Origin of the sequence: Microbacterium sp. DT81.1, from assembly GCF_049844955.1 — a bacterium.
Classification (GTDB): Bacteria; Actinomycetota; Actinomycetes; order Actinomycetales; family Microbacteriaceae; genus Microbacterium.
Genome location: NZ_JBNCMA010000012.1, coordinates 1 through 44,318, shown reverse-complemented (window position 1 = coordinate 44,318; position 44,318 = coordinate 1). Strand labels below are relative to the sequence as shown.

38 protein-coding genes are annotated in these 44,318 nt (G+C 65.1%); 23 read left to right on the top strand and 15 right to left on the bottom strand.

The genetic code is table 11. The annotated features are described in order from the left end of the window. Positions 1-269: 269 nt before the first annotated feature. The 3 genes from ACLQ2Q_RS21525 (at position 270) to lhgO (ending at position 3,728) form a co-directional block, all read left to right on the top strand. On the top strand, positions 270-557 hold the full coding sequence (locus tag ACLQ2Q_RS21525) for a hypothetical protein (protein ID WP_425823805.1): 288 nt from the start codon (positions 270-272) through the stop codon (positions 555-557). Between the two features lie 948 nt (positions 558-1,505). After that, positions 1,506-2,045 carry an acyltransferase gene (locus ACLQ2Q_RS21520; protein WP_425823807.1) on the top strand — a complete coding sequence of 180 codons (540 nt, stop codon included), beginning with the start codon at positions 1,506-1,508 and terminating at the stop codon, positions 2,043-2,045. A 480-nt stretch (positions 2,046-2,525) separates the two neighbouring features. Next, a complete protein-coding gene (gene lhgO / locus ACLQ2Q_RS21515; RefSeq protein WP_425823803.1) occupies positions 2,526-3,728 on the top strand; it encodes an L-2-hydroxyglutarate oxidase in 1,203 nt (400 codons plus the stop codon). Positions 3,729-3,805: 77 nt separating this feature from the next. Here the strand turns inward: lhgO and ACLQ2Q_RS21510 are convergent, their stop codons facing one another. The 10 genes from ACLQ2Q_RS21510 to ACLQ2Q_RS21465 form a co-directional block, all read right to left on the bottom strand. Then, positions 3,806-4,765 (bottom strand): glycosyltransferase family 2 protein, encoded by a 960-nt coding sequence (locus ACLQ2Q_RS21510; RefSeq protein WP_425823801.1) that lies wholly within the window; start codon positions 4,763-4,765, stop codon positions 3,806-3,808. A 57-nt stretch (positions 4,766-4,822) separates the two neighbouring features. Then, the gene (locus tag ACLQ2Q_RS21505) at positions 4,823-6,778 is read right to left on the bottom strand and encodes an oligosaccharide flippase family protein (RefSeq protein ID WP_425823799.1); all 1,956 of its coding nucleotides are present in this window, start codon (positions 6,776-6,778) and stop codon (positions 4,823-4,825) included. After that, positions 6,775-7,914: a hypothetical protein gene (locus ACLQ2Q_RS21500; protein ID WP_425823797.1), complete on the bottom strand. Its 1,140-nt coding sequence runs from the start codon at positions 7,912-7,914 to the stop codon at positions 6,775-6,777. Before ACLQ2Q_RS21500 ends, ACLQ2Q_RS21505 begins: the two co-directional genes overlap by 4 nt. A 32-nt stretch (positions 7,915-7,946) precedes the next feature. Next, on the bottom strand, positions 7,947-9,044 hold the full coding sequence (locus ACLQ2Q_RS21495) for a hypothetical protein (RefSeq protein WP_425823795.1): 1,098 nt from the start codon (positions 9,042-9,044) through the stop codon (positions 7,947-7,949). Continuing rightward, the gene (locus tag ACLQ2Q_RS21490) at positions 9,041-10,219 is read right to left on the bottom strand and encodes a glycosyltransferase family 4 protein (protein WP_425823793.1); all 1,179 of its coding nucleotides are present in this window, start codon (positions 10,217-10,219) and stop codon (positions 9,041-9,043) included. Before ACLQ2Q_RS21490 ends, ACLQ2Q_RS21495 begins: the two co-directional genes overlap by 4 nt. A gap of 55 nt (positions 10,220-10,274) precedes the next feature. Continuing rightward, positions 10,275-11,579 carry an NAD(P)H-dependent oxidoreductase gene (locus ACLQ2Q_RS21485; protein ID WP_425823791.1) on the bottom strand — a complete coding sequence of 435 codons (1,305 nt, stop codon included), beginning with the start codon at positions 11,577-11,579 and terminating at the stop codon, positions 10,275-10,277. After that, complete coding sequence (locus ACLQ2Q_RS21480) at positions 11,576-12,148, bottom strand: dTDP-4-dehydrorhamnose 3,5-epimerase family protein (RefSeq protein WP_425823789.1); 573 nt, start codon at positions 12,146-12,148, stop codon at positions 11,576-11,578. Before ACLQ2Q_RS21480 ends, ACLQ2Q_RS21485 begins: the two co-directional genes overlap by 4 nt. Continuing rightward, on the bottom strand, positions 12,145-13,161 hold the full coding sequence (locus tag ACLQ2Q_RS21475) for an NAD-dependent epimerase/dehydratase family protein (protein WP_425823787.1): 1,017 nt from the start codon (positions 13,159-13,161) through the stop codon (positions 12,145-12,147). The genes ACLQ2Q_RS21480 and ACLQ2Q_RS21475 overlap by 4 nt, the downstream gene beginning before the upstream one ends. A 13-nt stretch (positions 13,162-13,174) precedes the next feature. Then, positions 13,175-14,002 (bottom strand): sugar phosphate nucleotidyltransferase, encoded by an 828-nt coding sequence (locus ACLQ2Q_RS21470; protein ID WP_425823785.1) that lies wholly within the window; start codon positions 14,000-14,002, stop codon positions 13,175-13,177. 70 nt (positions 14,003-14,072) lie between these two features. Next, complete coding sequence (locus tag ACLQ2Q_RS21465) at positions 14,073-15,548, bottom strand: sugar transferase (RefSeq protein WP_425823783.1); 1,476 nt, start codon at positions 15,546-15,548, stop codon at positions 14,073-14,075. An 808-nt stretch (positions 15,549-16,356) separates the two neighbouring features. Here ACLQ2Q_RS21465 and ACLQ2Q_RS21460 point away from each other — a divergent pair. Continuing rightward, a complete protein-coding gene (locus ACLQ2Q_RS21460; protein WP_425823781.1) occupies positions 16,357-16,608 on the top strand; it encodes a hypothetical protein in 252 nt (83 codons plus the stop codon). 11 nt (positions 16,609-16,619) lie between these two features. Then, positions 16,620-17,726 (top strand): glycosyltransferase, encoded by a 1,107-nt coding sequence (locus ACLQ2Q_RS21455; protein ID WP_425823779.1) that lies wholly within the window; start codon positions 16,620-16,622, stop codon positions 17,724-17,726. A 152-nt stretch (positions 17,727-17,878) separates the two neighbouring features. On the opposite strand, the gene ACLQ2Q_RS21450 is transcribed toward ACLQ2Q_RS21455, so the two are convergent. Next, positions 17,879-18,709 (bottom strand): LuxR C-terminal-related transcriptional regulator, encoded by an 831-nt coding sequence (locus ACLQ2Q_RS21450; protein WP_425823777.1) that lies wholly within the window; start codon positions 18,707-18,709, stop codon positions 17,879-17,881. A gap of 436 nt (positions 18,710-19,145) precedes the next feature. On the opposite strand from ACLQ2Q_RS21450, the gene ACLQ2Q_RS21445 reads away from it, so the two are divergent. The 14 genes from ACLQ2Q_RS21445 to ACLQ2Q_RS21380 all read left to right on the top strand — a co-directional run bounded on the left by ACLQ2Q_RS21445 (position 19,146) and on the right by ACLQ2Q_RS21380 (position 36,608). Further along, the gene (locus ACLQ2Q_RS21445; protein ID WP_425823775.1) at positions 19,146-19,478 is read left to right on the top strand and encodes a TcmI family type II polyketide cyclase; all 333 of its coding nucleotides are present in this window, start codon (positions 19,146-19,148) and stop codon (positions 19,476-19,478) included. A gap of 105 nt (positions 19,479-19,583) precedes the next feature. After that, the gene (locus ACLQ2Q_RS21440) at positions 19,584-21,293 is read left to right on the top strand and encodes an acetyl-CoA carboxylase carboxyltransferase subunit alpha (RefSeq protein ID WP_425823773.1); all 1,710 of its coding nucleotides are present in this window, start codon (positions 19,584-19,586) and stop codon (positions 21,291-21,293) included. Between the two features lie 11 nt (positions 21,294-21,304). Continuing rightward, the gene (locus tag ACLQ2Q_RS21435) at positions 21,305-21,859 is read left to right on the top strand and encodes an acetyl-CoA carboxylase biotin carboxyl carrier protein (protein ID WP_425823771.1); all 555 of its coding nucleotides are present in this window, start codon (positions 21,305-21,307) and stop codon (positions 21,857-21,859) included. After that, entirely contained in the window at positions 21,856-23,619 is a 1,764-nt protein-coding gene (locus ACLQ2Q_RS21430; protein WP_425823769.1) for an acetyl-CoA carboxylase biotin carboxylase subunit, read from the top strand. Before ACLQ2Q_RS21435 ends, ACLQ2Q_RS21430 begins: the two co-directional genes overlap by 4 nt. Positions 23,620-23,656: 37 nt before the next feature. Beyond that, a complete protein-coding gene (locus ACLQ2Q_RS21425) occupies positions 23,657-24,196 on the top strand; it encodes an SRPBCC family protein (protein ID WP_425823767.1) in 540 nt (179 codons plus the stop codon). Between the two features lie 9 nt (positions 24,197-24,205). Further along, on the top strand, positions 24,206-24,640 hold the full coding sequence (locus ACLQ2Q_RS21420) for a cupin domain-containing protein (protein WP_425823765.1): 435 nt from the start codon (positions 24,206-24,208) through the stop codon (positions 24,638-24,640). Next, positions 24,637-25,917 (top strand): beta-ketoacyl-[acyl-carrier-protein] synthase family protein, encoded by a 1,281-nt coding sequence (locus tag ACLQ2Q_RS21415; protein WP_425823763.1) that lies wholly within the window; start codon positions 24,637-24,639, stop codon positions 25,915-25,917. The genes ACLQ2Q_RS21420 and ACLQ2Q_RS21415 overlap by 4 nt, the downstream gene beginning before the upstream one ends. After that, entirely contained in the window at positions 25,914-27,182 is a 1,269-nt protein-coding gene (locus tag ACLQ2Q_RS21410; RefSeq protein WP_425823761.1) for a beta-ketoacyl synthase N-terminal-like domain-containing protein, read from the top strand. Before ACLQ2Q_RS21415 ends, ACLQ2Q_RS21410 begins: the two co-directional genes overlap by 4 nt. Then, positions 27,179-29,728: an FAD-dependent oxidoreductase gene (locus ACLQ2Q_RS21405; RefSeq protein WP_425823759.1), complete on the top strand. Its 2,550-nt coding sequence runs from the start codon at positions 27,179-27,181 to the stop codon at positions 29,726-29,728. Before ACLQ2Q_RS21410 ends, ACLQ2Q_RS21405 begins: the two co-directional genes overlap by 4 nt. A 38-nt stretch (positions 29,729-29,766) precedes the next feature. Beyond that, positions 29,767-30,465 (top strand): TcmI family type II polyketide cyclase, encoded by a 699-nt coding sequence (locus ACLQ2Q_RS21400; protein WP_425823757.1) that lies wholly within the window; start codon positions 29,767-29,769, stop codon positions 30,463-30,465. Between the two features lie 846 nt (positions 30,466-31,311). After that, positions 31,312-32,514: a histidine kinase gene (locus ACLQ2Q_RS21395; protein WP_425823755.1), complete on the top strand. Its 1,203-nt coding sequence runs from the start codon at positions 31,312-31,314 to the stop codon at positions 32,512-32,514. Beyond that, entirely contained in the window at positions 32,511-33,185 is a 675-nt protein-coding gene (locus ACLQ2Q_RS21390) for a response regulator (RefSeq protein ID WP_425823753.1), read from the top strand. Before ACLQ2Q_RS21395 ends, ACLQ2Q_RS21390 begins: the two co-directional genes overlap by 4 nt. A gap of 128 nt (positions 33,186-33,313) precedes the next feature. Further along, complete coding sequence (locus ACLQ2Q_RS21385; protein ID WP_425823751.1) at positions 33,314-33,943, top strand: biotin transporter BioY; 630 nt, start codon at positions 33,314-33,316, stop codon at positions 33,941-33,943. 1,708 nt (positions 33,944-35,651) lie between these two features. Further along, positions 35,652-36,608 (top strand): hypothetical protein, encoded by a 957-nt coding sequence (locus tag ACLQ2Q_RS21380; RefSeq protein ID WP_425823749.1) that lies wholly within the window; start codon positions 35,652-35,654, stop codon positions 36,606-36,608. 399 nt (positions 36,609-37,007) lie between these two features. On the opposite strand, the gene ACLQ2Q_RS21375 is transcribed toward ACLQ2Q_RS21380, so the two are convergent. Both ACLQ2Q_RS21375 and ACLQ2Q_RS21370 read right to left on the bottom strand, forming a co-directional pair. Next, positions 37,008-37,187: a hypothetical protein gene (locus ACLQ2Q_RS21375; RefSeq protein WP_425823747.1), complete on the bottom strand. Its 180-nt coding sequence runs from the start codon at positions 37,185-37,187 to the stop codon at positions 37,008-37,010. Positions 37,188-37,311: 124 nt separating this feature from the next. Further along, positions 37,312-38,904, bottom strand: a complete 1,593-nt coding sequence (locus ACLQ2Q_RS21370) for a M6 family metalloprotease domain-containing protein (RefSeq protein WP_425823745.1) — start codon at positions 38,902-38,904, stop codon at positions 37,312-37,314. A gap of 851 nt (positions 38,905-39,755) precedes the next feature. Between ACLQ2Q_RS21370 and ACLQ2Q_RS21365 the strand changes: the two genes are divergently transcribed. The 3 genes from ACLQ2Q_RS21365 (at position 39,756) to ACLQ2Q_RS21355 (ending at position 42,284) form a co-directional block, all read left to right on the top strand. Next, a complete protein-coding gene (locus ACLQ2Q_RS21365) occupies positions 39,756-40,049 on the top strand; it encodes a hypothetical protein (RefSeq protein WP_425823743.1) in 294 nt (97 codons plus the stop codon). Between the two features lie 144 nt (positions 40,050-40,193). Further along, positions 40,194-40,805, top strand: a complete 612-nt coding sequence (locus tag ACLQ2Q_RS21360; protein WP_425823741.1) for a hypothetical protein — start codon at positions 40,194-40,196, stop codon at positions 40,803-40,805. Positions 40,806-41,273: 468 nt separating this feature from the next. Beyond that, a complete protein-coding gene (locus ACLQ2Q_RS21355; RefSeq protein WP_425823739.1) occupies positions 41,274-42,284 on the top strand; it encodes a hypothetical protein in 1,011 nt (336 codons plus the stop codon). A gap of 216 nt (positions 42,285-42,500) precedes the next feature. Here the strand turns inward: ACLQ2Q_RS21355 and ACLQ2Q_RS21350 are convergent, their stop codons facing one another. Together ACLQ2Q_RS21350 and ACLQ2Q_RS21345 are read right to left on the bottom strand one after the other, a co-directional pair. Then, the gene (locus ACLQ2Q_RS21350; protein ID WP_425823737.1) at positions 42,501-42,746 is read right to left on the bottom strand and encodes a hypothetical protein; all 246 of its coding nucleotides are present in this window, start codon (positions 42,744-42,746) and stop codon (positions 42,501-42,503) included. Next, positions 42,743-43,594 carry a hypothetical protein gene (locus tag ACLQ2Q_RS21345; protein ID WP_425823735.1) on the bottom strand — a complete coding sequence of 284 codons (852 nt, stop codon included), beginning with the start codon at positions 43,592-43,594 and terminating at the stop codon, positions 42,743-42,745. Before ACLQ2Q_RS21345 ends, ACLQ2Q_RS21350 begins: the two co-directional genes overlap by 4 nt. Before the next feature lie 362 nt (positions 43,595-43,956). On the opposite strand from ACLQ2Q_RS21345, the gene ACLQ2Q_RS21340 reads away from it, so the two are divergent. Next, on the top strand, positions 43,957-44,318 hold a 362-nt coding region (locus tag ACLQ2Q_RS21340), incomplete at its 3' end, for a helix-turn-helix domain-containing protein (protein ID WP_425823733.1).

Genomic DNA, 44,318 nt, shown 5'->3' with positions numbered 1-44,318 from the left:
CAAAGTGATCACTCTCCAATCGTTGAGTGTTCACTTTTCAAGCGTCGTTACTGTCCAGTTTTCAAGCGTCGTCGACAGCGGCGGGTCTACCCGGAACAGTACCGCTCCCAGATGCCAGGTTGCGAGCATCTCATTGCGCGCCGATGTCACTGTGCAGGGCACCGGCTCCGTCGACCCGCCGCCTCACTGCCGTCGCCACCGTCAACGCTCTCTGCTTGACAGCGCGGTGTCCTGGGCGGAAGCTGAGCCCCGACCGCAATGATGCGGGCGTGGGAAAGGCCGACATGAGTGCGGGGACCTTCGAGGTCGTCATCACGGGCACGTTGAGCAAGGCATTCGTTGACGTGTTCGAGGGGTTCACCGTCGACACCACCTCCCGCGGGGTCACCCGTCTGGTCGGTTGGGTTCCTGATGGGGCACGCCTGCACGCAGCACGGGAGATGCTTCGGGACTTCGGCATCGAGGTCGTGTCGGTGACACGAATCAGCGCCCCGCACGACGTCCTCGTCCGCCCCACCACGCGAAGAAACCGCTACAACCAAAGTATCCCGGTCTAGAACCCCGACCCTCAACGAGCCACATCGGTCGTGGCCGCCTTGGCGTGGCACCGGAGTCGCAGTACCACGCACCCGCCCGGAGTATGTGCACATCTGACTGTCTTCTCCGGCGCCGCGCGCGATACCACCTCGATCATGGACAAATCTGATCGCTCGCTCCTTGACGGTGGCCCGTGTGCCGCCCATCGCGGACCAGCATGGATGCTTTGTCGATGTCTCGTTCTTTCACATCGAGCAGCGGCGCTACGTCGTTGTCCAATTGAACGTCGGCAGGGTCAAGCCCGAGCCGGCGGCCGAGGACCAGCAGCCCGCACTCTCAACACTTCGCAGCAGGCAAGCTTCGTCCGTTCGGACGGTGTGGCGCGCGGTATAGCGCCGCTATCCTGAGCGCAGACCCGCCGCCGCGTCGAAGCCAGTCCCCCAGGCTGAGCATTCCCGCGTCCCTGAAGCGGTGGTGCGGCCCGCGGGTTCAGATTCCCCCCGAGAGTTCTCTCTCCCCCAAGGGGTTCTTCTCGGGGGGAATCGCCTGTGACTTTACATGGTCAGCGTTCCCAGACGGTACGTCCCCGCTCCGGTGCGGTGCAGTCGGCTCGACCGCCGCCCCGGCACGTCACGGGAGCAGCTGGACGGCTTCGATCCGCTTCACCACCGCAGTAGGTGTCGATGTCGCCGGGACGAGGGACTTCTACCTGAACTCGCAACTGGTGGGCTGCGTGACCGTGGCGGCGGACGGACGGGCGTGCCTCCACGATCGGGCGTCCGGCCCTCGGGCATAACCAGTGCGAGGACTGATGGCTGATCATCTGAAGTTCCGCTCTCACCGCCCAGCGTTAAGAAGCCGCGGTGGTTGTCGGACCGAAGGGGGCGCGCTCCGTGTGCGAACTGCACGCGCCGTGGCCGATAGAATTTCGTTCCCGAGCCCGAGAAAGGGGTCACGGTTTGAGCGTGATGCGCAAGTTGATCATTCAGCTGGACCGAGGTTTCGTCAACGGCCCGTTGGCGTCACCGCTCGTGCTCCGACCGATCCGTCGGTGGGTTCTCCGTGCGCTGCGCTACAACGTGAATGCGACGGCCTGCATCGCCGAGCGCTGTTATCTGGGAAGTCGGCGGGTGTCATTCGCGGCGGGCTCGTTCGCCAATGTTGGCTGCTACTTCGATGGCAATGCCGACATCCGTATCGGTGAGAATGTGCAGATCGGCATGTGGACGCTGATGGTCACGGCTTCGCACGAGATCTCGGCGTCCAATGTGCGACGCGCTGGATCGGATGTCGCTGCGCCAATCAATGTCGGGGACGGGGCCTGGATCGGGGCAAGGTGCACAGTGTTGCCGGGGGTGATTGTCGGAAAGGGCGCAGTTGTCGGAGCCGGCTCGCTGGTCACCAAGGAGTGCGAGCCGGACGGGGTGTATTTCGGCGCGCCCGCCAAGAAGGTTCGGTCGCTCATCGGGAACGCCGCCATGCCCTCAGCGGTCGGTCACGTGCGGTGAGATGATGCGCACGGTCATGATCGTCGCTCGACCTTGAAGGTCCGCCGGATGGGCGGTTTCGCCTGGTGGTGGCCACCGCCTCCATCCTGGTCCTCGTCCCGCACAGTTCGCTCCGTTACGTCACAGCAGCCCTTCTTCCGCCATGGGTGATGTATCTCGTGGCATTCGGAGGATCCACCCCATTATTCTTCGATCGAAGGAGTCGCGGTCGCGAAGACGGCCGCAACCAACATGCGGCGACTTCGGCTCTACCGACCGTGCGTGGCCACCCGACCTGCCCACGATGACCCGAGCGTGACAGTGACGTTACAAGTAGTGGACCATGAGCGCCGTTCTACCGAACGGGCCTGCTGCCGCGGATAGGCTACCGAGCAGTCGCTGGGCGGTGTGCAGAAGTCGGGGCCGCCCTTGGGAGCCGAGGGGGGTGGGAGCGCTGAGCTTCTTCATGCGAGCTGGGATCCATGGGTCGGGGGCGGTCCGATGACCGGCACGACGGGCATCATCGGCGGCGGGATCGTCGGGATCGCGCTCGCCCGCGCGCTGGTCGCTCGCGGCGACGAGGTCACCGTGCTGGAGAAAGAGTGGCGGCTGGCGCAGCACCAGACCGGGCACAACTCCGGAGTCGTCCACGCGGGCCTGTACTACAAGCCGGGTTCGCTGAAGGCGACGCTCTGCGCCGCGGGTCGTTCGTCGATGCGTGAGTTCTGCGAGGAGAAGGGGCTGCCGTACCGGGAAGTCGGGAAGCTCGTGGTCGCCGTCGACGACTTAGAGCTCGGGGCGTTGGCGGAGATCGAACGCCGCTCGCTCGAGAACGGCGTCCCAGACCTCGTGCGGATCGAAGGCGTGTCCCGCCTCCGCGAGATCGAGCCGCACGTCACGGGCGTGGCGGCGATCCATTCGCCGCACACGGCGGTGGTGGATTACGCCACGATCACGGAGGCCATGGCGCAGGATGTGCGCGCCGGCGGAGGATCCATCCGGCTGGGACACGAGGTCACCGGCATCCGGCTCGAGAACGCCCAGGTTCGGGTCACGACGCCCGTCTCCGAGGACCTCTTCGACCGCCTCATCGTTTGCGCGGGACTTCAGTCCGACGTGGTGGCGACGTTCCTCGGAGCGGATGCGGCGCCGAAGATCCTTCCGTTCCGCGGGGAGTACTGGGAGCTGTCGCCGGAGCGCACCGACCTGGTCAGCGGCATGATCTACCCTGTGCCCGACCCGCGCTTTCCCTTCCTCGGTGTGCACTTCACGCGCGGCGTCTACGACAACGTACACGTCGGTCCCAACGCCGTCCCCGCCCTCGCACGGGAGGGGTACAAGTGGCGGTCGGTCTCACCGAAGGACACCTGGGACTCCCTCACGTGGCCCGGCGCTTGGCCGCTCGCCAAACAGCACTGGCGAATGGGAGTCGACGAGATCTCGGCGTCGCTGCTCAAGCCGCTGTACTACCAGAAAGCGCGCCGCTTCATCCCAGAGCTCAAGATCTCCGACCTCACTCACAAGTCGGCTGCAGGTGTCCGCGCACAGGCGTGGGGTCGCGGCGGAGAACTCTTGGACGACTTCGCGGTCGACCAGGTGGGACCGGTCACCATGCTCCGGAACGCGCCGTCCCCCGCTGCCACGTCGTCGATAGCTATCGCGGAACACGTGATCGAGCATTTTCTCCTTCGGGCGCACGCGTGATTCGGGCCGCGGCTCAGTGACAGCACGGCGGCACCGAACGCTGCCTTCGCCGACCGCGATCGCTCGTCGGACCGCCCCTATCCGATCAGTCCCTCGGCTTTTGCGGCCCGTGCTCTGGCCACCTCGGTGCCGCCGACGTATGCGCGCTGGGTGACGGTGCCGCGGATGATCGCCCACGCTGCAGCGGCGCGCTCGCTACGGCCCCCGACAGTCAACACCACAGCGCGCCAGCTGAACCCGAGAACGTACAGCGCACGAATCGTCACTGACTGCAAGGGACCCGCGCCGTAGCGTTTGATGTACGTCGTGAACGACGCCCCCTGCAACCGACGCATTTCAGAGGATGGCGCACCCGAGCTGCCGGTGCCGTGCAGCACGAGGACGTCCTCGCGCAGCCGACTGCCCCAGCCACGCTGTCGGGCCCGGTGGCCCAGGGCGACGTCCTCGCAGTACACGAAAAACGCCTCGTCGAAGCCGCCGAGTGCGCGGAACCGCACCCGGTCCACCGCCATGCAGGTGCCCGTCACCCAGTCCACGTCGACGCGCTCACCCACCGCGGGGTGCGCGAAGAGGCCTGCCCGTTTCCAGATTTTGTGCAGTCCGAAGGCGTGCACAGCAGTGCGTCGGATGGACGGCTCCCAGCCGCCGACACCGATCTCGATAGCGCCGTCGTTCCCGATCGGGGTTGCCGCGTGAGTGATCGCGTGCTCGTCCGCCGCCACTCCTCTTGCCAATGCGAGCAGTTGAGCAAGGTCGGGGCGGCAGTCCGGATTGACGAAGACGACGTACGGCTTCTCGCTCGTGAACGCGCCCAGGTTCGCGCCGCGCGCGAAGCCCTGACCACGACCGGAGAGATAGCGAACGTGGGCAAGGCTCTCGACGAGCTGTTCGAGCCCGTCCACGTTGCCCGAGTTGTCCACGACGGCGACGGCGAGGTCCGGGGGCCACATCTCGAGCAGTTCCTCGAGATGGTGGCGGCTCCGGTACGAGACGAGCACGGCCTCGAGATCCTGCACGTTGATGCCGGAGTCAGTCACGAGGGCTCCTTCCTGTGGTGTCCGACGAGCGGATGTCATTCGCCATGACCTCCCGCGTCAGCGCATCGCACTGTCGAGGAGCTCATACTCGCTCTCCTGACTGGTCAGCCGACTCGGCTCTTCACGGCGACGTCTCCTGGGACCGCGTATGACCGCGACGAGGGTGGTGAGGACTACTGCGACCAGCAATCCCACGAAGGCGGACACGACGTAGAGGGTCGTCCCGTGCAGCTGATCGGGTACCGTCGCGGGCTGAGGGCTGGAGACCTCTGCCGCGACGAGTCGCGGTCCGCCGGTACGCACGTTCAACGCCGAAAGTTGGGCGCGGAACCGCGCGCTGACCACGTCGACGCGCTCGACGGCCTGATCGGGGGAGGCTCCGGATGCCGAGATCTCCAACACAACCGTCTCGGGGATGATCCCCACCGATACTGCCCGGCGCAGCGCATCCGGGCTGCTCTCCGTCGCCTCCGCGGCGGGATCGATGATCTCGTCGGCCTTCACGATCTGTGCGTAGGTGGCTACCCGTTCCCTGAGATACAGCGTGGCGCTCTGCACGTCGATGGTGGTGCCCGAGGTACGCACGCCCAGCAGGATCTGAGCGCTGGAGGTATACGTCTTCGGCCAGATCGCTCCCAGCGCGATGCCGCCTCCTGTGACAACGATGACGGTGATGACGAAAAGGGCGATTCGGCCGCGGATCGCCTCCCATACGAACGATATTCCCATCTGGTCCCTGCCTTCCAATCTGCGGGTCTTGCTGCTTGGGCTCGTCGCGATCCTGCGTCGAGCTATCACGATCCATAGCCCGACGGCCATGAAGAGCTGTGTTCCGCACACAGCCACGGCCACGCCGATCGCACCCCAGACCGATGCGGCGAACGCTGCCGTGGCGACATGCCACACGGCGGCCATCGCGATCACGACCGACGACGCCGTGAATCTGCCCAGGGAGACCAGGTGGAGCACGAGAGTGCGGGCGATCCCCGAGAGCACCACCGCCAGTCCCATGATCTGAACGACAGGGACGGCCTCGCTGAACTCATCCCCGAGGTACCAGGGGATGAGGACGGGAGCGATCACCGCCAGGGTGATGCCGGACACGGTGTAGCAGCAGATCAGGCCGCCAAAGATCAGCTTTCGCTGGTTCGGCTCCTCGGGCCGCCGGTCGGCGGAGAGTCTCGGCAGCATCGCCTGCTCGACCGCTACGAGGACACCGTGGATGGCGCTGACCAGCCGATCGGCGGGAGTGAACAGACCTGCCTGCCGATAGCCCGATACCTGCGAGAGGAGAAGCACCGAGCTGATGACGATGAACTGCCCGCTGATCAGATTGACGAACAACGGCAGACTGTCCCTCAACGCGTCCACTGCCCCCGCCGGCCGGCTCAACCGCAGACGAATATCACCCTGGGGGATCAGCACCGCCCAGCTGACGATGGCGCACAGCAGAAACGGCACGAACTGCCAGAACACCGCGAGTCCGAACTGCGCGGGGGAACGGACCGTCAGGACGAGTCCCGCGAGCGCCAGCAATCGGGATCCGGCGGTGAGACTCGCCAGCAGTCTGAATTGACCCGTGGCCTGCAGATACCACATCGGGTAGAGCGCTACGCCGATCGAGGCCAGCACCCCGATCATGACATACCAGCCATAGTCACGAAGCGAGGGAACGGTGAACGCGACGATCATCACCACGATCGATCCCGATGCCCACAGCGCGAGCTTGGCCGTGATCGTGGCCGCGGCCACAGCCTGGCGTCCTTCTCGGGAGCCTGCGGTCGACATCCGCTGCAGCGCACTGAAACCGAACCCGAAGTCCGTCCACACGTGCAGCAGCTGGATGATCACGAGGATGGTGGCGAAGACACCGAGGCCCTCGACGCCCAGTGTGCGGCTGAGAAGCGGAAGCGAGACCAGCGGGTAGGCGTACGAGAAGATCTGGCCCACGCTGACCAGCGCGGCATCCCCGCCCAGTCGACGTGCTTGCGGAAGCAGGCGGGACCGGCTCATCGAGGCACCGCCACACTATCGAAGGTCCAGCGATCCCGGCCCCGGAGCGGCAGCAGCGCGATGAACAGCGGCAGCGCGGGAGTCAGGTGCTTCACATAGGAGCCGTAGTCCGGCTCGAAGATCGCCTGCACGACTACGAGGGCGAGGAGGAGGGCGATCGAGCGCTCGATACGGGGCGCACGCTCGCTGAACGGCGCGCGCGCTGCTTCCGCAGCCGGCATGCCGGTCGGGGCCATGAAGTGCTCGGTCTGCACCCGGCGCAGGCCGACGTACACGAGCCGCCACAGCACTATGAGCACCACGGCGATCAACAGATAGGTGGGTGAACCGCCCAGGAGCAGGGGCCACGGTATGACCAGGCTGAGGAACACGAGGAACGCGTTGAGCCATTGAAGCCCTCCTGCATCCGGAAGGAAGTCGACGATGAGCGAGCCGACCGATATGTTGATGTCGGCGCGGAGTTCGTTGACCGAGATCCGAGCGTGCGAGAGCGGTAAACCGAGCATGGTGTTGAACACGAGCTGCAACCCCACATAGGCAACGACCACCAGGATCAGCGGCACGAGAATGCCGCGTAGCCATGGCAGCAGCAGTCGACCCGCTACGTAGAGCACGGCCACGATGCCCCAGTAGGGCCGCATGGTACTGGCGTAGAGTGCCATGCCGACGACGATGGCGAGCTCGGCCCAGAGACCGGCGGGCAGCAGGAGGACTGCGACGACCAGGAGCAGGGACACGAACTCCTTGCTGTACTGAGCTATGTACAACAGGGCGAGCACGTAGCAGATGGTGATCAGGCCGAGGCCGAGCGGAGTGAGGCGCGTCATCTCGTGCCATCGGATTGCCGTAAAGGTCGCAACCCCGAAGACCGCCACGGCCAGCATCGCGGCGAGATCGGGGGATTCCGTCAGACCCAGGATGCGGTAGACCAGCGCGATGTTGCGGAACGGGTCCTCGGGCCTCAACCCGACGTCGGCAACGCGCAGGGTGGCTTGGATGTAGTCGGCGTCGAGGGTGAACCTCTCATCGAGGAACAGCCAGAATCGACTCGACAGCGCGACGGCGACACCGGCGAGCGTCAGCACGTACAGCTGACAGAACGCGCCCCATCGATCGATCTGCGGTGCGGGCGGCACGATCGGTCTCGCCGGGCGTGGCGGCGACGGCCTCATCGCGGTGCCAATGCGTGCATGATGTCGTCGAAGCCCGACTTGCGAGACCCGTCGCGACGGATGATCCCGAAGCCGGCGAGCGGAGTCAGATCTTCAACCCCGGCGTCCGGCGGTTCGGCGTCGCGCAACTCGTAGAGGCTGAGGCCCCACAGCCCGACGCTGCGCAACTGCTCGATGGCCGCTGGAACATACTGTTTCTGATCCTCCTCGGTCCACGTGTCCGGCCCCGTCTGCAGCCCTGTCTCCGCCACGAAGATGGGTTTGCCATAGCGCTCCTGGACCCGCTGCATCCGTTCGGCCAAGCGACCGATCTCGTCGCTGTTGTCCGCCGGATACACGGAGAAGCCGAGCACATCCACCTGAGCCGCGATGGCGTCGAGAACGAGATACCACTCCTGTTCTCGTTCGTCGTTCATGGGCCAGCCCGTGAGGTTGGTGGTGATGGGCCGGCCGCCGTCGCCGACCCCGAAGACGCGCTGGGCGGTGCCGAGCATTTCGGCGAACTCACCCAGATACTCGGCGTCTCTGGTCGCCGGTGTGAACAACTGGTAATGGGCGTGATCCGCCTCGTTGTAGACCTGCCACAGCTCTACCTGGTCTCCGAAGTTCTCGCGCATCTTCGTCCAGAACCACGTGCACGCCTCGACGTACTCGTCGAAGCCGAAGTCCTGGCCCCAATCAGGTGCTCCGGGAACGACGAGATTGATCTCCATCCCCTTGTCGCGCGCATAGGCCAGCGTCTCTCGATAGAAGGCCGTGGCCCGGTCATCCCAGCTGTTGAGCGCCGGCGCGACAAGCCAGGGGTACACGGCGGTTCTGAGCAGGTTCTGCCCAGAACCGGCGAGCGTATCGATGTCCGTGCGCCACCTGACCGCATCCTCCTCGTCGACGGGAGCGCCGACGTGAGCTCCCACCCGATCGCGGGGCAAAGGGGACTGCTCGCGGGACTCAGGCAACTGATCTCGCGACGAAGCCGAGGCGAACACGGCGGCACCGACGCCCACCCCGACCACTGCGGCAGCGGAACCGATCAGCAGCCCGCGCCGAGTGATCTTGGGGGAGCGCGCGGGTGTTTCGACTTCTCCGTCCTTCATCGTCGCGTCCCCAGGTGTTCGTAGGCGGCGACATACGCATCGGCGACGTTGTCCCATTCGAACCGCGGGTGAACCAGCTCGCGAGCCTCCCGCCGCTTCTGCGCAAGCGCGACCGGATCATCGAGCACGCCGATGATCGCGCGGGCGATGTCCTGTGGATCGGTGGATCTCGCGACGAACCCTTCGCCGAGACCCGCGACGACCTCGGCGTTGGCGCCCACCGGGGTGACCAAGACGGGTGTCCCGCACGACATCGCCTCCACCGTGGACAGCCCAAACCCCTCCAGCGCGAGCGTGGGTGTGACCGCCAGGTCGGCTGCGCGGTACCACGCCAGAAGGTCCGCGTCAGAGACCCGCCCCAAGAGGTGGACAGAGCCGGCGAGTGCAAGATCGGCCACCTGCTTCTCGATGTGTGGCCGACGCGGCCCGTCTCCAGTCACGACCAGCTGCGCTGTCGGGTGCGCACGGACGACCGCGGCCATGGCGGCGACAAGAAGCTCGACCCCCGTCCGCTCGACGAGGCGACGGGCCGTCACGATCAACGGACGAGCCATCTTCAGCGGCGCCCCGGCTTGAGCCAGCGGCGTGAAGTAGTCGGTCCGCAGACCGCCCGGGATCTTCGTCCACCAAGTCGACCCGGGTCGTGTAATCGCGCGCATCTCGCCGGCGACGAAGTCGCTGAGCGTGACTACCATGTTCGCCTTCTCCAGCACACGGCGTTCGATGCGTTTCATCACCTGCACGCTGGCTTGCGAGACCAGCCGGTTGGCGCGATAGGCGTTCTGGCGTTCCCCCACGACTTCTCGGTAGACCGGCGCGTGAAACGTGTAGAGATACGGGATCCTCATCGTCGTAATCGGCAACATCGGAACCGGATAATGGCCGTGCAGTACGTCGAAATCCGCACTCAGGACCCTCCGCCGCACAGCGCTCGCGATGCTCACCGGTGTCTTCGCGACGAAGAGCGGATCCGATTTCGGTGGCGCTGAGAATCGCAGCAGCCGCACCCCGTCGTCACCGATCTCATGGCTCGGCTGCGCGAGATCGGTTCGCTTCGACAACGTCGTTACATCGTGACCCTTGCGTACCAGCGCTGCCGCAAGCTCACGGACGTATCGCTCGAGGCCGCCCAGCTTGTCAGGTGAGACGGCATTCGACACCATCAGAATCCTCATCGTGGTCCCATCCTCGTTACGGCTCGGCGGCGACGACTTTCAGGCACACGGCCCCTCACATCGTCAGCGCCGGCGTGGGCAGTTCGGCGGCCTGCTCCGCGCGGAGGCGATCGACGAGCCTTCCGGCGGGCAGCTCTACGTCGTCGTACGTCAGCACCGAGTCCTTCGGGATGAAGCGGAGCACTCGGCAACCCTCGGCCACACCGATCGGAAGCAGGTTCTCACCGGCCGTCACGTCCGCGCGTTCCGCGACGCCATAGGTGCAGTACCCGCCCAGCCCGTCGATGACGGTGCCTTCGGCGAGGTTCGTCTTCGCCACCGCCACCACCTCGACCGTCGGCGCCCCCAGCGGCTCGAGGGCGGCGTCTCGGAACAGCACCGCCCTCGCCACCGTGTTCGGCACCTCGAAATGGCAGAGATGGTAGGGCGTGTAGAAACTGTAGAGCGGACCCTCTCCCAGCTTGTACAGGTTGAGGTAGTGACGCTGCTTGGGATCGTCGTGGACGGCGAGGACGAAGACCCCGGGCCCGGGCTTCGCGCCGACGACGTAGTCGACGACGCCGCCGAGGCGTTCGAGCTCCTCGACGTCGTACGCCGTCGTCAGCTCGTCGACATGGCCCGCGTGATCGGCGCCCCGCATTCCACGGCGTTCGACGGTCATCCCGGTGGCGTTCGCGACAATCGCCTGCTCGAAGGACACCTTGGTGCCGTCGGCGAAGCTCGTCACCATGTAGGGATCCTGACCCCACTTGGCGGCGAAAGCGGCCTGGGTCGTCGGGGTGCGGTACTCGTCCTGCAGGCCCTTGATGTTCCCGCATACAAGAGGACGGAGCCCGAGCCCTCGCACGAAGCGCACGAGGTTCATCTGCACCCCGGGCTGGTCGCCGTCGCACCCTGTAATGATCACGCCGCCTGCCTTCGCACGCTTGCCGAGGATCGGACCCACCGTCCCGTCCACCTCGGCGTTCATCAGGACGATGTCTTTGCGCTCCGCGATCGCCTCCACGACGACATGACAGCCGTATTCCACTGCGCCCGTGGCTTCCACGACCGCGTCGACGGTGCTCGCGCCCGTCGCGGCGCGGAAGTCTTGCGTGATGGCGACGGCGCCCGCGGCCACCGCTTTGTCGACACTGGAGCCGTCCGTCACCGCACGGATGTCCCTGACACCGGCCTCGCGAAGCGCGGCTTCCGCCTTCTCGAGGGTCCGATTGACGACCACGCTGACCCGCATCCCAGGCACACTGTTCGTGATCTGATTGATCAGGCCGCGTCCCATGAATCCTGCACCTACTATCGCGACACCGATCGGGCGGCCCTCGGCCTCCCGCGCCTGCAGTGCGTTGTCGATGATGATCATTCGGTACCTCCCGATATCGCTGCGAGCTGTGCCGGTGACCATGTGTCGAGCAGTGGCCACGTCGCATCTTTGGGTGAGGTGTCCGACACCGGCATCGGCCATTCCAGGCCGAGGGCAGGATCGTCGTAGCGAAGGCCGCGCTCGGCGCCGGGCGCATAGGCGCCGCTCACCATGTACAGCACCTCGGTGTCATCGACGAGCGTCTGATAGCCGTGCGCGAAGTAGGCGGGAACGAACAGCGCCTGCCGGCTGTCGGCGGTGAGTTCCACCGACACGTGCTGCAGCCGCGTCGGCGAGCCCCAGCGCATGTCGATGATCGTGTCGACGATCGCCCCCCGGATGCAGCGGATGAGCTTCGTCTCCGCATTCGGCGACACTTGGAAATGCATGCCGCGGAGCGTGCCCGCTTTGTAGTTGAAGGAGATGTTCGCCTGCTCGACGTGAGGGTCGAGGCCAGCCGTCGCGAACTCCTCCCGGCAGAACGAACGGGCAAAAAATCCCCGTTCGTCACCGCGCAGCTCGAGATCGATGATGCTCACGTCGGCGATCGGGGTCGGATGGAAGATCATGACGGCACCCTCCAGAAGAGCTCCTCGTCGACCTGCCCGGAGCGCATGAGGTATTCGAGTTGCTTCAGTCGAGTGAAGCCGCGTCCGAGGAACATCTCCTCGTCGAGCGCGATCGAGTCGAAGATCGCAAGCAGCTGCTCGACACCCCTTTGGGCGTTCCAGTCGCATTCGTACCCGGGCAGGACTTCGCGGATCTTGTCGAATGTCACTTTGTAACTGCGGTTGTCGCCTCCACTGGCACCGAAGCTCACCTCTGACCCGGGAAGCGCGTCACCGATGATCGCTGCGATCTCACGAACCTGGTAGTTCTGCTCATCCGAACCGACGTTGAAGATCTGTCCGTGCACCGCATCCCGCGGCGCGGCGAGCGTCATCTTGATCGCCTTGGCGATGTCGAGCGCATGCACCAGGGGTCGCCACGGCGTTCCATCGCTGGTCATGGCGATCTCCTTGGTGGTCCAGGCGAGCCCCGAGAGGTTGTTGAGCACGAGGTCGAACCGCATCCGGGGCGAGGCACCGAACGCGGTGGCGTTGCGGAGGAACGTCGGGCTGAACCCGTCATCCGCCATTGCCAGCACGTCGCGCTCGACCATCGCTTTGCACTCCGCGTACACGGTCTGAGGGTCGATGGGCGATGACTCGTCGACAATCCCCTCCGCTACGCCGTACACACTGCAGGACGACATGTAGACGAAGCGCTCGACGCCCGCCTGCTTGGCCATGGTCGCCAGCCGCACGGAGCCGGTGTGATTGATGCCCCGGGTCAGCTCGGGATTGAACGCGCCCAACGGGTCGTTCGACAGTTCCGCCATGTGCACGATCGCCTCGATGCCGGCAAGGTCCTCGGCTTCGATGTCGCGGATGTCGCGCACGAGTGTTTGCGGCGTCGAATCGACGCCGTTGTACAGCCACCCCGCCTTATAGAAGCCCGTGTCGACCGCGAGCAGATCATGCCCCGCCCGAACGAGTTCGGGAGCGAGGACCGAACCGAGGTATCCCTCAGTTCCCGTCACCAGAACCTTCATGTCACCCCCACACTTTCCACGGCGCCTGGTTCGTGTCCCAGAGCTGGTTGAGCTCCGTCCAGTCGCGGTATGTGTCCATTCCCATCCAGAAGCCGTCGTGGCGGTATACGCCCATGCGTCCGTCGGCGGCCAGACTCTGCAGCGGCTTCTTCTCCAGAAGGAGGTCGGGGTCATCGTCGAGGTAGCTGTCGACCATCTCGCGCCGGAACGCGAAGAACCCTCCGGACACCCAGCCCTCGGCCATCGTGGGCTTCTCGTTGAACTCCGTCACCTCGTCGCCGGTGACGTGCATCTCGCCGAAACGGCTCGTTGGGTGCACGCCCGTGACGGTGCCGGTCTTCCCGCTGGCCACATGCTGGCGATAGAGCGCATCCAGGTCGACATTGCCGATGCCATCGCCGTAGGTCATCAGATAGTAGGGCTGATCCAGGTGCGCCTGCACTCGCTTCACCCTGGCTCCCGTGCCCGTCAGCAGACCGGTCTCCACCAGGGTCACATCCCAGTCCTCCTGCGGAGTGTGGCTGTGCCAGTCGACCGCCTCATCACCCTCGCCCAGCCGGACGGTGAAGTCGCGCTCGAACTTTCCGTAGTCGAGAAAGAACCGGCGAATCGAGTCGCCTTTGTACCCGAGACATAGGATGAAGCGTCGGAAGCCGGCGGCCTCGTACGTCTTCATGATGTGCCAGAGGATCGGCTTGCCGCCGATGTCGATGAGGGGTTTCGGTAGCTTCTCGCTCGCCTCCCTGATCCGCGTGCCCATGCCTCCGCACAGGATCACCACCGGAATTTCGGCCTTCGAGGGCACTTCTGATGTCGTTTCGATCGTCATGGGGCGCTCCTTTCTCGGGTGGTCGCCGATGTCGACGACCGCCTTTTCCATCGGTATGGCGGGATGGGGCTCAGTGAGCTGTGTCGCCGGGGGCGAAGACGGCTCGGAAGGTGCGGAAGAGGATGCCGATGTCGCCCATCAGCGTCCAGTTCTCGACGTAGTACAGATCGAGGCGCAACGACTCCTCCCACGAGAGGGCGGATCGCCCGCTGACCTGCCACAGGCCACTCATGCCGGGCTTGACGATCAGTCGGCGCTCCGCGGCGAAATCGTAGAACGCCACCTCGCCAGCGCGCTGCGGGCGCGGGCCGACCAAGCTCATGTCCCCGAACAGCACGTTCAGCAGCTGCGGGAACTCATCGAGGGAGTGCTTTCGCAGAATGCGACCGATGGGTGTGATCCGCGGGTCGTTCTCGATCTTGAAGAGGGGGGTGCCGTCAGTGCCCTGTTTCACCAGGAGGCCCTGAAGCTTCGCATCGGCGTCCGGGACCATGGTTCGGAACTTGATCAGTTCGAAGGGGCGCCCGTCCTGCCCGATCCGCTCCTGGCGGTAGAAGACCGGACCTCGGCTGGTCGCCTTTACGACACACGCGAGGATGAGGAAGGTCGGCGCGAGAACCAGCAACAGCGTCGCGGAGCCTACAACGTCGAATGTGCGTTTGATGATGCGCTGCGCGCCGGTGTATCGCGGAGTCTCCACATGCACAAGAGGCAGGCCGGCCACGGGCCGGGTGTGCATCCGAGGCCCGCCGATGTCGGTCAGGCTCGGCACCATTATGAGATGCTGCCGGCCGGCCTCCAGTCGCCAGCTGATCTCCCTTACCTTCTGGACTGGCAGCGCAGCGTCGCTCGCGACGATCACGGTGTCGGCATCCGTCATCGCCAGTACGCGACTCACGTCATCGACGGGTCCCAGGAAGGGCACCGACGCACCGCCGCACGTGAACTCGGTCCGCTTGCCGGGGCCGCTGACGGCGACGACGCGGTAGCCGGCTTCCGGCATCCGGTCGAGTTCGTTCGTGATGCGCGCGTTCTCCTCGTCATCTCCGATGAGGAGGGCACGGGCGAGACCGCGTCCCGCCCGCCGGGCGGCCCTCAGACGCTGGCGCCACAGGAATCGCGTGGTCAGCAGCGCGGCGGTGCCGAGCGGGAAGCCGAGGAGGAGGTAGCCGCGCGACACGGGGGTCGTCGTGAGATACGAGACGATGGCGAGGACGGCGAAGAGGTAGATCGCCGACGTGACCACCAGCCTGTATTCGCCCGTGCCCATTCCGATCACGCGCCCGCTGCGGGAGCCGGAGACGGCGAGAGCGACGAGCCAGCCCAGGATCAGCAAGACCGAAAGCCACGTATAGGTGAGCGGCGTGTCCTCGACGGGCTGGGCCACGCGCTCGCCGAGAAACGTGAACCAGAGATACTGCGACCCAAACACGGAGACGATGATCACGATGGAATCCGATAGCCAAAGAGCGCGCTGGTAGGCGAGCTTCCAGCCGATGGCGGTGGTGTCGGAAGTGGATACGGAAGAGAGCGAGTTGATGACCATGTTGCTTCCCCAAGGTCGTGGTGCTCAGTGAGTGCGCCTCACCGTGAGGCGCGTTTACGGCAGCGTGTCGCTGCGGCTATCCCCCAATGGTGCTCGGGAACGGGACCGTGACTACTTGACCGCGCGCTGATTGCCGTCCCGGGTGGTGATCGCCCCGGGAACCGGCTTCTTCGGCTTCATCGGTGCCCTTGGTGGGATCGGGCGCGTCGGTCGTCTGCGCGGTCAGCGCTCGGTGCGTTTCGGCGAGGTGTTGGTGCAGACCGTGCGGCAAGCCGTATGTGGCCTCACGATCCGAATCGATGATGGAAGCGGTCACGATCGGCTCCGTGACAGGGTTCGCGTACGGGCCCATGCGTTGCTTCGTGAACACGTTGCGTGGGTGACGTGGTCCTGCGTGCCGCCGGTCTCGTTGGCGACGGACGGGACGTTCGTCGCCGGTAACACCCGTTCTATTGGCACGGCGAAGTCCCACGCAGCAAGCACGCCCGGCACGGCGATCACCCCGGATCGGCGTCTGCGAGCGCCGAAAAGCGCGCGCCAAATCAGAAGCATCCATCAGTTCCCCCATCGATTCGGCGGTTCATCGCGTCGAGCCACCCCACATCGGGCTCACCGTGTATCGCTGCCGTGAGTCATCTATAGCGGGGTTCCGGTCCGACATGCGGTGTTGGACCAATTTTTTCGGCGGTCGTAACCGGGCGTTAACAATCGATGGCATCAGGGCGTAGGTGCCGCCGCTAGCGTTTGTGGCGTGAACACTGGTGAGGGGACGAGTATGGGGCACTGGGGAAGTCGACGTCGTCGACCGATGCATGAAGTGGTTCCGCTGACGGTCGTGTGGGTCGAATCCAGGACCAACTCGGCGGCGGCGGACGCGCAGCTTCACGGCACTTTCGCGCGCCCGGAGAACCCCAGCTTCGAGCCGCGAGTGGTGAGCAGGTGGCAGGACGTGCCGGCATGGGTGCTCCTGCCCGGACGGGACGGGCCCTTCGTCGCGTACTCGCTCCTCGTGGAGCTGTTCGCGGTGACGACCAAGAGATGGCGGGGTGGGGTGCGGTGAAGATCGTCCATGTGACCGAGACGCTCGTGGGCGGAGTGCTCGCGGCCGTGCTCGCGCTGGCGACGCGCCAGTCGTTGCTCGGGCATGACGTCACGGTCATTTATCCGCGCAAGCCCGCGGTGCCGGCGGCGGCCGAGCTCGATGCTCGATTTCCCTCGGATGTTCGGCGGGTCGAGCTGACCTACCGAGGACGCGTCGCGACCCTCCGCGATCTGCGGGTCGCGATCCGAGGCGCCGATCGCGATATGGACGTCTTGCATCTGCATTCGACGTTCGCAGGGATCGCCGGCCGCCTGCCGTTCGTGCGGGTCCCCGACGGATGCGTCGTCGCATACTCCCCGCACGGGTTCGCCTTCCTTCGGGAGTCGTCGTCCGCCGTCAGCAACCTCGCCGCCCTCGCCCTCGAACGAGTCCTCAAGCCCAGGTGCGACGGTCTCATCCTGGTGTCGCCGTCGGAGGAGGCCGTCGCGCGCACCCGACTGGGAGAATCGCACTGCGACGTGCTGCAAAACGGGATCCCCGTCGACGGGCTCCCACGGGCGCACGGAAGCGGCAACCCGCGTCCCGTCGTGGTCGCCTCGGGACGACTCGGAGAGCAGAAGGGGCCTGATCGCTTCGCGGAGGTCGCCAGAGCACTCGGCGACCGCGCCGACTTCGTGTGGATTGGGGACGGGCCTAGGGAGGGACGAGAACGGTGGATGGGAGACGCACCGGTGCGCTTGACCGGGTGGCTTTCGCATGAGGACGTGATCGCTCAGCTCGCGGCATCCGACATCTTCCTCTTCCCGACGCGCTGGGAAGGTATGCCCATCTCGCTCATGGAGGCGCAGGTGATGGGCCTTCCGGCGGTCGCTACCGACATCGTCGGGAACCGCGACGTCGTCCTGAGCGGCGAGACCGGATACCTGTGCTCCGACGTGCCCGATCTCATCGCTGCCGTCTCGAGCCTCGTGGATGACCCACTCGAGCGTTCGCGGATGAGCGCTCGCGCGCTGGAGGTGCAGCGCGATCGGCTCTCAGACATCGACCTGGGCACCGCCTCGATCCAGGTCTACGACCGGATGGCCGCCCGGGTGTCCGACCCGATGAGGCCATCCGATGGCGCTGTCGGTGCCTGAGCGGCCGGGGGCGACGAAGTGCTCGTCGCCTGGGCGGGATTCGCTCACCTAGACGCGTTTGTGCCGCTCCCATGCTCACCGGATGTCTAGATCCGAGTCGCCTTTCCAGGAACCCGTCGCGTCGGACACGCCGCCTGTCAGCTGTCGACGTCTCAGGACTGCCGAGCAGTGTTGTTGACGAGGATGGCCAGCTGGGTACGGCTCCGAAGGCCAAGGCGCCGCAAGACCGTGGTGAGGTGGCTCTTGACCGTCGCATCACTGACGAAGAGCCGGGCGGCGATCTCGCCGTTGGTCATTCCCTCGGCGACAAGGAGGGCCACCGCCCGCTGACGTTCAGTCAGCCGGGTCAGAGCGCCCAGCTGCGCAGGGATCTCCGCCGGGCCGGTCGGTTCGGAGGTCAGGAATTGCACGAGGTGGCGCGCGAATGTTGGGTCGAGGGCGAGCCCGTCCTTGGACACGGCGCGGATGCCGTCGACCAACTGCGGCGCGGCGACCCTCCGAGAAAGGTAGCCCCTCGCCCCGGCGCGCAACGCCTCTGCCAGATCGTGCTCGGACTCGTTCTCGGCAAGGATCAGTACCGCTCGGTCGCGAAGGCACAATGCACTGACGGACGCCGCTTGCACGTGCTGTAGCAGCCCCTGGCGGATGACGACGACGTGTGGGTCCACCCGGTCGGCCAGCGAGCATGCCGAAGCGACGTCTCCCACTTCGCCCACGACGACCATGTCGGGTTCGCGCTCGACCAGCACGCGGAGTCCGATGCGGTAGATCTCGTGGTCTTCGCACAGCAACACTCGAACATGCTCCGACCCGGACATGGGCCAGACCTGTTCAAGGGATAGGTCTGGATGGGAAGCGGCACTTGACTCAGGTTGGAACGTCATCAGGATCCCCTTGACGTGGCACGACATCGCTCTTGCAATCGAACGGCCCGGTCCTGCAGGCGCGACGAATGCCCCCAGCGAACTGATAGTGACGGACACTTCAAGCTAGATATACCGCGAGCGCGGAAATGAATCCACACATCGTGGCGGATGGTAATAAATACGGCTACAGACTGTAATAAGCCGTCCCCTCGAGTCAGACGGGCGCTGCCCGTCCACAAGGGGACCTTCGCCCAGGGCCTCGCTCGGACTGGGCGTTCGGTGCTCATCCCTCTGCGACCGTCGAGTTTCGGGCACTCGCTTGGTTCCGACCTTGGGATTAGCCGCCTCAACCTTCGGATGGGAAGCCTTCACCGGATGGGCGGTGGCCTTCTTACCCCTTGGGGGGAGCGGAAGGCACGAGGTCGCTACCTGCGGTGGATGTGTATTGGCTGTGGGTTCCTTAGCGTATGGGTTGTCCTGACGCTGGAACTCCGCAAGGCAACCGGGACGACAATCGTTTCTCCCGCAACGTTCCCGATAGATGGAGTCAGTCATGCACCAGACCATGATCGTCGCGAAGATGCGCTCCGAGGATGCGCCAGCAGTAGCCGAGATCTTCAGCCGCTCCGACGCGACATCCATGCCTCAGGACATCGGCGTCATCGGTCGCTCCCTGTATCGCTTTCACGGGATCTACGTGCACCTGATCGATTTCGCACGGCCGGCGTCAGATGCGATGAGGACGGCGGCGCAATTGCCCTCTTTCCGTGCGGTGAGCGACGAGCTGCGCCCGTACATCGAGGCCTACGACCCGAATTGGACTTCACCCGCGGACGCCATGGCAGACCGCTTCTACCACTGGACATCACAGGCGCACCAAGGCTGAATTCACCCTCGTAGCCGACCGGTGGGACGACCTCGATGTCGACGACGGGTTGGCAGACCCACGGCTTCATGTTCCGTTGCGAATACCTGCGAATAGAGGGACCCGATGACACAGACACTGGAGCCGGTGGTGTTGCCCGCCGGTCGGACGGAATGGACCAAGTGCCCGGGCTGCGGGTGCCTTGTCTACCACAAGCGACTGGATCGAAACCTCCGGGTGTGTCCCGAGTGCGAACACCACGTGCGGATGGGGGCGCGGGCCAGGATCGAGCTGCTGGTCGACCCGGGAAGTTTCCGCGAGGCCGACTTCGATCCGCTGATGCCCGATCCGCTCGAATTCTCCGACTCCCGTCCCTATCGGGACCGGGTCGCCGGTGCAACCGCCAGTTCCGGCGAATCAGAGGCGGTCATCGTCGGCGCCGCGCTTCTCGGTGGCCGTGAGGCAATTCTCGCCGTCATGGAATTCGCCTTCATGGGCGGAAGCATGGGCCTGGAGGTCGGCCGACGGGTGAGCGAGGCGGCCAGCCTGGCCCTCCATCAGCGAAAGCCCTTGATCGTAGTGTGTGCAAGCGGCGGAGCACGGATGCAGGAAGGCGTCTTCTCGCTTCTGCAGATGGCGCGCACCGCGCTCGCCTTCGCTCAGCTTCGCGAGGCGGGCGTGCTGTCGGTGTGTGTGCTCACCGATCCGACGTACGGCGGTGTCTCGGCATCCTTCGCCAGTCTGGGTTCGGTGGTTCTCGCCGAAAGGGGCGCCCACATCGGATTCGCCGGCCCGCGCGTCGTGCAGGAGACCATCCGTGCGGCGCTGCCGGATGGCTTTCAGTCCGCCGAGTCGCAGCTCTCGCACGGCCTGGTGGACAGGGTGGAGAACAGGGCAGACCTCCGGCCCCTGCTGATTCGGCTGATCAATCTGCACGCCGAGAGAAGGATGACCACCGCAGCTGATCCCGTTCCCGAGCCCGCCGCGACGCGGTCGACCGGATCTGCGGCGATGCGCGACTCATGGGCCGCGGTCCAAGCCGCGCGCAACGTTGAGCGACCGACCACAGCGGATTACATTCGGCTTGTCTTCGACGATTTCGTCGAGTTGCACGGTGATCGTGCCTATGCCGATGACCCCGCGGTTGTCGGCGGGGTGGCATCCGTCGCGGGGCGGTCTGTTGTGGTCATCGGCAGCCAGAAGGGGCACACCGTCAAGGATCTCGTCGCCCACAATTTCGGGATGGCCCACCCAGAGGGGTACCGAAAGGCGATGCGCCTGATGGAGCACGCCGAGTCATTCGGGTTGCCGGTGGTCACTTTTGTGGACACCCCCGGCGCTCACCCCGGCCCCGACGCTGAGGAACGCGGGCAGTCCATCGCCATCGCCGAAACCATCATGCGCAGCTCGCGGCTGCGCGTTCCGGTGGTTGCCGTCATCACCGGTGAAGGCGGCAGCGGTGGCGCCCTCGCCCTGTGCACCTCGGATCGGTTGCTGGTGCTGGAGAACGCCTTCCTCTCGGTGATCAGTCCGGAAGGGTGTGCGGCGATCCTGTGGCGGAGCGCGTCGTCGGCGCCGGCTGCGGCCACGGCGTTGCAACTCGGGGCGGCGCAGTTGCTGCACAGCGGCATCGCCACCTCGGTCGTACCAGAACCGCCTGGCGGGGCCCAAGCGGATCCCGCTGCCTGCGCACGAACGCTCCGCGAGATCATCCTCCGTGAGATAGACGAGCTGAGCGACGTCTCTCCCGACGATCTACTCTCGGGACGGGAGCAACGTTTCTCCCAGCTCGGCGGGGAACTGATGACCCCGATGACGACCGACATCGCCAGCTGAGGCGGCCCGAGATGACACCGAACAGCGAACTTGCATCCGCCAATGGTCAGGTTCCCGGGGCGGCAGCGCTCCTGCAGACGGCCGGCAAACCGGAGTCGATGCTCGAGCTGCGGCAGGAACTAGCCGAACTCGCGCGCACCCTGCCCGGCGATCTGCGCCGTCTACGAGTCCGCGGCGGCGACCGCGAGATCGAGGTCGAGTGGGCCGACCAGGTGAGAACCGTGCAGTCGGTCGTCGATCAACCGGGGACGGCTCTCGCCGGCGGGACGGGGGATATCGCCACCCCGGTTTCCGCGCCGATCGAGGATGCCGCGTCCACAGCGGTGCGGGCACCGCTGGTCGGCTGCTACTACGCCGCGCCGTCACCCGGTGCAGAACCGTTCGTGCGGGTCGGCGACGACGTTGAGGCCGACACCACGGTGGCGATCATCGAGGCGATGAAGATGATGAACCCGATCGTCGCCGGCGAGTCCGGCGTCGTCGCCGAAGTGTTGGTGAGCAACGGTGAATCCGTCGAATACGACCAGATCCTGCTTCGGCTTCGCCCGAAGGAGCACGGCGCATGATCCGGAAACTGCTCATCGCCAACCGTGGCGAGATCGCCGTTCGAATTGCCAGGACGTGCCGTGAACTGGGCATCGAGGTCGTCGCGGTGTACAGCTCCGCCGATCGGGAATCCGAAGTCGTTCGGTTGGCCGACATCGCCGTGAACATCGGTCCGCCCGCACCGCGGCGGAGCTATCTGAACATTCCCAACATCATCGAGGCGGCCCTGCAGACGGGTGCCGAGGCCGTCCATCCGGGTTACGGATTCCTCTCCGAGGATCCGGATTTCGCGGAAATCTGCGAGTCGGCCGGGCTCACCTTCGTCGGTCCTCCGCCGTCGGTGATGCAGGACATGGGCAACAAGGCCACGGCGCGACGGCTCATGCACGAGGCCGGGCTGCCGATGCTACCCGGAGTGGTCGAGCCGGTGCGCTCGGTACACGAGGGGCAGAGGATCGCCGCCGACATCGGGTATCCCGTTATCATCAAGGCTGCTGCCGGTGGCGGAGGGCGCGGGATGAGCGTCGTCCACAGCGCGGCCGACTTCAGCGAAGCCTATGTCAGCACCCGCGAAGTGGCCAGAGCGGTCTTCAACGACCCGGCTGTCTATGTTGAGCGCTACCTGGCCGGTGCGCGCCACGTAGAGGTGCAGGTGCTATGCGATCAGCATGGCAACGGCGTCTCTCTGGGAGAGCGCGATTGTTCGTTGCAGCGCCGTCATCAAAAGCTTTTGGAGGAGGCGCCAGCCGCCCACATGACGGTCGAGCAGCGCGAACAGCTGGGAGCGTTGGCGGTGCGCGGTGCGCTGTCCGTCGGCTACACCGGCGCGGGGACCATGGAATTCCTGGTCGACGGCAGCGGCGAGCCCTACTTCATGGAGATGAATGCCCGAATCCAGGTGGAGCACCCCGTCACCGAGATGCTGACCGGAATCGACTTGATCCGCGAGCAGATCTTGATCGCGGATGGACTGCCGCTCGCCTTCGGGCAACAGGATGTCCGTTGCAGCGGAGCCGCCATCGAATGCCGGATCAATGCGGAGGATCCGGCGCGGGGGTTCGCTCCCACTCCCGGTCGGCTCGACGTCTATAGAGCGCCGGCCGGGCCATGGACGAGGTTGGACACCGGGTACCGTGAGGGCGATCAGGTAAGTCCGCACTACGACTCATTGCTGGCGAAACTCATCGTGTGGGCGCCCACCCGGGATCAGGCACTCTCGAGGATGGACCGGGCGTTGGCCGAGATGGCGGTGTCCGGCCCGGGCCTGTCCACGACGGCGACCCTGCACCGGGCGTTGCTGCGGCACCCCGACATTCGCGCCGACCGGCATGACGTCCAGTTCCTCGACCGCGAAATGCCCAGCCTGCTCGCCAGTGCGGCGGAGATCCATCAGCTCGGGAGCCGCACCCCCGCCTTGACGGCAGATTTCGTGTCGGCCGTCCCAGCCCCCGCGCAGCCGACCTGGCCTCGCGGCCTACCCCCACGCCCCACCCCAGACGGAGGTCACCCCAGCATGAATGACACCTTCACAATCAGCGATCTGATGACGCTGCTCAGCAAAAAGGCGGGTCTGCCAATCGCCGACCACACCGACAACCCATCCGGACGGTTCTCCGATGTCGGGCTCGACTCGCTGGCATTTCTCGAGATGCAGACCGCGCTGAAAAGCACCTATGGCGTCGAGCTGCCTGACGATCAGACGGAGCACTACACGTTCGGCGAGATCGTCGACGTGGTGCAGAGCCATCTCGCTATGCGTCCCCTCGAACAAGCCTCGTGATCGGGATGAACTCGATGAGCCGACCGGAGGCTGACCGATGAGCACGGACTCGACAAGCCCGCTACCGGAATCCGCGAACGTGGAACCGGAAGGGCATACCTACAACTCCATCGTGATTGATGCCCCGCTGGATCTGGTGTGGCAGGTGACCAACGACCTCGGCAATTGGCCGAACCTGTTCACGGAGTACGCATCGGTCGACATCCTCGAAAACCGGGACGACACCTACTTCCTGTTCCGGCTGACCATGCATCCGGACGCCAATGGGACGGTCTGGAGTTGGGTCTCTGAGCGGACTCTCGACCCGATCGCCCATCGAGTGACTGCACGGCGGGTCGAGCCGGGACCATTCGAGTTCATGAACATCGATTGGACGTACCGGCAGGTTGCGGGCGGGACCACGATGCGTTGGATGCAGACCTTCCGGATGCGCCCCACCGCGCCCGTTGACACCGCCACCATGACCAGGCGGATCGATGCCAATACCAAGATCCAGATGGCTGTCATTGCGCAGAAGGTGCAGGCAGTCGCCGAATCGAACGCGGCGCAGCCCGTCCCCTTGCCCACCACTGCCTGAGGAGTTCCGTTGACCACCACCGTGCACCCCCCCTCTGCCGTCACCTGCGGCCCGATCGTGCATCGCGATGAAACCCAGCCGAACCACCGGCGGGGCGGGGACATCCGCACCCTGCTGTCACCCGCAAGTGTGGGCGCAACTGCAGCCTTCATGGGAACACTCACGCTCGCGCCCGGCGAGGTCGTCACGGAACACTGGCATCCATACTCCGAGGAGTTCCTCTATTGCGTCTCGGGTGACGTCTTGATCACCGTCGACGGTGAGCAGCGCCGATTAGTGGCGGAGTCAGCCATCCACATTCCCATCGGGGTCCGTCACCGCATCGTCAACGATCGCGCGGTGCCTGCCTTCTTCGTCTTCACCTGCGGTCCGCTGGCGCCACGCCCCGAACTCGGCCACGTCGACACGGAGCCGTCACCCGGATCGCTCGGCGGGGTCCGATGAGCACCGGAAGGAGAGTCGTCGTCACCGGTATCGGCGTTGTCGCACCCGGCGGCGTCGGAAAGCAGGCGTTCTGGAACCTGCTGACCGAGGGTCGTACCGCCACCCGCAGGATCAGCTTCTTCGACGCCACGCGGTTTCGATCGCAGATCGCCGCAGAAGTCGACTTCGACCCGCTGGCTTACGGACTGACGCCCCAGGAGATCTACCGCAACGACCGCTTCATCCAGTTCGCTGTCGTCGCAGCGGATGAGGCCGTTGCAGACAGTGGCCTGGATCTGCGCTCGGGCGGAGGAGTCGACCACGACCGCCTCGCGATCAGCCTGGGCAGTGCGGTAGGCGCGACGATGCGGCTCGAGGAGGGGTACGTCAACGTCAGCAACCACGGTCGGGACTGGCTCGTCGACCCCGCATACGGGTCGAAGTTCCTGTACAACTCGCTGGTTCCCAGCAGTGCAGCCACCGAACTTGCGGTCCGCTTCCACGCACACGGGCCTGCATCGGTCATGTCGACCGGTTGCACGTCCGGCATCGACGCCGTCGGATACGGGACCCAGCTGATCCAGGATGGCGACGCGGACATCGTCATCGCGGGGGCGAGTGACGCCCCCATCTCGCCGATCTCCGTTGCGTGTTTCGACACGATTCATGCGACGTCCGCGCGCAACGATGACCCAGAACACGCATCGCGGCCGTTCGACGCGACCCGGGACGGGTTCGTGATGGGCGAGGGCGCGGCGGTGCTGATCCTGGAGGAATACGCCGGCGCTCGGGCGCGGGGCGCCCATATCTACTGCGAGATCGGCGGCTTCGCCAACAGGTGCAACGCGTTTCACATGACAGGGCTGCGCCCGGACGGGGTGGAGATGAGCGCCGCGATCGATGCCGCGCTCGACCAGGCAAGACTCGACCCGAAGACCGTCGATTATGTCAACGCCCATGGCTCGGGCACCAAGCAGAACGACAGGCACGAGACCGCCGCGGTCAAGCGAAGTCTCGGTGAGCACGCCTACGACATCTCGATGAGCTCGATCAAGTCCATGGTCGGGCACTCGCTCGGTGCAATCGGCTCCATCGAGCTGGTCGCGTGCAGCCTCGCCATCGAGCACGGCGTCGTTCCGCCCACCGCAAACCTGGAGAACCCCGACCCCGAGTGCGATCTGGACTACGTGCCGAAGATCGCTCGTGAGATGCCAGTGGACGTGGTGGTATCGGTCGGCAGCGGCTTCGGCGGGTTCCAGTCCGCCATCGTGCTCGCAAAGCCCGAGGTGGCGGCGTGACAAGGGCGGTCATCACCGGTCTCGGCGTGATTGCGCCCAGCGGTGTCGGCGCCGACCAGCACTGGAAGAGCATCCTTGCCGGTGAACTGAATGTGCGTCGCATCTCGGCTTTCGACCCCACCCGCTACACCACCACGATCGCCGGCCAGGTCGAAGGATTCGACGTGAATGAGCAGGTCGACCCGCGGCTGGTGGTGCAGACCGACCGCTGGACCTGGATGTCACTGGCGGCGACGCAGTTGGCCCTCGACGACGCTCTGTACAATCCGGGTGACCATAGTCCTTATGCGACGTCGGTGGCTCTCGCAGCGGGTTCCGGTGGGAACGAGTTCGGCCAGCGCGAGATGACGGGTCTGTACACCAGCGGTCCACAAGCGGTCGGTGCCTACCAGTCCATCGCCTGGTTCTATGCGGCGAGCACCGGTCAATCGTCTATCCGGCACGCCACCAAGGGCCCGGCCAGCGTGCTGGTGACGGAGGGAGCCGGAGGCCTCGATAGCGTGGGTCATGCGCGGCGGGTGATCCGTCGCGGAACCACGGCAGTCATTGCCGGGGGAACTGAAGCCCCATTGTCCCCGTACGCCCTGACCTGCTACGGCACCAGTGGGTGGTTGACCGCGGCGGCTGATCCCCGTGCCGGCTACAAGCCGTTCGACAAGCAGGCCAACGGGTATGCACCCGGTGAGGGCGGGGCTGTGCTTCTGGTCGAGGACCTCCGCACCGCTGTGGAACGCGGAACTCCTCAGATCTACGGGGAGATCGCCGGATATGCCGCAACCCACGACGCGTTCGACGCCAATGCGCTGGCCCCGGACGCTACGCATATGGCCCGCGCGATGAGCCTTGCAATCGAGGATGCCGGCCTGACGGCCGATGACGTCGACCTGATCGTCGCCGATGCGGCGGGAGTGGCCGAAATGGATGCCCTCGAAGCGTCCGCGCTGCGGATGGTTTTCGGTGACCGGATCAGCGCCGTACCGGTCACGGCTCCCCAGGGTTTCGTCGGTCGGCTCAACGCCGGCGGTTCGGCGCTGAGTGTCGCCACTGCGCTGCTGGCCATCCGCGATGGTGTGGCGCCGGCGGTCGGCAACCTCGACGAGCCGGATCCGTCGTACGGACTCGATCTGGTGCGGGTGCCTCGCGAGCTCGACCTGAACGTCGTGTTGATCAACGCCCGTGGGTTCGGCGGCTTCAACAGCTCGATGGTGCTGCGAAGGATTGACCCCGCGAATTTGCAAGGCATGACCGAGGAGGGGGCCTCATGACCGAACCCGCGATCAGGACGGTGCTGCGGATGCGCGCCCGCGAAGGGATGGAGGCCGAGTTCCAAAGGGCGTGGGAACGCGCGGCTGCCGAGATAAGTCGGGTGCCCGGCAACGTGCGACAAGAGCTCTCGCGCGACCTAGAAGACTCACGCACATTTGTCATCACCAGTGACTGGATCGACCGCGCAGCAGTGGACGCGTTCGGCCGCAGCGATCAGCGTGAGGCGCTGACCGCGGGTCTGCGTGACCTGCGCGAGGAGGCGGCCAGGAGCACGTACGAGTTGCTGACCATCGTCCCGGCGACGAAGCCGCTGCCGATCCGCATCGATCTTACCACCCGGGTCAGTCCGGGAGAGGAAGAGGCGTTCGAGCATGCGTACCAAATAGTCACGTCCCGGCTAGCGGACACGCCCGGCCTGGTGCGCGAAGAACTGCTGAAGGAACCGGGATCCTTCGTTTACCACATCTTCGCCGAGTGGGAATCGGAGCAGGACTTCATCAACTGGGTCGAGGATCCCTCGCACGCCGATCAAAGTGGTCCGCTGGCGCGGTGGTTGTCCGTCGAATTCGCGCGGCGGGTGTTCGAGATCCGCTACCGCCCCCCTCAGCACCGACGGACTTCGGACACGCCCGAGTTCCCTGCGGTGCAACGATCCTCCTCGCAGCCGTCCATCGCCGCGCCAGTGACGGCACCGGCGCCGGTGGTTGCCGTTGCGCCTACCCTTGCGGTCGACGCAGCGGCAACACCTTCGCCGGTGGCGGGGCCATTGCCGAAGCCGACAGCTGCTCCATCTCCTGAACCGGTGGCGGCAGCCGCTGCGACGTCAGCACTCCCCGCCACCCACGACACGGTGAGCCCGCACGGCAGCGGAATCTACGATGTCGAGGTGCTGGTGGTCGGCGGCGGGCCCGTGGGACTGACTTGTGCCATCGAGTTGGCTCGGCGGGGGATCGCGGTGCGGATCATTGACAAGCGGCCGGTGGCCGCCTCCCAGGCGGACAAGGCTATCGGCATCCATTGCCGGACGATGGAGATATGGGAGGACCAGGGCGTTGTCGCGGACGCGATCCGGGCAGGGGTCTGGTTGCACGGCCAGACGGTGTATGTGAATGGAAAGCTGACCCATCAGGTCGACTGGTCAGGACTGACCGATCTTCCCTACGCGCACCTCGGCCTGCCGCAATACGAAACGGAACGCATCCTGAGCGACCGCCTCGCCTCACTCGGGGTCACCCTGGAGCGGGGCATCGAGCTGGTCGACTTCGAGCAGGACGTGGATGGGGTGTCGGCGACACTGAGAAGCGCCTCCGGCGCCACAAGCGTGACCCGAGCGCAGTTTCTGATCGGATGCGACGGTGGACACAGCGCTGTCCGCGCGGGCCTCGGACTGAGGTTCGAGGGCGGCCTGTCGATGTTCCCGCAGCTGTTCATGCTGGGCGACGTTGAACTCGATTGGACGATGCCCCAGGGCCATCTCCTTCGCTTCGTACGGATCGAGGACGACGGCGACTTCACCGGGATGCTGGTCTGCGTCCCGCTGCACGGTCGCGGGCGCTACCGCGTTGCGACCCTTGCTCCGCAGCCGCTGCAGAAGACCATCGGGGCGGGGGTCGTTCCCGCGGGATTTTGGCAGGAGTACACGCCCCCGACGCTCGCCGATATCCAAGCCGTGCTGGACGATCTGGCACCCGAGCCGACCACCGCCAGCAACCTGCGATGGTCATCGATCTTCCGCATCAAGCACGGCATCGTCGACAGATACCGGGAAGGCCGCGTCTTCGTCGCCGGGGACGCCGCACACCTGCATCCCCCAGCTGGCGGGCAGGGCATGAACACCGGCATCCAGGACGCATGGAATCTGGGCTGGAAGCTCGCGCTCGCCGTACGCGGAAACGCCGCGCCCGGCCTGCTAGACAGCTACGACGCCGAGCGGCGTCCGGCAGGCAAAGCGATCGTCGATCGGGCCGTCGCCCTCGCCTTCACCGACGAGATGGACATGGAGGACGAGAAGGCACAGTTCCTGCTTGAGATGCAGATGACCATGAATTACTCCGGAAGCGCACTGGTCGGCGAGGACATCGGCACTGACGGGCTTCTCGGGGGGCCTGCGCCGGGGGCGCGGGCACCAGATGTGCACGGACTCACCATGTTTGGAGTAGGACACCCACTTCGCCTTTTCGAAGTCACGCGCGGAACAAGATCGACGCTGCTGCTCTACGCCGACGAAACAGTGACCGAGGACGACTTCATCGAAGCGGAAGAACTCGCCGCGGCGGTGTGGCAGCAGTCTTGTGGCCAGGTCGGTGCGTATCTGATCGCGAGTACGGGTGCCCAGGTCCCGGTGCATCTCGACGTTCCCGTCCTCCGGGACAGCGCCGGCAACTTCCGGAAAACCTACGAGGGCCAAGCACTCACGGCCTACCTGATCCGCCCGGACGGTCACGTCGGGTATCGCACCGCGAGGGCCACGCTCGCCGCAATCAACGACCACCTGCAGCAGATCTTCGTCCATAACCAGCCGACGATGAGTCAATCGGCCGCGTAGGCGAATCGCCCCGAGCAACCCTAGCGAGAGGAAAAGCCATGACCTTCCGTCCCTTCCGCAACGTGATCGTCTGTCACCTGGTTCCCGGCAGCGAGGACAAGGTCGGTGCCGTCTTCGGCCACTACGACCAGATCACCCGACCGCAGGACCTGGGTGTCATCGGCCGCACCCTCCTGTCCCACGACGACCTCTACATCCACGTCCTTGACCGCAAACAGGACCCGGAGGTGTCCGGCCAGCGGCGAGGGCTGCCGGCGTTCCAGCAGATCGCGGAAGAGATCGGTCCGTACGTCACACCGTACCCCCGTTACTGGGAGAACCCGTCGCACTCCGTGGCCAAGCAGTTCTACCGTTGGGTTCCGGACGGGGATGTCCCCGAGGACCGGGCACTGACCGTCATCATCCAGCGAATGAAGCCGGATGCAGAATCCGACATCGCTCGGGTGTTCGCTGACTCCGACGCCGGCCCGCTGCCGATCGAAACGGGCGTTACTGGGCGATGGCTGTACTCCATCGACGACGTCTTCGTGCACCTGCTGGAGCAGGACAAGGCCAAGGCGGCAGCCGTGCGGCAAAATCACGAATTTCACCGGCCGGCTTTCGCCCGCATCATGAACGACCTAAGCCCGTACCTCTCGCCGTACCGGCCGGACCACTGGCAGACCCCGAAGGACTCGGTCGCCAACGCGTTCTACCGCTGGCAGGCCGAGGACTGGACTCCCCCGACCGACGAATGACGCGTGCGGCCGGCGACGCCTGCGCGATGATGTCTGCGACGCGGGCGGGCGTGGCTCCGGCTCGGAAGGTTGAGGACGTGCGTGGTACGGCGGTGCGAATCATGGTCGGTCCTCCTTCTGCAGTGCCTCGCGGCAGGTTTCAGTCGTCTACTGCTCAGCCCTCGCCGACGGCAATGCCGCGCGGACACACTCTAAGGCGTTGGCTGAGCTCGCCTCGCGAGGAAGGTATCCGTGTGCGTCTGCCTCCGTGTGCTTCGTCGGACCGGTCTCGGATGCCGATTGGGGGCCCACCATGACGACACGAACACCGTCTCGGTTCAGGGCTTCGACAAGGAGCAGCGCGGCATCACCGAATTCAGAACTCACCAGGGCGATGTGCGGCGCAAACACCTCGGATAGCTCGAGGGCGCGCGCAGGTTCAGCGGCCTCCCCGACAATTTCGATCTGCGGTAGCAACCTCAGAACCGTACAAAGGCCGATTCGATACACCTCATCGTCGTCGCAGATCAGCACCCGGAAGCGGGGTCGTGGACGGCTAAGCACGAGGATCTGGCGCACACGAACTCTGGTCATCGCCGACCGGCCTCTGTGCACGGCAGTGTGTGCGGTCCGTCCAGACGACGGTAGAACGGGGCCATAGGGCTTGTGTACATCCCTGACCGAGATGATCGGCGTGTTCATGAGGCTCCAGGTTGCAGGTGGAGTTTCATCCTCGCTCTTTGCGGCGCTCATCGCGTCATCCCTCCGCAGGCACTTCCAATACTGCGATCGCGGTACTCCGCATGCCGCGCGGGGTGGATGCCGGGGCTCCGCCCCGCCCCGCCCGATGGTCGGATGAGACGGGACGTGGGACGGCCGATCGGCCGGGCCGGGTGGCATCCCCGCATGCCCGCGTGGATCGGCGACGTCATCGCGGCCGCGTTCATCGTCGCCTCGGCGTACCTTCGGTTCTCGGGGGCGGATTTCCGTCCGATCGACGTGTTCACGACCGCCCTCGTGATCGCTCCGGCGCTCATTCTTCCGCTCCGGCGCAGGTGGCCGATCGCCGTTCTCGCGGCGTGCGTCGCGCTCTATGCATTGGCGGCGTTTACGGAGTCGCTTTGGCCCGGAATAGTCCTGGCCATCGCGATCGCGATGTTCGGCGTTGCCAACCGTTTGCGCCGGCGGGCGGCCCTGTTTGCGGCGCTCGTCACGATCGGCGTGATCGTCGGAATCAATGTTCTTGCTTCGCTCAGCACCCTCCTGGACGTGCGAGCATTCGCATTGGTGGTCACGGTGGCTTTCGCTGCCGCGGCTGGGGAAGGAGCGAGATCGCGGCGGGATTACATAGTCGCGATCACCGAGCGCGCCGAGCACGCCGAAGAAACCAAGGAGTCGGAGGCGAGGCGACGCGTGTCGGAGGAGCGGCTTCGGATCGCACGCGACCTACACGACGCGGTCGCGCATCAGATCGCTGTGATCAACCTACATGCGGGTGTGGCGTTCTCGGCAATTCCCTCCCGGCCAGACGACGCGCAGGAAGCGGTCCGCACGATCCGTAGCGCCGCGCGCACGGTGCTCAGCGAAATCAGCGCGCTCCTCGAGGTCTTGAGGACGGACGATGATGAAGGCACGCGCGAGATCTCGCCGCAGCCAGGTATCGAACGACTCGATGAGCTGGTCGGCCAGTTCGAGGAGGCAGGACTCGCTGTGACGATCGAGATCGAGGGAGACATCACGAAGGCCGGAGTGGGTGCCCAGATCGTCGCCTACCGGGTCATCCAGGAGGGCCTCACCAACGCCCACAAACACGGTGCAGACTCTTGTGCTCACGTCCTGATCCGGGTCGAGCTTGACACACTCGAGATCGTGGTCACCAATCCGACCCTTCCCAGCGAGACGCCTCCCACGCTCGAGACGTCCGGGGACCGTAGATCCGGCTCTGCTCTCGGACTGATCGGCTTGCGGGAACGGGTGGCCGCGGCGCGCGGCACCGTGGAAGCCGGCCCCACACTCGGTGGGTGGCAAGTGGCAGCGACTCTTCCCGTGAGCACGGACGGGCGCCGATGACCACCGTGCTCGTCGTCGACGACCAGTTCCTGATCCGCGAGGCGGTGTGCCACATCCTGTCGCACGCGGACGGGATCGATGTAGTGGGCGAAGCGGTCGACGGGCACGAAGCGGTCGCCGCCGCCGCGCGTCTGAACCCCGATGTGATTGTGATGGACATCCGGATGCCGCGACTCGACGGCATCGCCGCGACAGCGGCCATCTGCGCCCACCCCGACCTCGCTTCGACACGAGTACTGATCCTCACGACCTTCGAGGAAGACGAATACATCGTTGCCGGGTTACGCGCCGGCGCAAGCGGATTCATCGGCAAGGGATCCGGGCCGGACGAGATCGTGCATGCCGTGCGGTCCGTGCACGCTGGCGACGCCCTGCTCTCGCCCACGGCAACCCGGAGCCTCATCATGAAGTACATCCATGCAGCTATCCCCTCCGACGCGTCGCACAGCATCCCGCCCGAGCTGGACAGACTCACCGAACGCGAGCGTGAGGTCCTCCTGCTCGTCGCGCGCGGCCGGTCGAATCAGGAGATCGCGGACACCCTGCACATCTCGCCGTACACCGCGAAGACTCATGTGAACCACGTCATGACCAAGATGACCGCACACGACCGCGCCCAACTCGTCGTCCTGGCCTACGAGACCGGCCTCCTGGCGCCGAGGTCACCCTGACACCCCGCGATGACGAATCTCGTGGACCCAAGCGCCGCGGTGGAGGATTGGCTACAGCGCAATACCCATCCTCCCTAGGATGAGTCGCAACAGGCCCTTTTCCCTCCCGTCTCGAAGTAAGGAGCCCCGTGTCCGCAATCGCCACTCCCAGCCGCCACCGCGTCCTCGCGGATGTCCTCACCCGCCCGTCGGCCCGTTCCCGTGCATTCGCAGTGGACGGCGTCCTCGTGCTCTCCGGCGTTGCCCTCGTCTCGCTGCTCGCCAAGGTTTCCTTCTTCCTCGGTCCCGTCCCAATCACCGGACAGACCCTCGGCGTGATCCTGGTCGGCGCCGCACTCGGCGCTAAGAGGGGTGCCGCCAGCCTGACAACGTACATGCTGCTCGGCCTCGCCGGGCTTCCGATCTTCGCGGGACCGGTCGCGGGGCCTGCGTATGTGCTTTCGCCCTCCTTCGGATTCATCGTCGGCTTCATCCCGGCCGCCTTCGTGGCCGGCTGGTTCGCCGAGCGCGCATGGGACCGCAAGCCGGTGCTCGCATTCGCCGGCTTCGCCGCGGCGAGCATCATCCCATTCGTCTTCGGCGTTCCCTACCTGGCGTTTATCTTGAGCACCGTGCTCGGCGTCGACATCACTTTCGCGTCCGTGATGGAGGTCGGAGTGCTGCCGTTCATTGCCGGTGGGGTCATCAAGGCCGCCTTCGCGGCGCTGCTCGTCCCCCTGGCGTGGCGCGGCGTGCGCACCCTTGACGCGCGCAAGTAGCACCAGACACCGACAGGGCCTCGCCGCCTGCGGTAGGTACCGTTGGCGTTCCGGCGTGCGCTGAGGCGAGCGTCGCAGCGACTGCAGATCGCGAACAATACCCGGCGGAGAGCGTGATTCAAGATTTGGGCGCAGCTTGTCGGAGGCCAGGGTCTTACACGGAGAGATCATGCCCGCCCGAGGAAGTACGACGAGGAGACCAGGCTCACGCGGTCCGGTCCTTCAGGAGCGGTGCGATGAGGGAAAATCCGACTTCATCAAGAACGACCGGAGTGACACCACGAAAAGGAACTCGACCCCACCCCCTGGCTGTGTCGGGCGGGGGGTCCAGGAGTTCCGGCGCGCCCTGGGGGGAGGGGGCGGCTAGGATTGTCGACCGAGCCCACTCGGTTCGTCGGCAGGCCCGAAGGTGGTGCATATGGACGGTATCTCGGCGCTTGTCGTCCTGGCGATCACCTGGACCCTGCTCGGACTCGGTGCGGCGCTCGCGGTCGGGCGCATGGTGCGCCGCAGCAATGAGGAGAACGGACTCTTTGGGAGCTTGCATGCCCCGCCGCCAAGCGACAGGCCCCACCCGCGCATAAACCGCAGCGTCACTGATCGCGAGAGTCCTGGAACGACCGAGGACGGCGATCGGAAGCCTCTCTAAGTGCGAGCTCCGGGCGGCGGCGCTGATGCTCCCCGGTCCACAATGCGTGTCGAGGTCCTATCCACCCGCAGGTTCCGTTCGCTCAAGTTCGGGAGGTGGGCGAGCCGCGCGGCGCATGGTCCGTTCGGCCCACCCCGCGAGCCGCCGTGGAGGCGCATGGTCCGCTCGGCCCACGCCGCGAAGCCGCCGTGGAGGGCCACGGCAATGGCGATCAGCGCGACGAAACCCGTGCGGCGGTGTGTTCCCAGCGAACGTCGTCGTGGCGCACGATGATCGCCAGGATGAGGAACGCGAGGCTGACTCGTTCGCCCGCCGCGGCTCGGCCTTCTCCCGCTTCAGACGCTTGATCTCCGCCGCGGCGCCCGTCGTGCAACCCGGCCCGTCGCCGGCATCGATCTGGCCGCGGCGGATCCAGATCCGGATCGTCTCCGGCGGACGCCGTCGATGCGGGCGTTGGCGGACGACATGACCACATGCTGTCCAACGCTGAGTTCGCGACGGCCCGGGCTACGGGCGCCCAGTTCGCTCGGGATGGCTTTGGGAAGTGACTCAAGACCACGTCAAGATCGGGTGACGGAGAGCCGTGCTCATCACGAGACGGATCGCAATCGCGCGTGACGCGACGCTCAACCGGGCAACGATCGGAGGGGGCCCGGTCGCGGGCGTGGCCCCATTCGTCTTCCGATAGCGGGAAAGGAGCGCAACGGAACGGTGACCGCGAAGGGACCAGCTCGAGCAGCCCGCACGACTCTCGATGCTGGAGTCCAACGATGAACGCTGTCTTTCAATGGTCGAACGTACGAGACTATCGCTCCGCCCCGTTCTTGCGTGCCATTCCTCCCCGCGCCGCGGACCGGGCGCAAGGCTCGCGACCTGCGGACGGCGAAAGCATGGCCAGACGGGGACCGGCACAAATCCCTCGCCTCGCGGGCGTTGGGGTCTGGACCCTCGACATGCGTGGGCATAGTGTGACAATCGCAATCCCGGGTAGCGCGTCCAGATTTGGGCCGACCCGCCCGGTTATAGCTGGCGATGCATTCGTGAGGAGATTGGGCCGACATGTCGCGCAGCCGGATCGTGGCTACCTTTCCGTCGGACGATCACACCCTGGTCGTCCTGTTCGCATCGCCTGATGACGCGGCTTGGGCTGATGACGCCGGCGTGCAGCTGCTCAGTGGCCGCCTGGCAAAGGCGCAAGGCCGCAACCGGGACTCGCCGACGGAGATCGTGCTCGCCGTCGAGGCGCCTCAACGGGACGAGTTGGTTGTGGACCAGGTCGTAGTCGGCGACCGGGTGGTGGGGCCGCGCTTCGTCCATGGTGTGAGGTCGCCGATGGAGCTCAAGGTGCCGCATACAGAGGCGCGTTTCCCGTATGGCCCTACCCTCGCTGGCGTGCACGTCAGCGTGGCGTGCTGCACGGGCTGCAACGGCGGCATCCATGACCGCGGGTTGGTGGTTCTGAATACCCACACGGGCGGGGGCTGGTCTGGGATCTGGGTGCGCTCTGACATCGACATGCCCTCGGACTACGCGCGCTGGCAGAAGGTCGCCTTCCTGGGCGGGGTGCTGCGGGACGACTCCGGGTCCACAACGGTGAGCGATGAGGGGTGGATGCGGGTGCGGCTGGCCGGAGAGGAACCCCACGATGCGCCAGCCCCCACCCCCGTCAGCGCCGCAGACTTCCCCGCCGAAGGCACCCGCTCGCTTCTCGCGCGGAGCCTGGAGGCCAGCTACGTGGAGCTCGTCGACGCCCGGGTGATAGACGCTCGTCGGGTGGAACCGCCGGAAGCCGATCGCAGCAGCAGCATGCGCCTGCCTCGGATGGAGTTGCGCCTCACCGACGACTCCGGGGCAGAGTCCGTCGCGTGGCTCTACCAGGCGTCCGCCTTTGAACTAGCCAGCGGTGGCCGGATCGCCCGCCTCCGTGGTTTTCTGCACGCGGAGGCCCCGGGGCTCTACGTCCTCCTGGGGGACAAGGAGGAGGACCTCCTCACCAACGAGATTCGAAGTCACTGAGGAGGGAATCCGGCAGCTGCTGGATGAACGGGAGCTGGCCGCCCGAATGTACCGGGTCTCGCGCCAGCCTCTGCAGCGCGTACCCCTTGACGACCCGCGGCTCTGGCCACAAAGAACAAGGGGACGACCGACCTGGGCGACTACTGCCTTGACGACCCGGATAGCGGCGGCCGTGCGTGGTGGCGGGGCAAGCCCGGTCCGGAGGGATCGTGGACACGAGCGCTGGTGGAGTTCACCGGTCCTGGCGGCACGGTGTGTTTCGCGGTCGGGACCCGGAGGTCGATCTGATTCATCGTCTGGGACCTGCCTGTCGCGGCCGAGCGTCGCGCACTGCTGTCTGACGTGAGGTGCTACCGCGTCTTGCGGCAGCTATGAATTCTCCATCCTTGGCCCCAGGCCTCACCCGGTGGTCACGTTGTAGAGCTGTAAGAGTCCTTGGGTGGGACCGCCGAGGTACTCGGCCTCTGCGTTGAGTGTGTCCCCTCGTTGGAGCGGCAAGTTGAGATCGAAGGCGATGGCGTCAATCTCATCGCCGACCTCGATGAATCGACCGCCGTTCAGCACCTTGACTTCTTCCAACCGCAGGCGGCCAGACCATTTGCGCGGCGAGTCAGGGGAGCGGGTGGTCGTGAGGCAGTGGGCTACGATCTGCGCTCGATTTGGGGCTGCGGGTATCACCTATCCGATGGTATAGGCAGTGCCGCTACAGGAGGTAGGCGGCGTAGAGATAGCTGGCGTCGACGTAGACGTGCACGGTACGCGTGCTTGACACGGCCGAATTGCACATGTCGAAGAGGTTCCCGACTCCGTCACTTGACCCGTCCTTCAACTGCCGCCAGCCGAGACCGCCGAGATGTGCCCAGGCGGACTGACTGACGTGGGAGGAGAACGTTGCGGTGATCAATTGGTTGTACAGCCACTCTGGCTCGCCTGGCCCTGTACTGCCGTTGCTCGCGTGTAGCGTGATCTGGGCGCCATTGACGGCGATGTTAGTAACGGAAACACCAGAGTCGCCTCCGCCATACGCGTCGCTACTCGGCGTGGAGTCGGCGGTTAGACCGTCGTTCCCACCCGAAGGGTAGACGTCTGTCGCGTCGCCCCGATTGGCGTTCAGATTGAGGTCCCGTTGTCCGTCGGCCTGTTCGATGTCGACCAAGTAGTGGTCCTCATCTGTGTTGTTCGCCTGGCTATCGTCGCAGTGCTCGACCAGCAGCCCGGCCGCCGGGAGTTGGTCGTCGTAGCCGGTTTGCTGACGGTTCGATAGCAGGAAGTATTCGCTAGCCGCCTGATTGCCGATCGGCAACTTGACTACTTGAGCGGATGTCTCATACGGGTCTAGCGTGATGTTCTGCGCGGCGTTGTAGATCACGGTCGGATTGACCCAGCCGGCTTGTATCTTGCACCATGCCGTCGGGTGGGCCGGTCGATCGCCTCCGCCGTTCCAACTACCCGCTGCCATGAGGTCCCAGGCACCAGTACCAGCGGAGGAGTAGTCGGTGTCGTACAGGTCCGGCCAGCCCATCAGCAGGTGACCGAGCTCGTGGGCCATGACGCCGATCCGGCCGTCTTCAGGCGCCATGAAGTATAGGGAGAGGTTCACTCCGTTGTGCGTCTGGGGTGTGATCCCCCACTTGTGTGACCAGATGTCATTGCTGTTTCCCGTTTGTTCGGCGCCGCTTCCCGCACAGATCAGAACGAGCGCTTCGACGTCGCCGTCGCCGTCGCCGTCATACAGAGAGAAGTCCACATCTTGGGCTGCGATGTTGAGTACGTCTTCGACGAGACCCTGCGCGTTCTGCGGGTGCGCCCCGAAGCCGAAGTTGTTGTTCGTGTAATAGCTCTTCGGGTTGGGGGCCCTATACCACCCGGCCACTTGGCCGTGGCCTCCGTTGACGGTACCTGTCACGTCGAGTGACCCGTATGAGACCTCGCTGAAAAAATCTCGCATACTTCCGCCCTGCAGCGTGCCCTGGGAGAAGAGCAGGTCCCTATAGTGGTCAGCGGCCGTTTGTGCGGGTGCGTCTGGGAAGTCGACGAGCAGGACCACTACGTTGCGTTGGCCCACCACGGCAGCCAGGTTCTTTTTCGGGGCGCTCAGCGTATCTGGCCGCGTCCTCGATGGTCTGGTGAGGATCTTCCCGAGCGTTTCGAGGTCGAGGAGGCCTCGCTGCCGTTTAGACGGAAGGGATTCCCCGGAAAGAAGAGCCTCTTTCGATCGAACGATCTCGTCCAGCAACCGAGGTTCGGCCATCACGACGCAGTCGGGACGTGTTGAAGGAGTGCGTTGTTGCAACATGATTCGCTTCCGATTGTTCTACGGCTTTTTGGGGGTGCGTGGCGGGCGCCGTACGGATGGTGCGGCGGCAGGCGCGGGCAGGTGCTCCAGCGGGCTTGGCGCCAGGCCGGTAGGAGGCGTGCCTCGGACAGAAGTGCTCCGAGTTATCCGATCGAGCGGACGCGGGACCATGGCCGCACCCGCGGCGGTGGCATCGCCCCCGAGGGGTTGTGGCAATCGGTTCATCGGGCGCGGGCGCAGCGGTGACGCGGCCTCCTCGGGCGAAGATCGGAGCGCGCGCTCGGCGAGCTGATCCAGGTCGATGGGGGCCCGCGGGCCGTGGCCATCCACCATGCCGGCGGCGCTGACATCGTGTACCGCCACGAGCGGCTGCGGGGAGGGTGGCTCAGCCTCAACCCGGTTAGCAGAATCGCTTCCTCTTGTGTCCCTCTGATCGAGTGAGACGGGAGGCGGAGAACCGGAAGCGCGATGTGGGAGAACTGCCGCCTCGGCTTGCGCTTCGGGTATCCCTATATTGATAGTTTGCGGTGCGCCGATTTTTATGATTATGGGCTTCATTGTGTGAGGGTCCTTGCTGCCCGTTCTTGACAAGCAACTGCGCTTGCTCCATCTTCGTCATTGCAGAGGCAACGCGCCGGTCCGCGTTGCGTACCTCCATGAGGCATCACGCGAATCTCGGGGCTGTGCAATTTGGTTGCAGTGTGGCACTGCTTGAGCGGCGCGTCAACAGGTCGACGAGACGCACCCGAAGTGCCGGTGAGTCAACGTGTGCCATTGACGGATTCCGCGGTACGGGCTATCTTGCCGACTAACTGAGTAGATTCCACACTGGTCGAATCTGGAGGGGCCCGATGGTGGCAGTCGCTCTGTACCAGTACACCCACTACACCGGCGTTCCGTTCAATCCCGGCGATGAAGTGGTTTGGTGGTTTGGGCCGTGGGAATGGTGGAAGCACGGGGTGGTTGTGACAGCTCATCCATTCAACGCCTCGTCATCCAATCGCTCACTGGAGGTAGTGCATACCCGTTCGGAAAGCTACCCGGGCGATCCTGAAGGACACAGACTCATCGTCGCCACTGTTCGCAACACCGGACCGGACCCGATCATGATCTTCTACCTGACTGTCACCGATATTGCTCCGTAGGAGACTCAATGCGATACATGGTTCAGCATCGATCCGGGCGGATTGTCGCGGTGACGAGTGCAGAGGATGGGGCACCGCGGGCTGTAGTGAGTTCTGCTGATGGCGTCGAGGTGGTAGAGGTCGACATGTCGGATGATCCGTTCGATGCATCTCGTCTTCTCGGCGAAGACGTGGCTACGGTTCTCGGGCAGCTACGCATCAAGACCCACGCCGAGGTGGACTCGGCAGAGAAAGACTGATCATCCCGCGGACCATCACCCGCTCCTCGGATCGCTTTTCGAAGATCTGTCGACCGCGATCTGGATCGTCAGCCAAGCAGGTACGAAGAGAAGGCGAGCCTTCATGTCAGTCTCAAACCAATTCACCTACGATCCGGCACAAGTGGTCACTCTCGAAGCGGCGCTGGATTTGCCTCACACGAAGCCTCTCGGCCAGAACAACAACGACGACGGGCAGGCACGCGCGCTGGCGTACCCGGATTTCACGTATCGTCATGTTTGGGGTGACCTTCGCGGGTGGGTGCGACTCAACCTCACCAGTTCCGTCATCAGGAAGACCACCAACGTCTTTGCCTCCATCAGCGAGGCCGACCCGATAGTGACCTCCACGGACCCCATCCCGGCACCGTTCCTCGGTGCCGCCGTCATGACGGTCGCGAATATCGCCCCTTACAATGGAGGAGTACAGGTACTCGTCTCAGTCAGCTGGGACGCGCCGCTTTTCACGGTAGTCTCTTACGTTTTCGTGAACCCCTGAGTCCGTACTCGAGAGAATCACCTGCCGAACGCGCCCAATCTACGCTCAGTCGCAGGATCCACGTTGATCTTGGACGGACCGATCCGAAGTTGCGGGTGCACGGCGACCTGCGGGACTCGTTTCCCTAGCTAATATCGACTCGATCTGAGCGACGCCTCGATTCCGCAGCTGCACGCACGCTCATAAGCGGGTCCTTTGCCGTGCGTAGTGAGGTCCGCCTTCCCACGGACCGCCGGATTGACTCGAGTAGTTGCGTCGTCCAGCACACGCGGCCCGCCGGCCCGCGTCGACAAGTCTGCGGGTGCGGTTCCCCATCCGTCCCGACGGGTGTATCACGCACCCTTCCCTAGCCTCACTAACTTTGTCGGGCTCACCGACGCCGAGAGATACGTCATGGTCGGCGGATCGCCACTACTAGCTACTACTTCCCCAACAGCTCCCCGATTCGCCGCGAGAAAGGAGTTTCCGGTGACTGACAATCCGAGCGAAAACCTCAACTCCCCGGCTCACGCCGATCGGGCGGCCGCCTCGGAGGGCGCCTCCCCGACAGCCAGCAGCGCCACGATGTCGGAGCTGCCGTCTCCGCCTGAGGCAGCTGAGCCTCTCGTGCCGTGGTGGAACCGGGCCTCGTTCTGGAGAGGGCTTGGCAGACCCGCGCTCGCGTTGCTGGCAGCCCTCGCGTCCATACTCATTCCTCTAGCGGTCCTTCAGCTGTGGGCGGAAGTTCCGGTCTTCGTGATCGATGGGCCGGGGTCAGACGAGTGGCCATACATCGCTGCGGCAATCCTCTTCTTCCTGGGGATAGTCGGGACAGTCTTCATCATCCTTGGACCCAAGTTCAATGAAGCCTGGCAGCCCGTCTTCTGGGCGCTGGGCATCGGCCTCTACGGAGTTGTGGCCGCCTTCCTACTGAGCAATAGGGCAATGGCCGCGCTCAACGAGGTTGCGTGGTGGCCGAAGGACGCCCTCGACCTTCAAGCGCTGATCTTCGCGTTGGTGTCTACGGCGCTCGTTCCGATTATCGCCGCCGTCCACGTCGCTGGAGTGGAAAAGAGTGAGACGTCCGCGGCCACCACGGTCTTGATGTTGTGGACAGCAATTGTCGTATTCGGGATCTCGTACGTCGCCGCTTCCACAGTGCACGGGGACTCAGCATTCGTCTGCGCGACAGCGACTTCGGTGAACTGCGTCGACGCCGACGCCTGGCCGCAGTATGCGCTCCTCATCGGACTTCCGGGAGTCGCCGCTGCTCTGGCAAAAAAGGACGACGGGAAGCTAATCAGTCATGACGAGTCTGCCGTTGCGACTAATCAAGTCACAACCGTCCAGTATGTTGCATTCAATGCCATCGCGATGGTCTTTGTTGTTGGTGGGCTCCTGCTAACGCATCGATTGGGGGAGATCCCAGAGATTTTGCTCGCTCTGACAGGGGCATCTGCTCTTACCTATTCGTTGGTCAAGCCATCCGCCGCTCGGTGAATCTGCCTACTCACGGTTCCCGACATCAACTCGGCCAGCACTCGTCTGCGGCACACCTCGCCGGCACGACGCCAATTCCACCGACAAGCGTGCAGTGAGAGTGCCCGTGGCCGGGTCCTCCATCGCGCTGTCCACAGAGTTCGATCGGAACCGGCGGAGCGGTGCAGGTCACGACACGTCTCCAGGATCGCTCTTCGCCAACTGCGACGAGTCGCGTCAGGAAGCGCTCTGCATGGCTGGAATGAGTGGCATATTCTGCAGTGGCAAATAGCGGTCTTCCGGCACGAAAGCGGTCTTCGCAAATCCGATGTAAGCCAGCGGCTTGGAGCGGACGCCTGAGTTCGAGTCCAGCAACTCGGCGACGTCGGCGACCGGCTCGACGAAGTCGCGCACCAACGGGATCAGTTGCAGAAACTTGACCAGAGGCGACCGAGCGAGGAAGCGGAAACCGTAGTCTCTCAAGTGCGCGGCGGCTTCCTCAGCCGTCTCCTCGGCCTCTTCGACGATCCGATGGATCGCCCACGCTCGCGTGCCCTCGGGCTGGAGAAGCACAGCCTCCAAACGGGACTCAAGTTCACGGCGGAACGAGGGTAGGAGATCACCGTACTTGTTCCGAAAGGCGACCAGTCGATCGACGGAGAAGTCCGCGTCGGCGTCGGGAGTAGTGCGTCCAGCACTACCGACCGCAGTTCGGCTGTCCGCGAGACACCGGCGGCCACCTCACGCGTCGTCCGATGCTCGGTGTCGGTGACGCCCGACGCGGCGCCGAACCCTGCCAGCAATGCCTCCATCGACGTCGGCCGGTCCGTGACCGGAACCCACGAGTCGGTGACGCCCGCAGATCGTGTTGCCCAATCGCTTCCAGGATGGCAGAGGGCGATTGCCAATGCAGCCATCCATTCTTGTGCGGTCTTCTTCTCCACGAGCAACCACGGGTGCAGGCTCGAGGCATCCGCTAGTCCGGCCACGAGCAGGGTCTCGATCAGTGAGACCTCAAGGAGCTTGTCATTGTGAATGCGCGAGACCTCTCCGTCGGTAAGGCTCCGTCGTCGGGACTGCAGCTCCTCGATGGGGAGGCTTGAGATATACGCCTGGAACCCGTCGACGAACGACCAGCTTGCTGCGCTGGGTTGGGCGGGGAGGAGGAGACCTTCTTTCAAGAGGTTTCGCGTTTGATCGCTAAGCGTTTCGGGGTTCTCTAGGAAGTCGTCGGGGATGATCGACGCGACAGAGTCCCAATAGAGAAGTGTGCTGAAGAACCAGGGAGTGTCCGGAACGTCGATCATGGGGAAGTAGAGCGCTGCGGTCACGGGACAAAGATATGACTCCGAATCGAGGATCGCGAGTCCCACAAGCGTCGCTCCCATAGACGGGCTTGCCTATACCGCGACCGGATAGCTTGGTGATCGTCGGCTGGTCCGCAGGGTCCGGTCGATGCGTCACGCGATTGGGAAGTAAAGGGCGGCCCATCGATACAGGATGTGTGAATGCGCGGGTCTCGCGGAGGGTTCTAATCCCTGCACCGATGAGGTTCTGCCTGTACCGGGGGGAGCGCTCGCGGAAGCTTCGTGCGCGTAGTGCTTACGCCGACCCTAGAGAGGTGGATACGGAGCTATCGTCTGCGCCCGGAAGCCGGTCCTTGGGTTCTTGCGGTGGTCGCAACACTTACTGAATGGAGAGTGTTGTGGCGGGCTTGGCTTTGAGGTTCCGTCTGGATCTGGTCCAGCAGGCGTGGGAGGGCTTTCAGGCGGGGCAGTTCGCGAGTGAGGTGGGCGAGCGAATCGGTGTGAATCGTACGACGGCGAAACGGATGCTTGTGGCCGCGGGCGGGGTGCGGCCGCGCCGTGGCCGGAATCTGCAGGGCCGGTATCTGTCGTTCGCGGAGCGTGAGGAGATCGCGGTCGGTGTCGCGGCGGGCGAGTCGGTGCGGTCGATCGCAGCCCGGATTGGGCGGGCCCCGTCGACGGTGTCGCGGGAGCTGACCCGCAACACGGTGCGTGGCCGATATCGCGCATCGGTGGCGCATGTGACCGC

What these genes read in the sequence shown, in the direction of transcription:
- ACLQ2Q_RS21425 (WP_425823767.1), top strand. Translation starts at nt 23,657, where the DNA reads ATGAGCACGGACTCGACAAGCCCGCTACCGGAATCCGCGAACGTGGAA.
- ACLQ2Q_RS21380 (WP_425823749.1), top strand. Translation starts at nt 35,652, where the DNA reads ATGTCGCGCAGCCGGATCGTGGCTACCTTTCCGTCGGACGATCACACC.
- ACLQ2Q_RS21505 (WP_425823799.1), bottom strand. Translation starts at nt 6,778, where the DNA reads ATGAGCCGGTCCCGCCTGCTTCCGCAAGCACGTCGACTGGGCGGGGAT.
- ACLQ2Q_RS21470 (WP_425823785.1), bottom strand. Translation starts at nt 14,002, where the DNA reads ATGACGATCGAAACGACATCAGAAGTGCCCTCGAAGGCCGAAATTCCG.
- lhgO (WP_425823803.1), top strand. Translation starts at nt 2,526, where the DNA reads ATGACCGGCACGACGGGCATCATCGGCGGCGGGATCGTCGGGATCGCG.
- ACLQ2Q_RS21370 (WP_425823745.1), bottom strand. Translation starts at nt 38,904, where the DNA reads ATGTTGCAACAACGCACTCCTTCAACACGTCCCGACTGCGTCGTGATG.
- ACLQ2Q_RS21465 (WP_425823783.1), bottom strand. Translation starts at nt 15,548, where the DNA reads ATGGTCATCAACTCGCTCTCTTCCGTATCCACTTCCGACACCACCGCC.
- ACLQ2Q_RS21490 (WP_425823793.1), bottom strand. Translation starts at nt 10,219, where the DNA reads ATGAGGATTCTGATGGTGTCGAATGCCGTCTCACCTGACAAGCTGGGC.
- ACLQ2Q_RS21400 (WP_425823757.1), top strand. Translation starts at nt 29,767, where the DNA reads ATGACCTTCCGTCCCTTCCGCAACGTGATCGTCTGTCACCTGGTTCCC.
- ACLQ2Q_RS21520 (WP_425823807.1), top strand. Translation starts at nt 1,506, where the DNA reads ATGCGCAAGTTGATCATTCAGCTGGACCGAGGTTTCGTCAACGGCCCG.
- ACLQ2Q_RS21495 (WP_425823795.1), bottom strand. Translation starts at nt 9,044, where the DNA reads ATGAAGGACGGAGAAGTCGAAACACCCGCGCGCTCCCCCAAGATCACT.
- ACLQ2Q_RS21485 (WP_425823791.1), bottom strand. Translation starts at nt 11,579, where the DNA reads ATGATCATCATCGACAACGCACTGCAGGCGCGGGAGGCCGAGGGCCGC.
- ACLQ2Q_RS21405 (WP_425823759.1), top strand. Translation starts at nt 27,179, where the DNA reads ATGACCGAACCCGCGATCAGGACGGTGCTGCGGATGCGCGCCCGCGAA.
- ACLQ2Q_RS21480 (WP_425823789.1), bottom strand. Translation starts at nt 12,148, where the DNA reads ATGATCTTCCATCCGACCCCGATCGCCGACGTGAGCATCATCGATCTC.
- ACLQ2Q_RS21365 (WP_425823743.1), top strand. Translation starts at nt 39,756, where the DNA reads ATGGTGGCAGTCGCTCTGTACCAGTACACCCACTACACCGGCGTTCCG.
- ACLQ2Q_RS21415 (WP_425823763.1), top strand. Translation starts at nt 24,637, where the DNA reads ATGAGCACCGGAAGGAGAGTCGTCGTCACCGGTATCGGCGTTGTCGCA.
- ACLQ2Q_RS21445 (WP_425823775.1), top strand. Translation starts at nt 19,146, where the DNA reads ATGCACCAGACCATGATCGTCGCGAAGATGCGCTCCGAGGATGCGCCA.
- ACLQ2Q_RS21435 (WP_425823771.1), top strand. Translation starts at nt 21,305, where the DNA reads ATGACACCGAACAGCGAACTTGCATCCGCCAATGGTCAGGTTCCCGGG.
- ACLQ2Q_RS21460 (WP_425823781.1), top strand. Translation starts at nt 16,357, where the DNA reads ATGCATGAAGTGGTTCCGCTGACGGTCGTGTGGGTCGAATCCAGGACC.
- ACLQ2Q_RS21440 (WP_425823773.1), top strand. Translation starts at nt 19,584, where the DNA reads ATGACACAGACACTGGAGCCGGTGGTGTTGCCCGCCGGTCGGACGGAA.
- ACLQ2Q_RS21390 (WP_425823753.1), top strand. Translation starts at nt 32,511, where the DNA reads ATGACCACCGTGCTCGTCGTCGACGACCAGTTCCTGATCCGCGAGGCG.
- ACLQ2Q_RS21430 (WP_425823769.1), top strand. Translation starts at nt 21,856, where the DNA reads ATGATCCGGAAACTGCTCATCGCCAACCGTGGCGAGATCGCCGTTCGA.
- ACLQ2Q_RS21360 (WP_425823741.1), top strand. Translation starts at nt 40,194, where the DNA reads ATGCATCTCGTCTTCTCGGCGAAGACGTGGCTACGGTTCTCGGGCAGC.